The following is a 54,668-nucleotide window of genomic DNA, read 5'->3' as shown; positions in this document are numbered from 1 at the left end:
CCTTGGCGCTGGCCTCCGGTCAGGCGATGGATCGGCTCTACCTGGCCCCGGACCTCCCGGAGCCCGAAATCGATGTCGCCGGGGCGCGTGCCAGGGCGGCGCAGGAGACGCTGGAGGAAGCGAGCAGATGAGCGTGGATGTGACCGAACAGCAGGCGGCGCACCGATCGGGCGACGCCTCGACCCCGCCGTTGCGGATCGCCGTGATCGGGGCCGGTGCGCGGTCGGAGATCGCCGCGCACGCCGTGACCGCCGGTGAGGGTGTGATCGTCGCGATCGCCGATCCGAGCGCCGCCGCCCGGGAGCGCGCGGCCGTGGAGTTCGGCCGGCCTCGGCTGTTCGCCGGCCACCGGGAGCTGATCGCCGCAGTCTCCGGAATCGACGCGGCCTTCGTGACATCGCCAGACCACACGCACGCCGAGATCGCCATCGACCTCCTGAGAGCCGGGATCGCCGTCTACCTCGAGAAGCCCCTCGCGATCGACGTGGCCGACGCCGACGCCATCCTGGAGGCCGCAGCCGAGACCGGCACCCCGCTGTACGTCGGTCACAACATGCGGCACATGGCCGTCATCCAGACAATGCGCGACATCATCCGACGGGGCGAGATCGGCGAGGTCAAGGCGATCTGGTGCCGGCACTTCGTCGGCAACGGCGGCGACTACTACTTCAAGGACTGGCACGCCGAACGCGCCAAGTCCAACGGGCTGCTGCTGCAGAAGGGCGCCCACGACATCGACATCATCCACTGGCTCGCCGGGGGCTACTCCGAGCTGGTCACCGGCATGGGCGGCCTCTCGCTCTACGGAGCAATCGACGACCGGCGCGACAACTCCGACCGTTCGATGCCCGACTGGTTCTCGATGGATGCCTGGCCGCCGCTGGCCCAGCGCGAGCTGAACCCGGTGATCGACGTCGAGGACATCTCGATGGTGACCATGCACCTGGACAACGGGGTCTTCGCCTCGTACCAGCAGTGCCACTACACACCGGACTACTGGCGCAACTACACCGTGATCGGCACGGAGGGGCGCCTGGAGAACTTCGGCGACTCGGACGGCGCGATCGTGCGCGTCTGGAATCGCCGGACGACGTACAACCCCGCCGGAGACGCCGAGTACACCGTGCTCGGCGACGAAAGCGGACACGCGGACGCGGACCGGCTCACCGTCGCCGAGTTCGTGCGCTTCGTGCGGGAGGGCACTGCGACGACGACGTCCGCAGTGGCTGCCCGCAATGCGGTGGCCACCGCCGTGGCGGCCACCGAATCGCTCCGAGACGGGTCCCGGCCCCGAGCCGTGCCCGCCGTGGATGCGAAGATCGCCGCGCGGTTGTAGCGGCGGCACCATGCAACACGAAGATCCGGGCCGGCGAGTGGAGTCGCCGACCCGGTAAGGCACCGACAACCCCCTCATCGAAGGAGAACCAATGCGAAAAGCCCTGCTCGCGGCCGCGGCCGCTGTCGCCTCCGCGGTCGTACTCGCCGGATGCTCGTCCAACACTGGCAGCGGTTCCGATGCCCCTGCCGATCATAATCTCTCGGCCAGCATCTCCTACGCGTTCTGGGACGTGAACCAGAAGCCGGCCATGGAGGCCCTGATCAAGGACTTCAACAAGGAGTATCCGAACATCAAGGTGACCACCCAGATCACGCCCTACCAGAACTACTTCACCAAGCTGCAGACCCAGGGCTCGTCGAAGACCCTCCCGGACGTCTTCTGGATGAACGGGCCGAACTTCCAGCTCTACGCGTCCAACGGGCTGCTCGAGCCGGTCGGCTCCGGCATCAAGCCGGCGAACTACCCCAAGGCGCTCGACGACCTGTACAGCTATGACGGAAAGCAGTACGGCGTGCCGAAGGACTTCGACACGATCGGGGTCTTCTACAACAAGGCCGTCTTCGACAAGGCGGGAGTCGCCTACCCGACCGCCGACTGGACCTGGGACGAGTTCCACCAGAAGGCCAAGGAGATCTCCGACAAGCTGAAGGGCGAAGGCATCTACGGCGTCGCCAGCGGCCTCTCCGGCGGCCAGGAAATGTACTACAACACCATCCTGCAGGCCGGCGGCTCGATCATCTCGAGCGACGGCAAGAAGTCGGGCTACGACGACCCGAAGTCGATCAAGGGCCTTCAGTTCGTGCGCGACCTGATCGCCGACGGATCCTCCCCGACGCTCTCGCAGCTGTCGGACACCCCGCAGGACCAGTGGTTCATCAACTCCAAGTCGGCCATGATCTGGTCGGGGACCTGGCTCAACTCCGAGCTGCTCGCCTCGCCGATCAAGAGCACCATCGCCCTGGCTCCGCTGCCCAAGGGCGAGCGTCAGGCGACGGTCATCCACGGTCTCGCCAACGTCGTCGCGAAGGACTCCAAGAACAAGTCCGCGGCGATCGCCTTCCAGAACTATCTGGGCGGCAAGGAGGCGGCCGAGACCCAGGCCAAGATGGGCGCGGCCAACCCGGCCTTCAACGGCACCCAGCAGGCGTTCGTCGACACCGCGCCGTGGGATCTGAACATCTTCGAGAAGGCGGCGGCCGACTACGCGTTCCCGTACCCGATCTCCAAGAACACCGCGGCCTGGAACAAGGCCGAGAGCGACCTCCTGCCCGACGCCTTCAGCGGCAAGAAGCCGGTCGACGAGGTCGCCAAGGAGCTCGCCAAGCAGATGAACGCGGACCTCGCCAAAGAGTGACCATGTCCACTCAGACGATCACGAAGGGAGCGGGCGCCGCGCAGACGGCGCCCGCCTCCCGGGGCGAAAACGCTCCGCAGCCGCGCCGCGGTACCCGGTTCTCCCGGGGCGAACGGCTGCGCAAGGACGGCTGGTGGGCGCTGCTGTTCGTCGGCCCGCTGCTGTTCGGCGTGCTGGTGTTCTACATCTGGCCGATCTTCCGCAACGCCTACTTCAGCTTCACCACCTGGGGCGCGTTCGGCGGCGCCACCTGGTCGGGGCTCTCGAACTACCAGCAGATGCTGGCCGACCCCGAGTTCTGGAGGGCGATCCTCAACACGCTGATCTACGTCGGCATCCTGCTGCTGGGTATCCCGCTCGCGGTGCTGTTCGCCGCCCTGATCAATCGGCCGGGGCTGAAGTTCGCAGCCGCGTACCGCACCGCGTTCTTCCTTCCGTATGTCGCGATGCCCGCCGCCATCTCGATGGTGTGGCGGATCATCTTCAACGGCGACTTCGGCGTGATCAACTACACGCTGTCACTGGTCGGCATCCACGGACCGAACTGGCTGAGCACGGAATGGTTCGCGCTCTTCGCGGTCGGCGTCGTCGGGGTGTGGATCTCGCTCGGCTTCAACCTCATCGTGCTCTCGGCGGGCATGCGCAGCATCCCGCCGGAGATGTACGAGGCGTCGTCGATCGACGGCGCCACGCGCACGCGGCAGTTCTTCTCGATCACCGTCCCGCTGCTCAGCCCGTCGATCTTCTTCGTGTCGGTGATCACCGTGATCACCGGATTCCAGCTCTTCGACCTGCTGTACGCGCTCATGGGCACCGGCAATCCGGCCATCAACCAGACGCAGTCGCTCGTGTACCTGTTCTTCGCGCATCAGCAGACCGGTGACAACGGGTATGCGGCGGCGGTCGGCGTCGCGATCCTCGTGCTGGTCGGCGCGTTCACGATGCTCCAGTTCCGCATGCAGAAGAGGTGGGTCAACTATGTCTAGCTCGGTCGTCTCCCCGCCGCGCGCGGGTCGCGCGGTCGCAGGCCGTGCCCGCAGCCGCAACGGCCTGACCCACGTCGTGCTGATCGTCGCGTCGCTCCTGATGATCTTCCCGTTCGTCTGGCAGATCCTGATGTCGCTGGCGACGAACGCGCAGGTGACGTCTGTTCCGCCCACGGTCTGGCCGGGCACGCTCCACTTCGAGAACTTCGCGCACGTGTTCGACCAGCTGCCCTTCCTGAATCAGCTGTGGGTCTCGGTCGCCGTGACGGTGATCCGCACGGTCGGTCAGCTCCTGCTGTGCTCGATGGCCGGCTACGCCTTCGCGCGGATGGAGTTCCCCTTCCGGCGGAGCATCTTCGCCCTCGTGCTCGCCATCCTGATGGTGCCGCCGCAGGTCTACCTGTTGCCGCAGTACCAGATCGTGCAGGGGCTCGGCTGGCTCAACACCATCGCCGGCATCGCGGCGCCCGGAATCTTCAGCGCGTTCGGCACGTTCATGATGCGGCAGTTCTTCCTCGGACTCCCCGACGAACTGGCCGAGGCCGCGCGCCTCGACGGTGCGAACCACTTCCAGGTGTTCTGGAAGGTCATGCTGCCGCTGGCCAGACCCGGTCTCTCCGCGCTCGCGATCATCACCGTCCTGGCCTCTTGGAACGACCTGCTCTGGCCGCTCATCGTCGCAACGGACTCCACGCAGATGCCTCTCGCACCGGGCATCGCCACACTCACCAGTCAGCGCTCCATCCCGGACTTCCCGCTGCTGCTCGCCGCAAGCCTGCTGGCCATGGCTCCGGTGCTCATCCTGTTCCTCCTCATGCAGCGGCGCGTCATCGACGGCATCGCCTTCTCCGGTCTCAAGTGACCGGGCTGCTCCACGATCGAGAAAGGCACACCCCGTGACCTCCCTTCGAGTCGGCCTCATTGGGGCCGGCGGTATCTCCCGCGTCCACGCGGACGGCTGGCGCGCCCTCGGCGCGGCGGTCACCGTGTACTCGCACGAGGGCTCCGACGCGCTCGCGGCGCAGTACGGCTTCGCGGTCGCGTCTTCGCTGGACGACCTCCTCGCGGCCGCGGACATCGTCGACATCGTGACCCCGACCACGAGCCACGCCCCGCTCGCCCTGACGGCGATCCGGGCCGGCAAGCACGTGGTGTGCGAGAAGCCGCTCGCGGGTACGGTCGACGATGCGCGCGAGGTGGTCGACGCTGCACGCGAGTCCGGCGTCCGGCTCTTCCCCGCGCATGTCGTACGGTACTTCCCCGACTACGCCGCACTGCGCCGCCAGGTGGAGGCCGGGCTCATCGGCGAACCGGCCGTCCTCCGCTTCGTGCGGGGCGGAGAGGCCCCGCGCACCGGGACGTGGTTCCACGACGTGCACCGCGGAGGCGGCATCGTGCGCGACCAGATGATCCACGACCTCGATCAGGCGCTCTGGATGGCGGGCGACATCGTCCGCGTCTACGCAGCGCAGAGCGCATCCGCCGGTGACGCCGACGCTCCGGACGCCGTGACGGCGCATGTGGTGCTCACCCACGCGAACGGCGCGCTCAGCCACGTGCAGGGCACCTGGGGTGCCCGCGGGCTGCCGTTCCGCACGTCCGCGGACGTCGCGGGATCCGCCGGGGTCCTCAGCCTCGACTCGGCGCCGACCGCCAGCCGGGTGGACATCCCGTCGGCGCACGCGGGCGACGGCTACCTGCCGCCTCCCACCCTGACCGAGAGCCCCTACACCGCCCAGTTGCGCGACTACGTCGCGGCGATCGCCGAGCAGCGGGATGCGCGCGTGACTCCCGAGGACGGCCTCCGGGCCGTCGTCGTCGCCGAGGCCGCGATGGAATCGTTGCGCACCGGCCGCCCCGTCGACATCGACCTGTCGTCCGTCTCCGAGCCGGCGCCCGCGGCCGTTGCGGCCGGTGTCGGCGCATGACACGCATCGCTCCCGAGGAGTCCCCGTTGAACGCACCCGCCTCCCGGCCGCTCAGAGTGGCCGTGCTCTCCTTCGCCCACACGCACGCGATCGGCTACTGCCGCGCGCTCGCCGGCCGGGCCGACATCGACCTGGTGGTCACCGACCCGGACGGAGCTTCGGCACCCGACGACGCATCGCGCGGCGCCGCTCTCGCCGATTCGCTGGGAGTGCGCTACGTGCAGTCGTACACCGACGCGCTCGCCTGGGGTCCCGATGCCGTGATCGTCACCGCCGAGAACGCGCGTCATCGCGAGCTGGTGGAGGCCGCGGCCGCGGTGGGTGCCCACATCCTCTGCGAGAAACCGCTCGCCACGACGGTCGAGGACGCCGAGGCGATGCTCGCCGCCGTCGAACGTGCGGGTGTCACCCTGATGACCGCGTATCCCGTGCGGTTCGCGCCGTCGTTCGCCGACCTCGTGCACCGCGTGCGGTCGGGACAGCTGGGCACTCTGCTGGCGGTCACAGGCACCAACAACGGCAAGCTCCCCGCCGAGCGGGCCTGGTTCACCGACCCTGCGCTGTCGGGCGGCGGCGCGCTGGTCGACCACGTCGTGCACTGCGCCGACCTGCTCGACGAGCTCCTCGGCGAGCAGCCCGACTCCGTGCACGCGGTCGCGAACCGGATCCTCCACCCCGGGTCGGCGGTGGAGACCGGCGGCCTGGTGACGGCCGTGTACCCGAGCGGGGTGGTGGCGACGATCGACTGCTCCTGGAGCGTGCCGCAGAGTGCGCCGACGTGGGGCGGTCTGACGCTGCAGGTCACGGGAACGCGCGGCTCGGTCACGATCGCGCCCTTCGCTCCGCACCTCGGCGGCCAGACACTGGACGGCCCCGTGTGGGTGCCGCTCGGCGCGGATCTGGATGCAGCGATGCTCGACGAGTTCCTCGACGCCGTGCGCAGCGGTCGCCCGGCGACGCCGGACGGCCAGGTCGGCCTCCGCACGCTGCGCGTGGTCGATGCCGCGCGGCGCTCTGCGGCGACGGGTGAGGTGGTGGTGCCCGCCGCCTGAGCGGGAATGCAGTGCGGCAAATGTTCACACGGCGGTGCAGGGGAGGGACGGTCAGCGATCGCGGGCGATGACGGAGAAGTCGTCGTCGCCGTGCCCGGCGTCGATGGCGCGTTGCAGTTCGGCGGCGACGAGCGCGACGGCCGGGAGGGGGACGTCGGCAGTCGCGAGCATCAGCCGAGTGTCCTTCGCGAGCGCGTCGGCCGTGAACTGCGCGTCGCCGTAGTCGCCCGCCGTGACGAGCGCGCCCTTCTGCGCGGCCAGCGGCGCGATCGCCGTCAGCGCCAGAGTGGAGAGCACGTCGTCGTCGCCGAGCCCGGCGGCGCGCCCGAGGCGCAGCGCCTCCGACAACGTCTCCATCGACACCGCCAGCGCGAGGTTGGCGACCAGCTTCGCCGCTGCGGCGGCGGCCGGCGAGCCGAAGGTGCGGAGCTTCTCCTGGTCGGCCCACAGCGTCACGATCCGTTTGGCCTCCCGCACTGCATCGCTCTCGCCGCCGACGAGGACGGCGAGCGCGCCCGCGCGCGCGGGAGCGAGCGACCCGACGACGGGCGCTGCCACGTAGCGGATCCCGGCGTCGGCGGCGCGTCCGGCGAACTCGGTCGCATCGGCGGGGGAGACCGTGGTGACGTCGATCCACAGCGTCCCCGCCCGCCAGGGGAGCCCGGCCTCGGTGATCGTCTCGCGCACGGCCTCCGGACCGAACAGCACGCTCACGACCGCGTCGGCCCCGGCGATGGCCTCGGCCGCGGTCGAGGCGACCCGCGCCCCGCGCCGCCCGATGCTCTCTGCGGCTTCGGGCGAGCGGTTCCACACCGTCACCCGGTGGCCTGCGTCGATCAGATGCGGAACGAGTTCGCGGCCCATCCGGCCGAGCCCGAGGAATGCGATGTCCATGGGGCCACTCTCCACCCCGGCGGAGAGCAGTGGAAGGGGCGAGCGCGGATGCGACCGTTCAGCCCTCCGGCAGCAACGCCCGCCGCCGCCCGAGGAACTCCCGCTCGCTCTCATTGCCGCACAGCCGCAGCGCAGCGTCGTACTCCTCTGCCGCCTCGCGCTCGCGCCCGGCACGTGCCAGAAGCCCGGCCCGCACCCCGTGCAGCAGATAGAAACCGCTGAGCGTGTCCCGCAGCGGCTCGATCGCCGCCACCCCCGCCGACGGTCCCGACGCCTCCGCCACGGCGACCGCCCGATTCAGCGCGACCACCGGTGACGGCTGCACACGAAGGAGCTGGTCGTACAGCGTGACGATCTGCCGCCAATCCGTGTCTTCGGCCAGCGCAGCGTCGTCGTGCACGGCCTGGATCGCCGCCTGCAGTTGGTATGGTCCCGGCCGGCCGAGCAGCAGGCAGCCGCGCACGAGGTCGTGCCCCTCGGCGATGAGCGCCGTGTCCCAGGACGACCGATCCTGGTCCGGAAGCGCGATCAACGCTCCCGACGCGTCCGAGCGCGCCGGCCGGCGCGCGTCGATCAGGAGCAGCAGCGCGAGGAGGCCCGCCGGCTCCGGCTCCTCCGGAAGCAGCCCGACGACGAGGCGCGCGAGACGGATCGCCTCCGCGCAGAGCTCCTCACGCACCAGCCGGTCGCCGGCGCTCGCCGTGTAACCCTCGTTGAAGATCAGGTAGACGACCGCCAGCGCGGAGGCCAGCCGCACGGCAAGATCGTCGGAGGACGGCACCCGGTACGGGATGCGCGCCTGACGGATCTTCGACTTGGCGCGCGAGATGCGCTGCGCCAGGGTCGGCTCGGGCACCAGGAAGGCTCGCGCGATCTCCGACGTGCTCAGGCCGCCGAGCAGCCGGAGCGTCAGCGCGACGCGGGCGTCCTGGCCGAGCGCCGGGTGGCAGCAGGTGAAGATCAGCCGGAGGCGTTCATCCGCGACGGGCCCGTCGTCCGTCGACTCCAGGGACGACGCGAGGACGAGAAGCTCCGCCGCTTCGGCCTCCTTCGAACGCCCCAGGGCCTCCCGCCGAAGCCGGTCGATCGCGCGCCGCCGGGCCGTGGTGATGATCCAGCCCGCCGGGGCCGCGGGCACCCCGTCGACCGGCCAGCGCGTCACAGCGACCGCGAAGGCGTCCTGCACCGCGTCCTCCGCGCGGTCCAGGTCGCCGGTGTACCGGTACAGCACCGAGACGGCGCGGCCGAACTCCGAACGGAAAACGGCCGCCACCGCCTCGGCGCCATCAGCGGGCACGGTCATGCGAACGGGCGCACCTCGATCGGCAGCGTCGTGGCGACCGCCAGGCGCTTGCCCCACGCGAGGGCGGCGTCGAGATCGGGCACCTCGACGATCGTGAAGCCGCCGAGATGCTCCTTGCCCTCTGCGAACGGACCGTCGGTGACGAGCACTTCGTCTCCGTCCGGCCGCAGCACGGTCGCCGACGCGGGCGGGAGCAGCCCGTTCGAGAACACCCACGCGCCGGCGGCGCGCATCTCGTCGTTGAGCCGGTCGAGGTTCGCGCCGATCGCGGCGAGCGCCTCCGGCTCGGGGATGGGTCCGTCGGGCTGGTAGACGCTGAGCAGATATTGGGTCATGGTCGAATTCCTTCCTCTCACCGTCTACACGAACGGGAGGACGTCATCTCGACATCATGACGCGGACTCCAGCGACACGGCCAGCGGCCGCAAGCGCGCCGCACGAGTCGGAGGGCTTGTGCCGTTCTGGAGCCGCGACGAGACTGGGCGGACCGGTCGCCGACGTCCGGCCCGGGACGACCGAGGAGGAAACGTGGAGTACAAGGACATTCCGACCAAGGCCGACATCGAGCGGATCGCGGCACTGCGCGAGCCGGGGTGCGTGAGCATCTACCTGCCGACCGGCAGTACGCCGCCGGAAGCCGACCGCGCGCGCATCGAGCTCAAGAACCACCTGGGTCTGGCGGTCAAGTCCCTGGAGGCCATGGGCATCGCCCGCGGCACGATCAGCCGCATCCAGGCCGAGGGGGAGCACATCCTCGAAGACCGGGACTTCTGGAGGTACCAGTCGCGCTCCCTGGCGGTGTTCCTGGACGGCGAGGTGGCCGAGACCTTCCGCCTGCCGAATCGCCTGACCTCCACCTGCGAGGTCGCGGACCGGTTCTACGTCAAGCCGCTTCTGCGCGCGGTGACCTTCCCGCAGTCCGCGCTCATCCTGGCGCTCGCGCAGAACTCGGTGCGGCTGATCCGCATCGACCCGGAGGCGCCGCCGGCGCTCGTCGAGGTGGAGGGCATGCCGAAGAACGTCCCGTCGGCGGTCGGTCTGCCGTCGGTCAGCGGGCGCGCGGCCTCCGGCCGGGTCCAGGGCTCCGAAGGCCAGAAGGTCCGGATGCTGGAGTACGTGCAGGCGATCGAGCGAGCGCTGCATCCGCTGCTGGCGACCTCCACCGAGCCGCTGATCCTCGCGGCGGCCGAGCCCTTGGTGGGCATCTTCCGCGGAGCGTCGGACTACCCGCGCCTGCTCGACGACGTGATCGCCGGCAACCCGGAGGACAAGACGGAGGACGAGCTGGCGACTGCGGCGCGCGGCGTGCTCGACCGCCTGTACGCCGGCAAGATCGACGCCCTCAAAGAGGACTTCTCGACCCGCATCGCGGCGGGGACGGCGCTGGTCGACCTCAGCGACATCGCCCGGGCCGCGACCTACGGTGCCGTCGAGACGCTGATCTTCGACATCGACCGTCGCGTTCCGGGCTCCCTCGACGATGAGACCGGCAAGATCGCGTACGGCGACGATGACACTCCCGGCAACTACGGTGTGGTCGACGAGATCATCCGCCGCTCGCTGGCGTCGAAGGCCAAGGTGTACGCGCTGCGAGCGGAGGACGTGCCCGGCGGAGGCGCGGTCGCGGCAGCTGTGCGCTTCCCCGTCTGACGTTCCTCGTCAGTTGCGGGCGGCGCGTGTGAGGGCGAGCACGAGGAACTCCTGCACGGCGGCCAGCCAGTCGTAGACCGCTCGCCGGGTGGCCGACTCCAGGTCGTGCACCTCGCCCTCGTCGCCGTCGTGCTCGATGCCCAGCTCCACAGCGAGCGCGAGCCGCATGTCGGTGAGGGTGCGCAGCCAGGCCTGCGCTCCGGCGGCATCGAGACGCACCTCGACGGACTCGCCGCACGTCGAACCGAGCGAGTCCAGCAGCGTGCGGGCGTTGCCGGCCTTGCGCTCGGCGATCCGCTCGGCGGTGAACCGCCGGAACTCGGCCGAGGCCTCCGCATCGTCGGGATACGCGTCCGGGAGCAACCGCGCGAGCGCCGGGTCGGCGTGGCCGGAATCCGGCGCGGCTCCGTCGGCCGCGCGCTCGGCGCGGTCCGCGGCCTCCGCCGCGAACCGCCTCAGCACCTCGACCTCCCCCGACTCGAAGCGCGCGCGGACGCCGCCGTTCCGGTCGGCGCGGAACGGCCTCACGCGTCCGCCCTCTGCAGGGTCGCCCACAACCCGTACTCGTGCATGGCCTCCACGTGCCGCTCCATCTCCTCGCGTGTGCCGGTCGCGACCACCGCACGGCCCTCGGTGTGCACCAGCAGCATCAGCCGCCGCGCCTCCGCCTTCGCGAATCCGAAATAGCTCTGGAAGACGTAGGTCACGTACGACATCAGGTTGACCGGATCGTTCCACACGATGGTCACCCACGGCGAACCCAGTTCGAGTCGTTCGTCGAGGTCGACCTCCTCGCGGATCGCGGGCTCGGTGACGGCCGGTGTCACTGCGAACGCGCCTCCGCGATCGCGTCGGCGGCGCGCACGAGGGCGAGGTGCGTGAGCGCCTGCGGAGTGTTGCCGGCCTGCGAGCGGCCGTCGACGTCGTACTCCTCCGAGAGCATCCCCACATCGTTGGCCAGCGCGAGCAGCCGGTCCATCAGCCGGACCGCGTCGTCGACCCGTCCCGAGCGCGCATACTGCTCGACGAGCCAGAAGGAGCAGGCGAGGAACGGCTGCTCGCCGGGAGGCAGCCCGTCGACACCCTTCTCGGTGCGGTAACGCAGCAGGAGGCCGCCCTTCATCAGGTCCTCCTCGAGCGCCGTGACGGTTCCCAGCATCCGCGGGTCGTCGAAATCGCAGTAGCCGACCTGACCGAGCAGCAGCAGCGAGGCGTCGACCTCCTCGCTGCCGAAGTACTGCACGTACGTTCCGCGATGCTCGTCGAAGCCGTTCGCCTCCACATCGGCACGGATCTGATCGCGCAGGTGCTTCCAGCGCTCGACAGGGCCCTCGAGTCCGTACTCCTCCACGCCGCGGATGGCGCAGTCGAACGCCGCCCAGACCAGCGCACGGGAGTGCGTGAACATCTTCGGAGCGCCGCGGATCTCCCAGATCCCGTGGTCGGCATTGCGCCAGTTGTCCTCCAGAAAGCCCATCAGGGCACGCTGCAGCGCCCACGAGAACCGCGTCTCGGGCACCCCGGCCGCGCGGCCGTGATCGAGGGCGAGCATCACCTCTCCGATCACGTCCGCCTGGAACTGTGTCGAAGCGTCGTTGCCGATGCGCACCGGGTGCGCGCCCTGGTAGCCGGGGAGGCTGTCGATCTCGCGCTCAGCGAGGTCGCGTTCCCCCGCGAGCCCGTACATGATCTGCACGTCGCCCGGGTCGCCCGCGATAGCGCGCAGCAGCCAATCGCGCCAGTGACCGACGTAGTCGTTGTAGCCGTGGGCGAGCAGTACGGCGATCGTGAGGGAGGCATCCCTCAGCCACACGTAGCGGTAGTCCCAGTTGCGCTCGCCTCCGAACTGCTCGGGCAGCGAGGTCGTCGCGGCGGCGACGATTCCACCGGTCTCGAGGTGCGTCAGGGCGCGGAGGATGAGGAGCGACCGCACGACCTCGTCGCGGTACGGCCCGTCATGGGCGCAGCCCGCCGCCCAGTCGGTCCACCAGGCCCGCGTGCGCCGGAGCGCGTCCTCGACGTCGAGCGCGGCAGGCGCGTCGCGATGCGACGGGAACCAGGTCATCGAGAGGTCGACCGTCTGGCCGGCGTGCACCGTGAAGGTCCCTTCGTGGGCGTGGTCGCTCGCGTGCAGCGACGGGCCGCGGAAGACGAGGCCGTCCGGTCCGGCCACGGCAACGAGCGCGGGCGGCTTCCCGTCGGTCATCTTGCGCACCCAGGGGATCGCCGTGGCGTAGCCGAACCGGATCCGCAGTTCCTGGCGCATCTCGACCTGACCGCTCACGCCGCGCACCCGCCGCACGATGTCGGCCCGGTGGTCGCCCATCGGCATCGCGTCCACCACCTCCACCTCGCCCGTGGAGGTGCGCCAGCGGGTGACCAGGATCATGGTGTCGCGCTCGTACGTGCGCGTGCAGGTCGCGCCGGGATCCGCGGGGGCGAGCAGCCACCGCCCGTGGTCCTCGGTGCCCAGCAGGGCCCCGAAGGTCGACTGCGAGTCGTACCGCGGCAGGCACAGCCAGTCGATGCTGCCGTCCCGCCCGACGAGGGCTCCTGTGAAGCAATCACTGATCAGGGCGTAATCCTCGATGGGGAGCGACATATCCCCAGTATGGCCGTACTGTGAAACCCATGACGCAGACCGTGGGCACTCTGGTGATTCTCGGAGCGAGCGGAGACCTGTCGTCCAGACTCCTGCTGCCCGCCGTGGGGCAGTTGCTCACGAACCACCCCGAGCGGCGCTTCCAGCTGGTCGGCGCCGGGGCGGAGGACTGGACGGACGCGAAGTGGCGCCAGACCGTCCGTGCCTCCTTCAAGACGGTGAAAGCGAACGGCCCGGCTGTCGAGCAGGTGCTGAAGAGCACCGCCTACCTCTCGGCCGACGTGACGAAGCCCGCCGAGCTTCAGCGCATCTTCGACGCGTGCGAGGGGACGCCCGCGCTGTACTTCGCCCTCCCGCCGGCCATCACCGCCCGAGCGTGCGACGCGTTGTCGAAGCTGACGCTGCCCGCCGGGCTCACGCTCGCGCTCGAGAAGCCGTTCGGCACCGACAAGCGCAGCGCGACCGCCTTGAACAAGCGGCTGGCGACGCTCGTGCCGGAGGAGCGCATCCACCGCGTCGACCACTTCCTCGGCAACTCGACCGTGCTGAACCTCATCGGGCTGCGCTTCGCGAACAGCATCCTCGAACCGGTGTGGAACGGCGACCACATCCAGCGCGTCGACATCGTCTACGACGAGACCCTCGGGCTGGAGGGCCGCGCCCGGTATTACGACAACGCGGGGGCGCTCATGGACATGATCCAGAGCCATCTGCTGCAGGTGCTCGCGGTGTTCGCGATGGAGCCGCCGTCGGCGCTCGACGCGACCGACCTGCGCGACGCCAAAGCGACGGTCCTGCGCGCGACACGGGTGTGGGGGGACGACCCGGCGGTGGCGAGCCGGCGCGCGCGGTACACCGCGGGGACCATCGATGGCCGCAAGCTCCCTGCGTACACCGACGAGCCCGGTGTCGACCCGGCTCGCGACACCGAGACCCTCGCCGAGCTCACGGTGGAGATCGACAACTGGCGGTGGGCCGGCGTGCCGATCACGCTGCGGTCGGGCAAGGCGCTCGGCTCGAAGCGCAGGGAGATCCTGGTGACCTTCAAGCCGGCCAGGCATATCCCGCGCGGGCTCACCGGGCACAAAGAGCCGACGATGCTGCGCATCATGCTCGCGCCCGACGCCATGTCGCTCGAACTCAACATCAACGGTCCGGACGATCCGCACGTGATCGAGCGCGTCGCGCTGAGCGCCGACTTCGGCCCTGGCCTGCTCCTGGCGTACGGCGAGGTGCTGGAGGGCATCCTCGACGGCGATCCGTCGCTCTCGGTCCGCGGTGACACGGCGGTCGAGATGTGGCGCATCGTGGCCCCGGTCATCTCCGCGTGGAAGAAGGGCGACGTGCCGTTGCAGAGCTATCGGGCCGGCTCGGCCGGGCCCGCCTCCTGGAAGCACATCGGCTGAAGCCCGTCGGCGAGACGGGGGATTCTGGTGCGCCGAGAGCGATTCGGGCCGCTTCGCTGCCGGGCGTCAGGCGGCCGGAGGTCAGGCGGCCGGGCGCTCCGCGATGGCCGGGATCTCGCCGGTGACCGGGCGACGGAGGTCGGTCCACACGGTGATCGGCGCGGGCTCCCAGCCGAACGCGGCGGGCTCCTCGTGCACGTCGTCCACGGCCTCGGCGGCGGCGAGCGGTTCGGCGTCGGCACGGTGCTGCGGCTCGGAGGCCAGGACGATCTCGGTCTCTCCGGCCTCCAGGCGGCGACGTGCCTCGACCAGTGCGGCGGTGATGCCGACGGAGACGGACTGCGAGAGGACGGAGTGGAAGATGGAGTCGGTGTCGTCGGATGAACGGCGCGACACCGTCCACTCGCCGCGTTCGCCGATGAGCTCGGCGACCTTGGCGTGAACCACTTCGAGGATCTGTGCATCCGTCAGCTGAGGAACCGGCGCCGCCTGTACCTCGGCGGCGGCGTGCCGCCTGCGACCAAACATCGCCCAACCCCTTCCAGGTTCTCCGTCGGAACCAATCTTCCGGGGGTACTCACGTCAAAACGCGCGGACACGCCGTGCGAACAGCGGAAATCGTGCGGTCAGTGCCCGTTTTCGCGCTCGTCGGCCTCTTTGGACTCCTCCAGCACCGTCCCGACGGCGATGACGATGCTCAGCGCCGCGCTGATCCACATCAGCGGCACCCGCCAATCCCGGGGGCCCTGCTTGGTCGATTGGATCGTCGTCCACAGTCCGATGACCGCGCTGATGATGGCACCGTTGAAGATGAACTTGCGCATCGGCGTCCTTTCGCTCGTCGATAGCGTACGCTTCCCTAGGCGTCGGACGAGAGGAGCGCGATGCGGACGGCGATCGTCGGCGCGGTGCTCCTCGTGCTCGGTGCGGTGGCGGTTGCGACCGGACTCCTTCCGGTGCCGGACGCGCTGGCCCTGTGGGATCGCGTGTGGCCCATCCTGCTGTTCGTGGTCGCCGTGACGGTGGTGACCGAGCTGGCGGCCGACGCGGGCGTCTTCACGGTCGTCGCACAGCAGACCGCGCGCTGGGGCCGCGGCCGCGCCTGGCTGCTCTGGCTGCTGGTGGTGGTCGTGGCGGCGCTCAGCACGATCTTCCTCTCGCTCGACACGACGGCGGTCCTGCTCACGCCGGTCGTGATCGTGCTCGCCCGGCACGCCGGCCTGGAGCCGTTGCCGTTCGCTCTGACGACGGTGTGGATGGCGAACGTCGGCTCGCTGCTGCTGCCCGTGTCGAACCTCACGAACCTGCTGGCCCAGCACGCGATGGGCGACCCGTCGCCGTTCGCGTTCGCCGCGCTCATGTGGGCGGCTGCGGTCGTGGCGATGATCGTCCCGATGCTGGTCGTGTTCCTGATCTCCCGTCGTCAGCTGCTGGTCCGGTACACGACCGGGCCGGAGGACGGCATCGAGGATCGGGTGCTGTTCTGGATCAGCGCCGCCGTGGTCGTGGCGCTGATGCCGCTGCTCGTGTCGGGCATCCCCGTCTGGTTGCCGGCGTCGGCGGCCGCTGTGGTGCTGATCGCGGTGTTCCTGGTGCGTCGCCGGGAGGTGGTCCGGTTCGGGCTGCTGCCGTGGCAGCTGGTGCTCCTCGCGTCCGGGCTGTTCCTGTTCATCGAGGCGCTGCACGCCAACGGCCTGGGGACGCTGCTGGCCCGGGTGTCGGGCACGGGGGAGTCCCCGCTCGCGCTGCTGAGGCTCTCACTGACCGGGATGGTCGGGGCGAACGCGATCGACAACCTCCCCGCCTATCTGGCTCTGGAGCCGGCCGCGGGCAGCCCGGTGCGGCTTGCGGCGCTGCTGATCGGCGTCAACGCCGGACCGCTGATCACTCCGTGGGCGTCGCTCGCGACGCTGCTCTGGCACCAGCGGCTGTCGAGCTTCGACGTGCACATCCGCTGGAGCCGCTACATGCTGCTCGGTCTGCTCGTGGCGCCTGTCACCGTGGTGCTCGCCACGCTCGCTCTCGCCGCGACCGCCTGAGCCCGGGCGTGCCGTCTCGCCGGCCCGGCGCAACGGCGGCCCGGCGCAATCGGGCTACTCCGCGGGGAGCAGCTGGGCGGCGGTGACGATGCGCCGCCGCGCGACGGCCGCCAGCGCGAGAGCGAAGCCGAGCACCGCCCAGAGGAGGAGGCCGCCCAGGCCGCGCCAGACTCCCGTCGACCCGTCGACGACGCCGTGCAACGCCGTGATCGCCGGCGACGTGGGCAACCATGTCATCGCGGTGTCGAAGAACCCGGGCGCGGTCGACACGATCCCGGAGGCGAGGGTCACGACGACGACGAGCATCGCCAGGAACCGGCCGATGCCGCCCAGCAGGGCGACGAGTCCGTGGTTGACGGCAGCGAAGCACACCGCGGCGGCGACCGAGACGCCGGCGAAGGCGAACCAGCCGCCGACGCCGAGGTGCATCGCGGGCTGCATGATCGCGGCGACGAGAAGACCTTGGACGACGCCGATGGCCGCGGCCGGCGCGAGCCCGTCGAGGGCGATCCGCCCTGCGGCACGGGAGGTGAGCAGGGCACGACGGGAGAGCGCCTGGAGCACCAGGAACGTGGCGAGCGCACCGAGCCACAGTGCTACCGCCGCGAACAGCGGAACGCTGGTGACGCCGAACGTGGTGCTGCCCGACTGCTTCTGGCCGACGGGCTGCGAGGCGACGGACGCCAGGTTGGTGCGCTGGCCGGCATCGTAGTTCGGGAGCTGGGCCACCGCCTTGTCGAGGCCGGATGCGAGGGAGGCGGCGCCGGCGGCCGACTGGTCGGCGCCGGTCGCGAGAGCGGGAACGCCCGCCGCGAACTGTTGCACGCCCGCCGCGTACTGGGAGGCTCCGTCGGCCGACTGCTGCGTGCCGGAAGCCAGCTGCTGCGCGCCGGAGGCCGACTGCCCGGCCCCGTCGGCGAGTTGTCGCGCCGCCGCCGCCGATTGCGCGATGCCGCCGGCGAGCGCCGGAGCCGAGCCGGCGAGGTCCTTCGTGCCGGCGGCGAGCTGCGCGGCGCCGTCGACGAGGCTGGGTTGCCCCTTCTGGGCGGTCGTCATGATGCCGTACGTTTGCGCGATCGCGACGCAGGTGGGGTCGGCTTGACCGTGATCGGCGACGCAGGTGGCGAGCGCGGCCTTCGCCGAGTTCGCGGCTGCCGACACCCCGGCGGAGACGCCGGCCGCGCCGGTGGCCAGCTGCTGGGTGCCCGCCGGCAGGGAGGACGTCTGCTGTTGCAGCTGGCCCATCCCGCCGGCGAGGCCGTTCATGCCGCTCGCGAGCGTGCTCAGTCCGCTGAAGAGCCCGGCCGCACCGTCTGACAGCCGGCCGATCCCGCTCGACAGCGCGGTCGCACCCGACGACAGCTGGTTCGCCCCGTCCGCCAGCTGATGCGTGCCCGACGCGAGCTGCGTCAGCCCGCTCGAGAGCGACCCCGCTCCGCTCGCCGCCTTCGCGAGATGGTCGTGCAGCGTGTTGAAGCCCACATAGACGTTCTCGAGGTAGGTCGTCGTGAGCTGCTTGTTGAGGACTCCCGTCGCCGTGGTCGTGACGGCCTGGCTGATCGCGGGATCCACGAGCTTCGACTTCTGGCTGGTCCGCACGTCGATGGTCGCCTGCGTCGCCGCACCGTCCGTCCCGGCGGTGGAGGTCGCCGCCTTCGAGAAGTTCTTCGGAATGGTGACGACGGCGACGTAGCTGCCGTCGGCGATCCCGGCCTCGGCGTCCTTCTGGTCGGTGAGCACCCACGTGAAGTTCTCGTTCTTCGCCCCGAGGAGGCCTGCGGCCATCTGCCGGCCGAGGGGCACGACCTGGCCGTTCACGGTCACCGGCTTGTCCAGGTTCACCACCGCGGCCTTCACTTCGCCGAGCCGCTCGGTCGGGTTCCAGAGCGCCCAGACCAGCAGGCCGCCGATCACGAGCGGGACGAGGACGAGCCCGACGATGGTCAGCCAGGTCACGCGTCTGTCGGAGCGCATGCGCTCCAGCGAGAACAGGGAGCGCGGTCGGCGCAGGGACGAGGGGGTGGTCATCGGGCGTTCGCCTTCTCGAGGTGGGCGGCGGTGTGGTCCGCCTGGTCGGTGTCGTGGGTGTCGGGGGCGACATCGGCGGGTCGTGCCGGCAGCGGTGTCGCAGCGCCGTCGGCGTCCACCGCGAGTTCGACGGCTGTGGGCTCTGCGCTCTCGGGCAGCAGGTCGTCGAGTCCGGACGGATCGACGCAGGTCACCACCAGCGCGAACGGTCGTCCCGCCGACCGGGCGTCGGCGAATGCTCGGCCGAGCTCGGCACGCACACGCCCTCGTTCGACGGGTTCGGTGAGGCTGTCGGCGGCGTCGAGGCCCAGGATCACGGGCGCGCTCGCCAGCGCGCGGCGCACATCCTCCACCGGCGTCTCGGAGCGGTCGAGCCGCACGACCGAGGTCCGGGACCGGACGGCCGAGCCGCGTGTCGGCAGGACGTAGCCCGCCACCTTCACGATGCCGCCGGTGACCTTCGTGCGTCCCGACACGGCCATCAGCAACGCCAGGGCGGCCGTGCGGTCGGGGCCGTGCACGACGAGCGCTTCGCCGTCGCCGAGGCGGAAGGAGACGTCGCGGAGAATCGGCGAACGCCGGATGCTGACCGCGAGACCGTCGGCCGCTGCGATGTACCGCGAATCGGGTTCGGGCCAGTCGGCCAGCTCGAGCTCCTTCTGCAGTCCGTCGCCCTCCACGTCGAACGAGGGGAGGACGCGGTCGAGCCAGCGCGGCATCCACCACGCCTTGTCGCCGAGCAGCTGGAGCACCGCGGGCACGAGAGTCATGCGGACGATGAACGCATCGACGAAGACGCCGACGGCGAGCCCGAGCGCGATCGGCTTGATGGAGGCGTCGCCTTCCGGCACGAACGCTGCGAAGACGGAGATCATGATGACGGCGGCGGCCGTGACGACCTTGGCCGACCCGACGAACCCGCTCTGCACGGCGCGGCGCGCGTCGCCGCCGTGCACGTAGTCCTCGCGGATCCGGCTGACCAGGAACACTTCATAGTCCATCGCGAGGCCGAACAGCACGCCCATCAGGATGATCGGCATGAAGCTGATGACCGGCCCGGTCTTGTCGAGGTGCACGGCGTCCGCGAACCAGCCCCACTCGAAGACCGCCGTGACCGCGCCGAACGCGACGCCGACCGAGAGCAGATAGCCGAGCGCGGCCTTGATGGGCACGGCGATCGAGCGGAACACCATCGTCAGCAGGACGAGAGAGAGCCCGACGACCAGGATTCCGAACGGCAGCAGTGCGCCCGCGAGCCGCGAGGACACGTCGATCTGCGCCGCCGTCGTGCCGGTGACCTTGAGGTCGATGCCGTACTCGTCCAGGAAATGCTGGTGCTTGGCGCGCAACTCGGAGACGAGCCGGGCGGTCTGCGGATCGTCGGGGGCCGTCGTCGGGATGACCTGCACGATGCCGGTGTCCGCGTTCTGGTTCGGGGTGGACAGCGGAACGGCCGCGACGCCCGGCAGGTCGGCGATCTCGGCGCCGAGCTTCTTCATGAGTCCCAGCGGATCGGTGCTCGAGATGATCGAGCCCGTGATGATCAGGGGACCGTTGTATCCGGGCCCGAAGTGCTCCGAGACCAGGTCGTAGGCGATGCGGGCCGGGTCGCTCTTCGGGTGCGAGCCGGCGTCCGGCAGCGCGAGCCTGAGCTGGAGGGCGGGAAGCGCCGCGATGCCCAGGGCCACCACGACGGCGACCACGGTGACGATCGGGAACCGCGTCACGGCGCGCACCCAGGTGCGGAACGGCCCCTTCGGGATCTCGGCCTTCGCCGCGTGGGCGAGCGACGGGTTGGCGCGCGTGACCGGCTCCGCCGTCTCGCCGTCCGGGGCGCCGGCAGCGCCGGCAGCGCTGTGGCCCGCGGCGCTCTTCGTCGTCTTCGCCCTCCGCGCCGCGCGGCGGGCGGCGCGACGTCCCGGCGTGATCCGTGACCCGGCGAAACCGAGGAACGCCGGAGTGAGCGTGAGCGCGACGAGCACGGCGATGCCGACGGCGACCGACGCGGCCAGCCCCATGGTCGTGAGGAAGGGGATGCCCGCGACGGCCAGACCGGCCAGGGCGATGATGACGGTGATGCCCGCGAACAGCACGGCCGATCCGGCGGTCGCGACCGCCCGCGCTGCCGACTCCTCCGGGTCCACGCCGGCTTTCAGCTGGCTCTGGTGGCGCGAGATGATGAAAAGCGAGTAGTCGATGCCGACCGCGAGCCCGAGCATCAGCGCCAGTAGGGGTGTGGTGGACGAGATCGGGCCGAAAAGTGTCGCGATGAAGATCAGCGCCATCGAGAGACCGACGCCGAGCAGCGCCGTCGCCAGCGGCATCCCGGCCGCGAGGATCGACCCGAACGTGATGATCAGCACCACGATCGCGATGACCAGTCCGATCCCTTCGGTCGGCGAGATCGTCGGCAGGTTCTGCGAGAAGAGCTGGCCGCCCACCGCGACCTGCGAACCGGAGGGGAGCTCGGTGCGCAGCCGGGTCCCGGCGTCGGAGATCGCCGTCTTGGTCGCGGCCGGCACCGTGGTCTGCTGGCCGTGCAGCTGCACGGTGATGATCGCGGCTGTGCGGTCGGCGGAGATCAGGTCTTTGACCGTGGAGCTGTAGGGCGACGTCGTACCGGCGACGCCGTCGGTCTTCGCGAGGTCGGCGACGGTGCGCTCGACCGGCTTCTGGATGGCGGCCTGGTCGACGGTCTCGCCGTCGGGGGCCACGACGACGATCTGCGCGCTCGTTCCACTGACCTGCGGGAAGGTCCGGCTCAGCGTGTCGAGGGCCTCTTGCGATTCGGTCCCCGGGATGCTGAAGGTGTTGTCCGTGCCCTGGTTGAAGGCGATGGCGCCGCCCGCCAGCAGGACGAGCAGCAACAGCCACAGCGACAGCACGAGCTTGCGAGCACGGAAGGCCCAGCGGCCGATCGAATACAGGAGCGAGGACACACGTTCTCCAGCAGTAGGGACCGACGGAACCGGTGGCCGGGCCGTCGAAAGGGTTTCGATACAGCTTTGTATCCGACGCCCCGACTGTATCGGATACACTCGTGTATCGGGAACTCGATCCAGGAAGGTTTCAGCTTGGACAGCACGGCTCTCAGAGACGACGCCCCCGTCGAGTCCGCACGCCGTCGGCGCACCAGGGAGCGCCTGCTCGACGCGGCGTTCGACGTCTTCGCCGAGCAGGGCGTCAAAGCGGCGAGCGTCGAGACGATCGTCGAGGCGGCGGGCTTCACGCGCGGCGCGTTCTACTCGAACTTCACCAGCAAAGAAGAGCTGTTCTTCGCATTGATGGAGCGCGAGAAGGTCATGCGGCTCCAGCAGCTCGACGCCGGTGTCGAGAAATTCCTGCGGCCGCTCGTCGGGGCCGGAGGCGTCGAGCTCGACGACGCCGACGTCGTCCGCACGATCACCCGCATCCTCGAACTCCAGTCGGACGACCGGCGCTGGTGGCTCGTCCAGTCCGAGTTCCTGCTGCTCGCGCTGCGCGACCCGGAGATCTCGGCCGACTTCCTGCGCTACCAGGACGGCTTCTTCCAAGAGCTCACCGAGACCGTCGTCGCCGCGCTCGCCAGCGCCCGGCGGCGCTTCACGATCGATCCGGAGGAGGCGGTGCGCCTCATCGCCGAGCTGTGCGCGAACGGCGAGGCACGCGCACTGCTCTCCGGTGACGGACGCAAGTTCTCGGAACGCCTGTCGGAGTCGGTGCCCGCCGTCCTCCTCGCGCTCACCGAGCGGGTCTGACCGGCCACGATACCCAGAGACCATTGCGCCGGTTCTGATCGAACCGCGAGGACCAGCGGGTAACGTGTGCTCGATGCGACGCAGAGTGCTTCCCTCCGCTCTCACGGCCGCCCTGGGCGCGTTCGTGCTCCTCGCCACGGCCGCCTGCGCCTCACCCGGCGCGCCGGACATCGCACCCGACGCGACTCCGCGGCCGACACCCACCGCCTCTCCGACTCCCGATCCGTTCCCCAGGAAGCCGCTGACGGAGCGCACGCGGTACGTCGCGCTGGGCGACTCCTTCTCGGCGGGGATGGGCGGCGGAGACGAGTCGGGCAAGTGCCGGCTCAGTCCGAACAGCTACCCGAACGACTTCGCCCGCGCGGCCGGGATCGACCTCGTCGTCAACGCGGCGTGCGCGGGGGCGACGACCTCCGACCTGCTCAAGCACCAGCTCATCGCGCTCGACGACCGCACCGACCTGGTGACGGTGAGCGTGGGCGGGAACGACCTGGGCGTCGCCGACATCGCCGCGGAATGCTCGGCAGGCAAAGCAGTGGCCTGCCGAGACGGCGTGTCGTCCGCGCTCTCGCTCCTCAACATCCTCCCGCAGCGCCTTTCCGCCGTGTACGGAGCCGTCCACGACGCCGCGCCCAACGCACGCATCGTCGTCACCGGGTACGTCGTCATCTTCGACAACTCGAACCCGAAGGCAGCCGACTTCGGTACGGCCACAGCCATCAACGCGGCGGCGCTCGGGCTCAATCAGACGATCCAGGACGTCGTCTCCGCCCAGCGGGCCGCCGGCGTTCCGATCACGTACGTCGGCGTCGACTTCGCCGGTCACGGCATCGGATCGAAGGCGCCCTGGGTCAACGTCAGCGGGACCGACGCCTTCCACCCGACCGCAACGGGTTACGGGCAGTACTCGAGCGCGCTGGTGAGACTGCTGGGCCGGGCGCAGTAGCGGCGGGCGGCAACGGCCCGCCCTCCGCTTCACCGGCCGTCGGCGCGGTGTGCGCACGGGCGAAGTCGAGGGTCTCCTGCAGCATCGCGCGGCGTTCGCCGGCGTCTCGGGCCTTCCGGGTGTTGACCTCCGCGACGATCGAGCCGCTCCACCCGGAGGCGGCGAGCGATCGGAGCACCGCGGCGACCGGCTGGCGGCCGCGACCGGGCACCAGGTGCTCGTCGAACACCCGCGAGTCGTCGGCCTGCGGGTGCCCGGGGGCTCCGGAGCCGTCGCACAGGTGCACGTGGCGGAGCCGGTGGCCGAGCGCCCGCGCCAGTTCGAGGCCGTCCACGCCGCTGAGGGCCGCGTGCGAGAAATCGAGCGTGACCGCGTCGCAGTCCATCCCGACGGGGTTCCAGTGCGGAACGTACCCGGCCATCGATCGTCCGGCGACCTTCCACGGGAACATGTTCTCGACCGCGACGACGATCCCGGTCGCCTCTGCCGTCGCCCGGACGATGCCGAGGAAGTCCTCCGCGTAACCCGACTGCCAGCGGAACGGCGGATGGACGACGACGGTGTCCGCTCCGAGCTCGGCGGCGAGCTCCGCCGACCGCTCGAGCTTGACGCGGGGGTCGCGACCCCATACGAAGTGGGTCAGCAGCAGGACCGGAGCGTGGATGCTCAGCACCCGCGTCCCGTAGCGCTCGGCGAGAGCCCGCAGCGCCCGAACGGACTGGGTCGTCTCGTCGCGTGTGACCATCACCTCGACGCCGTCGAAGCCGAGCTCGGCGGCCGTGCGGAAGGCTGCTTCGACCCCGAGCGGGTAGACGCAGGTCGTGCCCATGCCGATGCGCATCACGTCGTCACTCTAATCACCGGTGCTGAACGAGCCGTGTCGCACCGGTAACGCAAGCCCCCTGACGTTCCCGAGCGCGCTGGTACTGTGACGGTACGAGCATCCGACCTCGACGGGGGAGTTGACCCACCATCAGCACGACGTCCGAAACAGCACGAACCGAAACGTACGAACTGGTGATCGTGTCCAACCGGCTCCCGGTCGACCGCGTCGTCGACGAGAGCGGACAGGCCAGCTGGCGACCCTCGCCCGGCGGCCTCGTGACGGCGCTGCAGCCGGTCATGAGGGCCGAGGACGGCGTCTGGGTCGGCTGGGCCGGTGTGGCCGATGAGGAGGTCGAGCCGTTCGAAGCCGACGGCATCAACATCCTCCCCGTCGCCCTGAGCGAGCAGGAACTGCAGGAGTATTACGAGGGGTTCTCCAACGACACCCTCTGGCCCCTGTACCACGACGTCATCGCCCAGCCGAGCTACCACCGCGAATGGTGGGAGAGCTACGTGCGGGTCAACCGCCGGTTCGCCGACGCGGCAGCCGGTGCGGCCGCCCGGGGCGCCGTGGTCTGGGTCCACGATTACCAGCTGCAGCTGGTGCCCGCCATGCTCCGGGAGGTCCGCCCCGACCTGGTCATCGGGTTCTTCAATCACATCCCGTTCCCGCCGTACGGCATCTACTCGCAGCTGCCGTGGCGGCGGCAGATCATCGACGGGCTCCTGGGCGCCGACGTCATCGGCTTCCAGCGCGTCGCCGACGCGGGCAACTTCTCGCGCGCGGTGCGTCGGCTCAAGGGCTTCGAGACACGCGGCCCGATCATCGAGGTCCCGATCGACAGCGACGATCCTGAGGCGGGCTCGCATCGCCACGTGACCACCAACCGGCACGGCGGTCTCGTCCGCACGGTGCTGGCCCGCGCGTTCCCGATCTCGATCGACGCCGAGCAGTATCAGACCCTCGCCCGGCGCCCGGATATCCAGGCGCGCGCCAAGGAGATCCGCCACGAGCTCGGCGACCCTGAGACGATCATGCTGGGCGTCGACCGGCTCGACTACACCAAGGGGATCGGTCACCGGCTCAAGGCGTTCGGCGAACTGCTGCGCGACGAGCGCGTCGACGTCGAGAAGGTCACGCTCGTGCAGGTGGCGAGCCCTAGCCGCGAGCGGGTCGAGACGTACCGTCAGCTGCGCGACGAGATCGAGCTCACGGTCGGGCGGATCAACGGGGACTACGCGACGCTCGGCCACACAGCCGTCGCCTACCTCCACCACGGCTACCCGCGGGAGGAGATGGTCGCGCTGTACCTGGCCGCCGACGTCATGCTGGTGACGGCGCTGCGCGACGGTATGAACCTGGTGGCCAAGGAGTACGTGGCGACGCGCGTCGACGAGGACGGCGTGCTGGTGCTCAGCGAGTTCGCCGGCGCCTCCGACGAACTCCGTCAAGCGCTGCTGATCAACCCGCACGACATCGAGGGCCTGAAGGACACGATCCTGCAGGCGATCGCGATGCCCAAGCGCGACCGGGTGCGGCGCATGCGCGCCCTGCGCAAAAAGGTGCTGACCAACGACGTCGCCCGCTGGTCCGCGAGCTTCCTCGACGCGCTCACACGCAGCGCGCACGGAGACCACCCCCTGCAGAACCCGCCGGTCAACCGGCGCTGACCCGAGAATCGAATGACCGACACCTCCTCCTCGTCCGCGCAGAACCGGACGGCACCGCCCCAGCCCGCCGCCATCGCCCTCGCCAACGCCGTGGCGCGGCTCGCCTCGGCCGAGCGACTCCTGCTCGCCCTCGACTTCGACGGCACGCTCGCCCCCTTCGTCGACGTGCCGCGCGGCGCTCGTGCGCTCCCGGAGTCGAAGGCGGCCCTCGACCGGCTCGAGCACCTGCCGCGGACCTGGGTCGCCTATGTCTCCGGGCGTCCGCTCGAGAGCCTGGAGATCGTGACGGAGGCCGACGAGGACGCGCTGCTGATCGGCTCCCACGGGGTGGAGATCCGCTTCGGCCGCGACGGTGTGGCGCTCGACCTCACGGACGCCGAGCGCGACACCCTGACGCGACTCGGCGACGCGCTCCGGGAGCTGGTGGACTCGTTCCCCGGCACCAAGCTCGAGGTCAAGCCGGTCGGCTACGGCGTGCACTACCGCACGGTGGAGGGTGGCCGCGGCGCCGAGGTCGTGGCTGCAGCGTACGAGGCCGCCGGCGCCGTCAGCGACGGTCTCACGGTGCGCGACGGCAAGGACATCATCGAGTTCTCCGTGCGCGAGGCGCACAAGGGCGACGGGATCCAGCGGCTGCGCGAGTACACCGGCGCGACCGCCGTGCTCTTCGCCGGCGATGACGTGACCGACGAGGACGGCTTCTCCGTGCTCGATCCCAGCACGGGCGATGTCGGGATCAAGGTGGGCGAGGGCGAGACGGCCGCGCAGTTCCGCGTCGCCGACGAGCGGGCCATCGCCACCCTGCTGACGCTGCTCGCCGACGCCCGTGCCGGCGCGCGGCCGTCCTCCACAACCTGACGCGGCCGCGCGTTCTCCACGGCGGCGGACGTATGGACGAGCGGGCATCCAAACGGTCCTAGAGTTGTCACATGCCAGAGATCGATTGGAAGCCGCGTTCGCGCGTCGTCACGGACGGGATCGAAGCCACCACGAGCCGCGGGATGCTCCGGGCCGTGGGCATGGGCGACGCCGACTGGGAGAAGCCCCAGATCGGAATCGCGAGCTCGTGGAACGAGATCACACCCTGCAACCTCTCGCTCGACCGCCTCGCGCAGGGTGCGAAAGAGGGCGTGCACTCCGGAGGCGGGTACCCGCTGCAGTTCGGCACGATCTCGGTCTCGGACGGCATCTCCATGGGCCACGAGGGCATGCACTTCTCGCTCGTCTCGCGCGAGGTCATCGCCGACTCGGTCGAGACGGTCATGATGGCCGAGCGCCTCGACGGCACGGTGCTGCTCGCGGGCTGCGACAAGTCCCTGCCCGGCATGCTCATGGCGGCGGCCCGGCTCGATCTGGCGGCCGTCTTCCTCTACGCGGGCTCGATCGCACCCGGCTGGGTGAAGCTCAGCGACGGCACCGAGAAGGACGTCACGATCATCGACTCGTTCGAGGCCGTCGGCGCGTGCAAGGCCGGCAAGATGAGCGAAGAGGATCTCAAGCGCATCGAGTGCGCGATCGCGCCGGGCGAGGGCGCCTGCGGCGGCATGTACACCGCCAACACCATGGCCAGTGTCGCGGAGGCACTCGGCATGAGCCTCCCGGGCTCCGCGGCCCCGCCGTCGGCCGACCGCCGTCGTGACTACTTCGCGCACCGCTCCGGCGAGGCGGTCGTGAACCTGCTCAAGCAGGGCATCACCGCGCGCGACATCCTCACCAAGAAGGCGTTCGAGAACGCGATCGCGGTCGCGATGGCCTTCGGCGGCTCCACCAACGTCGTGCTGCACCTCCTCGCGATCGCGCACGAAGCCGACGTCGATCTCACGATCGACGACTTCAACCGCATCGGGTCGAAGGTTCCGCATATCGGCGACCTCAAGCCGTTCGGCAAGTACGTCATGAACGACGTCGACCGACACGGCGGCGTCCCCGTCGTCATGAAGGCCCTCCTCGACGCCGGGCTGCTGCACGGCGACTGCCTCACGGTCACCGGCAAGACCGTCGCCGAGAACCTCGCGGAGATCAACCCGCCGGCTCCCGACGGCAACGTCATGCGGTCGCTCGACAACCCCATCCACCCCACGGGCGGCCTGACGATCCTCAAGGGATCACTCGCTCCGGAGGGCGCCGTGGTCAAGACCGCCGGCTTCGACGCCGAGGTGTTCGAGGGGCCGGCCCGCGTGTTCGAGCGCGAGCGCGCGGCCATGGACGCACTCACCGAGGGGCGCATCAATGCGGGCGACGTCGTGATCATCCGCTACGAAGGCCCCAAGGGCGGCCCCGGCATGCGCGAGATGCTCGCGATCACCGCCGCCATCAAGGGCGCGGGGCTCGGCAAGGATGTACTACTATTGACGGACGGACGATTCTCAGGCGGCACAACCGGCCTGTGCATCGGCCACATAGCACCCGAAGCGGTGGACGCAGGTCCCATCGCCTTCGTGCGCGATGGTGATCTGATACGGGTCGATATCGCGGCTCGCTCCCTCGACCTACTGGTCGACGAGTCAGAGCTGACCGCCCGCCGTGACGGCTGGGCGCCTCTTCCTCCGCGCTATACCCGTGGCGTTCTCGCGAAGTACTCCAAGCTCGTGCGCTCCGCTGCGGAGGGCGCGGTCACGGGGTAGCCCTTCGCCTCGACACAGCTCCATCCACCATTCGCACGTAAGGGATCGATAAGGCATGACGCCGGATGCAACCCCCAGCACAGTGTTGCCCTCCGCGACGCCAGGAAAGGCGTCGCCCGAAACCCTGACCGGCTCCCAGTCGGTCGTCCGCACCCTCGAGCTCCTCGGCGTCACCGACGTCTTCGGGCTGCCGGGCGGCGCGATCCTCCCCATCTACGACGCCATCATGGACTCGTCCGTCATCCGGCACATCCTGGTCCGTCACGAGCAGGGCGGCGGTCACGCGGCCGAAGGCTACGCGTCGGCCTCCAACAAGGTCGGCGTCGCGATGGCGACCTCCGGGCCCGGCGCGACGAACCTGGTCACCGCCATCATGGACGCGCACATGGACTCGGTTCCCGTCGTGTTCATCACGGGCCAGGTCTTCTCCACCCTCATGGGCACCGACGCGTTCCAGGAAGCCGACATCGTCGGCATCACGATGCCGATCACCAAGCACTCCTTCCTGGTCAAGAAGGCCGAGGACATCCCGGCGACCATCGCCGCGGCGTACCACATCGCCGGAACCGGGCGCCCGGGGCCCGTCCTGGTCGACATCACCAAGGACGCGCAGCAGAACGAGGTGCCGTTCGTCTGGCCTCCCAAGATCGACCTGCCGGGCTACCGACCGATCACCAAGGCCCACGGAAAGCAGATCCTGGCCGCCGCCCAGCTGCTGGCCGAGTCCAAGAAGCCGGTGCTCTACGTCGGGGGAGGCGTGATCCGCTCCCGGGCTTCGCAGGAGCTCCTCGAGCTCGCCGAGGCCACCGGAGCGCCGGTCGTGACCACACTGATGGCGCGCGGGGCCTTCCCGGACACGCACCAGCAGCACCTCGGCATGCCCGGCATGCACGGCACGGTCCCCGCGGTGCTCGCCCTCCAGGAGTCCGACCTCATCGTCTCCCTCGGCGCGCGCTTCGACGACCGGGTCACCGGCAACACCTCCCTCTTCGCCCCGAACGCGAAGATCGTGCACGTCGACGTCGACCCTGCCGAGATCTCCAAGATCCGCGTCGCCGACGTCCCCATCGTCGGCGATGCCAAGGACGTCATCGTCGATCTGACCGCGGCCTTCCGAGAGGCCACCCGGGGCGCCGAGCCCGACCTGGTCGAATGGTGGACGTACCTCAACGGGCTCCGCGAGGAGTTCCCGCTCGGGTACACGCCGACCAGTGACGGCCTGCTCGCGCCGCAGCACATCATCCAGCGCATCGGCGAGCTGACCGGGCCGGAGGCCATCTACACCGCCGGGGTCGGGCAGCACCAGATGTGGGCGGCGCAGTTCATCAAGTACGAGCGCCCCAACTCCTGGCTCAACTCGGGCGGCGCAGGCACGATGGGCTACTCCGTGCCCGCGGCGATGGGCGCCAAGGTGGCCCAGCCCGACCGGGTGGTGTGGGCGATCGACGGCGACGGCTGCTTCCAGATGACGAATCAGGAGCTCGCCACCTGCACGATCAACGACATCCCGATCAAGGTGGCGATCATCAACAACTCGTCGCTCGGGATGGTGCGCCAGTGGCAGACGCTGTTCTACGACGGCCGCTACTCGAACACCGACCTCAACACCGGTCACGACACCGTGCGCGTGCCCGACTTCGTGAAGCTCGCCGAGGCGTACGGCGCCCTCGGCATCCGCGTCACGAAAGAGGAGGAGGTCGACGCGGCCATCAAGCTGGCGCTGGAGACGAACGACCGGCCGGTCGTCATCGACTTCGTCGTCAGCGCCGACGCCATGGTGTGGCCGATGGTCCCGCAGGGCGTCAGCAACAGCTACGTGCAGTACGCCCGCGACCACAGCCCCGCCTTCGGAGAGGAGTAACCATGAGCAGCCACGTTCTGAGCCTCCTCGTCGAGGACAAGCCCGGTCTGCTGACCCGCGTCGCCGGCCTGTTCGCCCGCCGCGGCTTCAACATCCACTCGCTCGCGGTGGGCACCAGCGAGGTCGAGGGACTCTCGCGCATCACCGTGGTGGTCGACGTCGAAGACCTCCCGCTCGAGCAGGTCACCAAGCAGCTCAACAAGCTGATCAACGTCATCAAGATCGTCGAGCTCGACCCGGCACAGTCGGTACAGCGCGAGCACCTCCTCATCAAAGTCCGCGTCGACAACTCGACGCGCTCCCAGGTGCTGGAGGCGGTCAACCTCTTCCGCGCCCGCGTCGTCGACGTGGCCACCGACGCCCTCGTGATCGAGGTCACCGGTGACAGCGGCAAGACCCAGGCGCTGCTCAAGGTGCTCGAGCCGTACGGGATCAAAGAGATGGCGCAGTCGGGCCTCCTCGCGATCGGCCGCGGCGGCAAGTCCATCACCGAGCGCGTCTTCCGAAACTGAATCCGCCTCCGGGCGACAGAACCACACCAAGAAGGAGAACCCACAAAGTGGCTGAGATCTACTACGACAACGACGCGGACCTCTCGATCATCCAGAGCAAGAAGGTCGCGGTCATCGGCTACGGCTCGCAGGGCCACGCGCACGCGCAGAACCTCCGCGACTCCGGCGTCGAGGTCGTCATCGGACTCAAGGAAGGCTCGAAGTCCAAGCCGAAGGCCGAGGAGGCGGGCTTCCGCGTCCTCTCCGCCGCAGACGCGGCCAAGTGGGCCGACGTGGTGGTCATCCTCGCGCCCGACCAGGTGCAGCGCAACCTCTACGCCGACGACATCCAGGCCAACCTCGATGAGGGCAACGCTCTCGTCTTCGGCCACGGCTTCAACATCCGCTTCGGCTACATCGAAGCCCCCGAGGGCGTCGACGTCATCATGGTCGCACCCAAGGGACCGGGCCACACCGTGCGACGCGAGTACGAGGCGGGTCGCGGCGTTCCCGTCATCGTCGCCGTCGAGAAGGATGCGACCGGCAACGCCTGGCCGCTCGTCCTCTCCTACGCGAAGGGCATCGGCGGTCTGCGCGCCGGCGGTATCAAGACCACGTTCACCGAGGAGACCGAGACGGACCTCTTCGGTGAGCAGGCCGTGCTGTGCGGCGGCGTCTCGCAGCTCGTCCAGTACGGTTTCGAGACCCTGACCGAGGCCGGCTACCAGCCGCAGGTGGCCTACTTCGAGGTGCTGCACGAGCTCAAGCTCATCGTGGACCTGATGTGGGAGGGCGGCATCGCCAAGCAGCGCTGGAGCGTCTCCGACACGGCCGAGTACGGCGACTACGTCTCCGGCCCGCGCGTGATCGACCCGCACGTCAAGGAGAACATGAAGGCCGTGCTCTCCGACATCCAGGACGGCACGTTCGCCAAGCGCTTCATCGCCGACCAGGACGCCGGTGCGCCGGAGTTCCTGGCGCTCCGCGCGAAGGGCGAGCAGCACCCCATCGAGGCCACGGGCCGCGAGCTGCGCAAGCTCTTCGCGTGGAACGCGTCGAACGACGACGACTACGTGGACGGCGAGGTCGCGCGCTGATCCCTCAGTCGCGCACCACAGCACCCTGACGTCCTGACGTCGACGAAGGGGCCGCGCCCTGGCGCGGCCCCTTCGTCATCCCTGCATCGAAGGCGGCGTGCCGCTCGTCAGACGGCGCTGTGCTCGATGACCGCGTCGGTTCCGGGGAAGACGAGCGTCTCGTGGCCGTCGTCGAACCGCACGAGATAGGGCGGACCGCCGTCCGCGCCGCGCACCTCCACCACCTCGCCGTGGCGGTCGGCTGACTCCACCGTGGTGCCCCGGATGCAGATCCGGTCTCCGATCGTCGCTTGCATGTCGGCCTCCCTCCGTGGTCGGTTCGTGCTTTCGCCTCGGATCCGACGCTACGCCGGCTCGGCGGCTCGGAGAATGCCGCTATCGTGGCCGCATGCCCCGCAACCGTGCCGCAGTCGAGATCGCCGTTCAGGATGTCGCGGGCGTACGTGTCGCCCTCGCGGCCGGTGCGGATCGGGTCGAGCTCTGCGTCGCACTCGGCACCGGCGGCCTGACCCCGTCCGCCGGACTCGTCGCGGCTGCGGTCGAGGAGGCGGCGGGGGCGGGGCGGCCCGACCTCGTCCATGTCCTGGTCCGGCCGCGCGGCGGCGGATTCGTGTACGACGCCGACGAGCTCGACACGACGCTCGCGGACGTCCGTTTCGCTCGCCGGGCCGGAGCGGCCGGCGTGGTCGTCGGAGCGCTCGACGAGACGGGACGGATCGACCGGGCGGCCCTCGAGCGATTCGTGGCGGCCGCGGGCGACCTCGACGTCACCTTCCACCGCGCATTCGACACGCTCGCCGACCAGGACACGGCGGCCGAGACACTGATCGACCTCGGCGTGACGCGCGTCCTGACCTCGGGAGGTGCGGCACGCAGCATCGACGGCGCCGGCCGTCTCCGTGCGCTGGCCCAGCGGGTCGGCGGCCGGCTGCAGGTGATGGCGGGCGGGGGAGTGCGCGTGCAGGACATCCCCGAGCTGATCGCAGCGGGAGTCGACGCCGTGCACCTCTCGGCCCGGCAGACCGTCTCCGGACCGTCGAGCGGCCCCGGCGGCGGCGACGCACACTACGACATCACGGACCCGCTCACGGTCCGGGCGGCGGTCGCCGCCACCCGGTGACGGGCAGCGGCCGTGACGCTGTAACGCGGCGAAAAGCGCCCGCGCCCTCCCGCTAGAGTTAAGCAACCCGCGCACCGTCGACTGCTGCGCGCCTTCTCCCAAGCCAGCCTCCCTGTAAGGAACTGCCACGTGACAAAGCCGGTCGTGCTGATCGCCGAAGAACTTTCGCCCGCCACCGTCGACGCCCTCGGGCCGGACTTCGACATCCGCGACGTCGACGGGACCGACCGGCCGGCGCTGCTCTCCGCGGTAGCCGAGGCCGACGCCATCCTCGTCCGCTCCGCGACGAAGGTCGACGCCGAGGTGATCGCCGCCGCGCCCCAGCTGCGCGTGATCGCGCGCGCAGGCGTCGGACTCGACAACGTGGACATCAAGACCGCGACGAACGCCGGCGTCATGGTGGTCAACGCGCCCACCTCGAACATCATCTCGGCAGCCGAGCTCACGGTCGGGCACATCCTGAGCCTCGCCCGCCACATCCCCGCCGCCCACAACGCGCTCGCGCAGGGGCAGTGGAAGCGCTCGAAGTACACCGGGGTCGAGTTGTACGAGAAGACCGTCGGCATCATCGGCCTCGGCCGCATCGGCGCCCTCATCACCGCCCGCCTGCAGGCGTTCGGCACCAAGGTGATCGCGTACGACCCGTACGTCACGAGCGCCCGCGCCCAGCAGCTCGGCGTCCAGCTGGTCAGCCTCGACGAGCTGCTGACCGAGGCGGACTTCATCACCATCCACATGCCCAAGACGCCCGAGACGACCGGGATGATCTCCGACGATCAGCTCGCTCAGATGAAGCCGACGGCGTTCATCGTCAACGTCGCCCGCGGCGGCCTGATCGACGAGGACGCCCTCTACCGGGCGCTCAGTACGCACAGCATCGCGGGCGCGGGGCTCGACGTGTTCGTCAGCGAGCCGCCGACCGACTCGCCCCTCCTCGGTCTCGAGAACGTCGTCGTCACGCCGCACCTCGGCGCGTCCACCGACGAGGCGCAGGAGAAGGCCGGCGTCTCGGTGGCCAAGTCGGTGCGCCTGGCGCTCTCCGGCGAGCTGGTCCCCGACGCGGTGAACGTCGCGGGCGGCGTGATCGACCCGTACGTCCGCCCCGGCATCCCGCTCGTCGAGAAGCTCGGGCAGGTGTTCTCCGGTCTTGCGCACAGCCCGCTCACCAGCATCGACGTGGAGGTGCGGGGCGAGCTCGTCGACTACGACGTCAGCGTCCTCAAGCTCGCCGCTCTCAAGGGCATCTTCACCAACATCGTGAGCGAGACCGTCTCGTACGTGAACGCCCCGCTGCTCGCCGAGCAGCGCGGCATCGAGGTGCGGCTCATCACCGACTCGGTGAGCGAGGAGTACCGCAACCTGATCACGTTGCGCGGCGCGCTGAGCGACGGATCGCAGGTCTCGGTGTCGGGCACCCTCACCGGCACCAAGCAGATCGAGAAGGTCGTCGAGATCAACGGCTACGACGTGGAGGTGCCGATCGCCGAGCACCTGATCGTGATGGTCTACGACGACCGCCCCGGGATCGTCGCCGTCTACGGCCACGAGTTCGGCGAAGCGAAGATCAACATCGCGGGCATGCAGATCGCGCGGACGTCGGCCGGCGGCAAGGCGCTCAGCGTGCTGACGGTGGACTCGCGCGTACCCGAGGGTCTCCTCGAGAAGGTGCGGGTCGCCATCGACGCCGACCTCCTGCAGGAGATCGACATCGCCGAGTCCTGACCCTGCTTCGCACCCTCGGGAACTTTCTGTCGCGCGCTGTCGATTTCGGCGGTTGACTTGCGTCGTAGGGGTGTCGATGTCCCACCGGATCGACATCCCATCGAAGTGAGGAGACCACCATGTCCGACGAATACGTCCTGCTCATCCACGAGCCGAACTGGGATCCGGACTCCATGACGCCCGAGCAGTGGCGGGAGGGGATGGCCGGCCACCAGGCGTTCCAGGAGGCCGTGGTCGCCGCGGGCGAGCGCATCCTCGCCATGAACGCTCTGCAGGCGATCGCCAAGGCCACGAAGATCACTCCGCAGAGCGGCGGCGAGCCGCTGATCACCGACGGGCCGTTCGGCGAGACCCGGGAGGTCGTGACCGGCTTCTACAGCTTCACCGCGTCGAGCCCCGAGCAGGCCAGGGAACTGGCCGCGCTGGTGCCGACCGGGGGCTGGGTCGAGCTGTACCCGGTGCTGGTGCTCGACTTCGCGCGCTGAGCGGACGGGGCCACGGTGACGGCGGAGGCCGGATGACGGCGGTCGACCGCATCGAGCGCGCGTACCGCGAGGACGCCGCCCGGATCCTGGGTGCGGTCGCCCGCACGACGGGAGACCTCCAGCTCGCGGAGGACGCGGTGCAGGAGGCGTTCGCCCGCGCGGTCGGCGAGGCCGCGCGGGGGCGCGCACCCGCCAACCCCGCCGCCTGGATCACCACCGTGGCCCGCCGGGTCGCGGTCGACGCCCGGCGCCGGGAGCGCGCCGACACGCGGATCGCTCCCATGCTCGCCGCGCAGCTGGCCATCGCCGAGAAGGCCGCGGCCGACGACGCGGCCGACGGCGGCGAGATGCTGAGCGGCTCCGTGTTCACCGGCGATGAGCGGCTCGAGCTGATCCTGCTGGTCGCGCACCCTGAGCTGGCCCAGGAGGCGCGCGTGGCCCTCGCTCTGCGGCACGTCTGCGGCGTGCCGACTGCTCGCATCGCCGAAGCCTTCCTCGTCGCCGAGCCCACGATGGCCGCGCGCCTGACGCGTGCCAAGAAGCGCATCCACGACTCCGGCATCCGCTTCTCGCTGGACGACACGGCGTCTGTCGCAGCCCGGATGCCGGACGCGTTCACGACCGTCTACCTGCTCTACACCGCCGGGCACGCTGCCGCCGACGACGGACTGCGCCGCGACGCCATCGCCCTCGCACGCGACGCGCACCGGGTGGCCCGGCGATCGGAGAGCGCGGGCCTGCTGGCCCTCCTGTTGCTCACGGAGGCACGGCAGGCGACGCGGCTCACCTCCGACGACGAATTCGCGACGCTGAGGGAGGCCGACCGGTCCCGCTGGGACGTCGCGCTCCTCACCGAGGGCGAGCGACTTGCGACCGAGGCGTTGACGAACGTCGGGGCAGGGGGCGACGGCCGATATGCGCTCCAGGCCGGCATCGCCGGGCTGCATGCCGTCGCGCCATCGTGGGAGGCGACGGATTGGCCGGCCATCGTGCGCCTCTACGACGGCCTGATCCGGGTGTGGCCGAGCGCGGCGGCGCGACTCGGCCGGCTGGTCGCGCTGGGGCACAGTCCAGACGCCGGCCCGGAGGTGGCCCTCGCCGGGCTGGACGCCGACCCCGCGTTGCTCGACGGCCCGCTCGCGCCGCGCGCGCATGCGGCGCGCGCCGAGCTGCTGCGTCTGGCCGGCGCGACGGGTGAGGCCGCGGTCGAGCTGGCGCGCGCCATCGCGGCGACACGCGACGACCGAACGCGGCGATCGCTTCAGCGCCTCCTCGATGCAGCCGCACCAGAGGGGCGCCTCGACACTCCTCGAACGCCGCGTGATGGTCGGTGAGGCACCCGACACGGACGCGGGACGTGCAGCGGGGAGCCCTGCCGGTCAGTCGCGCTGCGAGAGGCGCTCGACCAGAGCGACGAGCTGCTCCACGTCGGTCTCGTCGCGGAGCACGGCGTTCGCGGCGGGAAGCAGGGCACTGTTGTAATACATGCCGTCGCCGATCAGCATGATCGTGCGCGCGACCATGCGGTCGCCGACGACGGCCTCCAACTCGCTGAGCCACAGTCGCTGAGCGTCGGCGAGCGCGTCGCTGGCCCGGGCTTCGGATGCCTGGGCGAGCCGGGCGATGGCGACGATCATCCGCTCGAGTCGGTTGTCGGAGGGGATGGAGGTGCGCAGGAAGTACGACACCGGGCCGTCTGGTGCGGCGCGCATGTGCTCGATGTCCTCCGCGAGGTCGGCGGCGAATCGTTCCAGGACGCCGTCGACGAGGGCGTCCTTGGACGCGAAGTGGTAGAGCAGGCCGCCCTTGGAGACGCCCGCGCGTGCGGCGACCGCTTCGAGGGTGGCCGCACGCTCGCTCTGCTCGGCGAGGAGGTCCTCGAACGCGTCGAGGATGCGGTCGCGCGCCGACCGGGCCGGCGCGGCGGACCTGGCCGACGATACGGAAGCGGCGGGGGAGGGCATGGGGCCATGCTAGCCGTCGTCGTGCGCGATCTTGCCTACTGTACCGTCCGGACGGTACAGTAATCTCATGTCCACGATCGCTCGCCCCGCATCCGCGCCCGCCGCCGACGCGGCCCCCGGCCGGGGCGGCGCCCGTGCGTGGGCGGCCTTGGTCGTGCTCATGCTCCCGGTGCTGCTGGTGTCGGTCGACAACACGGTCCTCGGGTTCGCCCTGCCGGCCATCACAGAAGCCCTGCGACCGTCGGCGACGCAGATGCTGTGGATCGTCGACGTCTATCCGCTCGTGCTCGCCGGCCTGCTGGTCGCCATGGGCAGCCTCGGTGACCGCATCGGACGACGGCGGGTGCTGCTCATCGGCGCCACCGGCTTCGCCGCCGTGTCGGCCGCGGCCGCCTTCGCCCCCAGCGCGGAGCTGCTGATCGCAGCGCGAGCGGCTCTCGGCTTCTTCGGCGCCATGCTCATGCCGTCGACCCTGTCGTTGCTGCGGAGCGTGTTCCACGACCGGGAGCAGCGGCGCCTCGCCATCGCGATCTGGGCGGCGGGGTTCGCGGCCGGGTCGGCGCTCGGCCCGATCGTCGGCGGCCTGCTGATCGAGCAGTTCTGGTGGGGCTCGGTGTTCCTGCTCGCGGTGCCTGTGCTCGTTCCGCTGCTCGTGCTCACGCCGCTTCTCGTGCGCGAGTCCCGGGATCCGAACCCGGGCCCCGTCGACCTGGTGTCGATCCTGCTCTCGTTGCTCACGATGGCGCCGATCGTGTATGGGATCAAGGAGTTCGCCGTGCATGGCCTCGCAGTCGTCCCCGTGCTGGCGGTCTCCGTCGGGGCAGCGGCCGGAGTGCTGTTCGTGATGCGGCAGCTGCGCCGCCCCGTCCCGATGCTCGACATGCGGCTGTTCCGTCGTGCCGCGTTCAGTGGCGCCGTGCTCATCAACCTGCTGAGCGTGATCGCGCTGGTCGGCTTCCTGTTCTTCGTGTCGCAGCACCTGCAGCTCGTCCTCGGAATGCCGCCCGTGCAGACGGGGATGGTGCTGCTCCCCGGCCTGGCGACCATGATCGTCTCGGGTCTCGTCGTGGTTCCTGTCGCCCGGAGGCTCGCCCCCGGCTACGTGATCGCGGGCGGCCTCTGCGTGTCGGCCGCCGGCTACCTGCTGGTGGCGCTGAGTGGCGGCGACGCCTCGTGGGGCGTCCTGCTGGCGGCGTTCGTGCTGCTCGGCGCCGGGATCGGCGCGGCGGAGACCGTCTCCAACGAGCTCATCGTCTCCACGGCCCCGGCCGACAAGGCCGGCGCCGCCTCCGCGGTGTCGGAGACGGCGTACGAGCTCGGCGCCGTGCTCGGCACGGCAACGCTCGGCAGCATCATCATCGCGTCGTACCGCGCCGGGATCGTGCTGCCCGCCGGCCTGAGCCCCGCGGACGCGACCGCGGCGTCCGACACCCTCGGCGGAGCCGTCACGGTCGCCCAGAGCCTCCCCGCAGGCACCGCGGCCGATCTGCTGGCGTCGGCCCGGCACGCGTTCGACAGCGGCATCGGCCTCACGGCCTCCATCGGCGTGGCCCTGATGCTGACCGCCGCCGTGCTCGCGCTGCTCACCCTCCGCCGCGTCCGCGACTGAGCCGCACCGCGCCCGCCCGTGACCCGCGTCGCCCATGCGGCGCGAGGCGGCGCGACATACGCCCGATGAGTGCGAGACGGCACAGAATGCGCCGCTTCATGCGGGTCGTCACGGCGGCGATAGTGTTAGGTGAACCGTCCGCCCACCGATCAGTGCAGGAGCGTCATGAGCAGAACCGTCCAACTCGCCGTCATCCCGGGGGACGGAATCGGTCCGGAGGTGATCGCGGAGGCGGTCAAGGTGCTCGACGCGGTGGCATCGGGCAGCGAGTTGACGTTCGAGAAGACCCACTTCTCGCTCGGAGCGGACCGCTACCTCGCGACGGGCGACGTGCTCACCGACGACGACCTCGCCGCGATCGCGAGCCACGACGCCATCCTGCTCGGCGCCGTCGGCGGCAGGCCGGGAGACCCGCGGCTGGCCGGCGCCAACATCGAACGCGGGCTGCTGCTCACGCTGCGGTTCTCGCTCGACCACTACGTCAACCTCCGCCCGACCACGCTCTTCCCCGGCATCGCGAGCCCGCTCGCGAACCCCGGCGAGGTCGACTTCGTGGTGGTGCGCGAGGGCACGGAGGGGCCGTACGTCGGCAACGGCGGCGTGATCCGTCAGGGAACGCCGCACGAGATCGCCAACGAGGTCTCCGTCAACACCGCTTACGGCGTCGAGCGCGTGGTGCGCTACGCGTTCCAGCAGGCCGAGCAGCGCCGCAAGAAGCTCACCCTGGTGCACAAGACCAACGTGCTGACGTTCGCGGGAGGTCTCTGGAAGCGGATCGTCGACGCGGTCGCGGCCGAGCACCCGGACGTGGCCGTCGACTACCTGCACGTCGACGCGGCGACGATCTTCCTCGTGACCGATCCTGCTAGATTCGATGTGATCGTCACGGACAACCTCTTCGGCGACATCCTCACCGACCTCGCGGCCGCGATCAGCGGCGGCATCGGACTGGCCGCCTCGGGCAACATCAACCCCGCAGGCGAATTCCCGAGCATGTTCGAACCGGTTCACGGATCGGCTCCCGACATCGCCGGCCAGCAGAAGGCCGACCCCACCGCCGCGATCCTCTCCATCGCGCTCCTCCTGCGCCACCTCGGCGCACCGGAGCTCGCGGAGCGCGTCGAGCAGGCGGTGACGTCCGACCTGGCCGCCCGCAGCGGCACCGCGCGCACGACTTCCGAGGTCGGCGACGCGATCGCGGCCCGCGTGGCGCAGAATTGACGCATCGCAGCAAAGGACACCCAATGACCTCCACCAGCATCAACCTCACCTCCGGCCCCACCGAGACCGCGGGGCTCCTCTGGAACGTCACGCGCAACGAGTCGGCACGCAGCGCTGCCGAGCGCGACGAGATCCTGGCGAACCCCGGGTTCGGCAATTACTTCACCGACCACATGGTCGACCTGTGCTGGTCGGCCAAGGGCGGCTGGCACCGACCGCGGGTGTCGCCGTACGGTCCGATCCAGCTGGAGCCGTCTGCGGCCGTGCTGCACTACGCGCAGGAGATCTTCGAGGGGCTCAAGGCGTACCGGCACGCCGACGGCACCATCTGGAGCTTCCGCCCGGAGGCCAACGCCGCGCGCATGCAGCGCTCCGCGTACCGCCTCGCCCTGCCCGAGCTGCCGGTCGAGCACTTCCTCGACTCGCTCAAGCAGCTGATCGCGGTCGACGGCGACTGGGTGCCGGACCGGGAGGAGACCAGCCTCTACCTCCGGCCGTTCATGTTCGCCAAGGAGGCCTTCCTCGGCGTGCGGCCGGCCAACAAGGTGGCGTTCTACCTGATCGCCAGCCCGGCCGGCGCCTACTTCCCGAGCGGGGTCGCCCCGGTGTCGATCTGGCTCTCCGACCACTGGTCGCGCGCGGGCAAGGGCGGCACGGGTGCGGCCAAGACCGGCGGCAACTACGCGTCGAGCCTGCTCCCGCAGGCGGAGGCGTACGAGCACGGCTGTGCGCAGGTGCTCTTCCTCGACTCGGTCGAGGGCCGGTACATCGAGGAGCTCGGCGGCATGAACGTGGTGCTCGTCTACAAGGACGGCACGCTCGTCACCCCGGACTCGGACAGCATCCTGGAGGGCATCACGCTCGATTCGGTGCTGCAGCTCGCGCGCGATCGCGGCCACCGAGTGGAGCGCCGCCGCGTGACGATCGACGAGTGGCGCGACGGCGTGGAGTCCGGCGACATCGTCGAGGTGTTCGCGTGCGGAACGGCCGCGGTCATCACGCCGATCGGCGAGCTCAAGTCCGACACCTTCACGGTCGGCGACATCACCGCGCCCCCGGGGGAGCTGACCATGTCGCTGCGCAAGGAGCTCACCGACATCCAGTACGGCCGCGAGCGCGACCGCCACAACTGGATGTTCCGGCTCGACGCCTGACGCCCCCGCCGAGGCGTGAGTAATCGCGGGAATCCGACCCGGGATTCCCGCGATTACTCACGTCTGGAGCGCGGCGAGCACGCGGTCGACGTCGTCGGGCGTGTTCCAGAGGTGGAAGGCGACACGTGCGCGGCCGGCCCGGCCGGAAGCGCGGAGGCCCGCGGCTGTCAGCGCGACGAGGTCGGCGCCGTCGGTGTCGGGCCACGTGAGGATGGCACAGCCGCGGACGGGGATGCTCAGCGCGTCGCGCAGGTCGAGCGCCTCCGCGAGACGGTCGGCCAGCCCGACGGCGTGCGTGTGCACGGCGTGCGCATCGAGCGAGGCGAAGAACTCGAGCGCGGCCGCGGTTCCCGGCCACACCGGCCAGGCCGGGGAGACGTCGAAGCGGCGTGCCGAGAGCGCCGGTGCGGTGAGCGGCCCGTAACAGGAGCTCCACGGGTCTTCGCCTGCGAACCAGCCCGCCTGCACGGGGATCAGAGTGCCCAGAAGGTGTGGGCGCACGGTCAGGAAGGCGCTCCCGCGCGGCGCGCACAGCCACTTGTAGGCGTGCGTCACCGTGAGGTCGAAGCGCGACGCGTCGACGGGGAGCCAGCCGAGCGCCTGGGTGAGGTCCGCGAAGGTCAGCGTGCCGGTGCGCGAGCAGGCTTCGAGGATCGCCTCGGCGTCGGCGTGCTCGCCGGTGGCCGATTGTACGAGTGAGAAGGCCACCAGCCACGTGTCGTCGTGGACGGCGTCGGCGAGTGCCGACAGCGGGACCTCCCGCACGCGCACCCCGCGATGCGCCTGCGCGTGGAAGGGCGCGACGATCGATGAGAAGTCGCCCGTCGCGCAGACGACCTCCGCGCCGTCGGGTGCCGAAGCTGCGATCACGGCGGCGATCGCCGACACCTGTGAGCCGATCGCGATGTCGTCGACGGCCACGCCGGCGATCCGTGCGAAGGCGGAGCGCGACCGGGCGATGGCGGTGTCGTAGTCGGCGGGTGAGCTTTCGCCGTTCGCCCAGCGCTCGAGGTCGGCGCGGGTGGCGTCGACGGTCGTCCGGGTCGGGAGGCCCTGCGTGCACGCGGCGAGATAGCCCGCTCCTGCCGAGAAAGCGGCCGCGAACGCTGGTGCTGCGGGGGAGCGGAGGAGGGATTCGTGCATGCCGTCCAGCCTGCGGGGCGCGGATGCATCACACCAGTACAGGTGTTGAATCGAATACATGCGTTCCAGTTATGATTCCGGCATGATGCTCGACGACCTCGACTCCCACAGCCTGCGCGTCGTGCGCGCCATCGCCGACCTCGGCTCGATCACGCGCGCGGCCGAGTCGCTCGGCTACAGCCAGCCGGCGATCAGCCAGCACCTGCGGCGACTGGAGTCGCGGATCGGGATGCCGCTCGTCGCCCGCGCCGGCCGCGGCGTGCGCCTCACCGAGGCGGGGCGCGTGCTCGCCCGCCACGCGCGAGCGGTCACGACCGCGCTCGACGCGGCGGCCGGCGAACTGGCCGACCTGCGGGGTCTGCGGACCGGCCGGGTGCGACTCGCCGGATTTCCGTCGGCGTCGTCATCGCTCGTGCCGCGCCTGCTGAGCATCATGGAGGCCGGGCATCCGGGCGTGCGCATCACCTATCTGGAGGCCGAGCCTCCCGAAGCCGTCGCCGCCGTCCGCGAGCAGACGGCCGATCTGGCCATCACCTTCGGCTATCCGGGCGACCGCGCCGATCCGCACCGCGAGAGCACCAGGGGGCTGGCCGTGGTGCCGTTGTGGAAGGACGAGATGCTCGTCGCCCTTCCGGCCGGCCACGTGCTGGCCGGCGCCGACCACGTCGACCTCGCGGGCCTGGCCGACGAGTCGTGGATCGGCGGCTGCCCGCGCTGCCGCGGCCACCTCCTGGAGCTGACGGACGCGTGCGGCTTCACGCCGCGCATCGGGTACGAGACGGACAACTTCGTCGCCGTGCTCCGGATGGTCGCCGAGGGAGTGGGGGTCGCGCTGCTGCCCACCCTCGCGGCCGGTTCCGCCGGCACGGTGCCTGGGGTGGTGCTGCGCCCGACGGTCAACCGCGACCATCGCACCATCAACCTGGTCGCAGCCGCGGGCTCCGACGCCGTGCCGGCCATCGCCGCCACCGCGGACGCGCTTCTCGCGCTCGACGGCACGGCCTGGGGGCTGTCCGGTCTCTGATCGCCGGCCACGCCCGGTCCGATCGCTGGCTACGATCGAGCCATGGACTCCGCCGTACCCGTCGCTCCCGAACCCGTCTTCGCCGTCGTCGGTCCCGGGGCCGTCGGCGGTCTGCTCGCGTGGCTGCTGAAGCGAGCGGGCCACGATGTCGTCGCGGTCGGCCGGCCCGCGACCGTGGCCGCGATCCGGGCGGACGGGATCGAGGTGCGCAGCGACTCCTTCGGCGACGGCGTCGAGCGGCTGCCGGCCTCCACGGAGGTGCCCACCGGTGCCAGCGTGATCGTCGCCACCAAGGCGTACGGGCTCGACGACGTGCTGCCCGGCATCGTCGCCGCGCGGCCGGTCGAGGTGCTCTCGGTGCTCAACGGCGTCGAGCACATGGTCGCGCTGAGGGCCGCCCTGTCGGGCGTCCCCGTCGCCGGCGGCTCGGTGACGGTCTCCGCACTGCGAGCCTCGACCACGGTGATCGACCACCGCAGCGCCTTCCTGAACGTCGAGGTCCCGGAGGCCGCCGGCGGGTTCGCTGCGGTGCGCGCGCTCGCCGGAGCGGGGCCGCAGCTGCGGGCCCGCGGGTCGGAGGCCGAGGTGCTGTGGGCCAAGTTCCGGCTGCTGTCGGCGCTCGCGCTGCTGACCTCGTACTGGCGTCAGTCCGCGGGCCCGGCCCTGAGCGAGGACCCGGAGCTGACCGAGGCGGTGGTGTCGGAGATCACCGCGTGCTCGACCGCCGAAGGTGTGCCCGCTTCGCCCCTCGACCTCGTGCGCGCGCTGCACAGCGTGCCGGGGGCGATGCGGACCTCCCTGCAGGAGGATCTCGCGGCGGGCCGTCCGAGCGAGCTCGACGCGCTCGGCGGGGCGCTCCTGCGGGTCGGCGCCCGTCACGACCTCGCGACTCCCGCGATCGCGCGGATCGTCGCCGCGCTAGGCTCGAACGCGTGAAGATCGCACGGTTCAGCCACGACGGGAAGATCGACTACGGGATCGTCGACGAGGACGCGCTGGTCGTTCTCGCGGGCGACCCGATGTTCACCGGGTTCGACACGACGGGGGAGCGCGTGCCGCTCGCCAAGGTGGGCGCGCTCCTGGCGCCGGTGATCCCGCGGTCGAAGGTGGTCGCGGTGGGCAAGAACTACCGGGAGCACGCAGCCGAGATGGGCGGCGAGGCACCGGAGGAGCCGCTGCTCTTCCTCAAGCCGAACACCGCGGTCATCGGACTCGGCGACCCCATCGTCGTCCCTCCGCAGTCGGAGCGCGTCGACTTCGAAGGCGAGTTGGCGGTCGTCATCGGCACGATCGCGCGCAACGTCTCGGCGGCCGACGCCGCTGCGCACATCTTCGGCTACACCGTCGCCAACGACGTCACCGCGCGCGACCTGCAGGAGAAGGACGGCCAGTGGACGCGCGCCAAGGGTTTCGACACGTTCTGCCCGCTCGGCCCCGTCATCGAGACCGACCTGCCGGCCGGCGCCGTGCTGCGCACCCGCCTCAACGGCGAGCTGAAGCAGGAGGCGCCGATCAGCGACATGGTGCACGACATCCCGTCGATCGTCGCCTACGCGTCGAGCGTCTTCACCCTGCTGCCGGGCGACGTCATCCTCACGGGGACGCCCTCCGGCATCGGGCCGATGAAGCCGGGCGACACCGTCGAGGTGGAGGTCGACGGAGTCGGCTCGCTGGTGAATCCGGTGCGCGCTCCCAAGTAGGATTCCAAGGGTATGTCTGACAACGATTCGCACCCCTTCTCGACCGCGACCGGCGCCGATGTGCGCGTGCGGTTCTGCCCGTCTCCCACCGGCACGCCGCACGTCGGCCTGATCCGCACCGCCCTGTTCAACTGGGCGTACGCGCGGCACACCGGCGGCAAGCTCATCTTCCGCATCGAGGACACCGACGCGGCGCGCGACAGCGAAGAGAGCTACGCGATGATCATCGATGCGCTGCGCTGGCTGCGTCTCGACTGGGATGAGGGGATCGACGTCGGCGGCCCGAACGAGCCGTACCGTCAGTCGCAGCGCTACGACATCTACCGCGAGCTGATCGACCGGCTGAAAGCCTCCGGCCACATCTACGAGAGCTTCGCGACCGGCGAGGAGATCGAGGCGCGCAACGTCTCGCTCGGCCGCGACCCCAAGCTCGGGTACGACAACTTCGAGCGCGACCTCACGGACGCGCAGAAGGCCGCATACCGTGCGGAGGGCCGTGAGCCCGCCCTGCGCCTGCGCGTGCCCGACACCGACCTGAGCTTCGACGATCTGGTGCGCGGCGAGATCACGTTCCCGGCCGGCTCGTTCAGCGACTTCGTGGTCGTGCGGCCCAACGGGCACCCGCTCTACACCTTCGTGAACCCCGTCGACGACGCGCTGATGGGGGTGACCCACGTGCTTCGCGGCGAGGATCTGCTCTCATCGACGCCCCGCCAGATCGCGCTCTACCACGCGTTGATCGACGCCGGCGTGACGACGTTCGTCCCGCGCTTCGGGCACCTCCCGTACGTAATGGGCGAGGGCAACAAGAAGCTGTCGAAGCGCGACCCGGAGTCGAACCTGTTCCACCACCGTGATCGCGGGTTCATCCCCGAGGGCCTCGTCAACTACCTCGCGCTCCTCGGCTGGTCGCTGAGCCACGACCGCGACATCTTCTCGGTCGACGAGCTGGTCGCGGCGTTCGACGTCGCCGACGTGAACCCCAACCCCGCGCGGTTCGACCAGAAGAAGGCGGAGTCGATCAACGGCGACCACATCCGGCTGCTGGAGGTCGGCGACTTCGCCGAGCGCACCATCCCGTACCTCGTCGCGGCAGGCGTGCTGACCGAGCCGCTCACCGAGGCGCAGCGGTCGGTGCTGGCCCAGGCCGCCCCGCTCGTGCAGGAGCGGGTGCAGCTGCTCGGCGAGGCTCCCGGCATGCTCGGTTTCCTGTTCACGGACTCCGCATCGCTCACCGTCGAAGACGATGCCCGGGCATCGCTGCCCGCCAATGCCGGCGAGGTGCTGGCGGCGTCGATCGGCGCACTGGAGGTCGTTCCCGAAGCGGAGTGGACGCATGACGCGATCGAGGCCGCCCTCCGCGACGCCCTGGTGGAGGCGCTCGGGCTGAAGCCGCGCGTCGCCTTCGGCCCGCTGCGCGTGGCCGTGTCGGGCCGCCGCGTCTCGCCTCCGCTCTTCGAGTCGATGGAGATCCTCGGCAAGGCCGAGTCGATCGCACGGCTCGACGCGCTCTCGGCGTCACTGAGCGGGTCGGAAGCCTAGGCGGCGCGGTGACGGCTCGCGTCGAAGTCCTCGTCGTCGGTGGCGGCCCGGCGGGGCTCAGTGCCGCGCTGAATCTCGTGCGCGCTCGCCGGCGCGTGCTCGTGGTCGACGGCAACCGGCCGCGACACGCGGCGACGCTGCAGGCGCACGGCTTTCTCACGCGCGACGGCGTCGCGCCTGCCGAGCTGCGCCGGCTCGGGCGCGAGGAGGTGTCCGCGTACGACGATGCCGACGTCGTGTTCGCCCAGGTCGACGGAGTCTCGGTGGAGGACGGCGGTTTCCGGGTCCGCGGTCGAGGCGTGCGCGGCGGGCCCGATGTGGACGTGCTGGCGTCGGCGGTCGTCATCGCCACCGGGGTCACGGAGACGATGCCGGCGCTCCCGAGTCTGCGCGCCTTCTACGGAACGCAGCTGCACAGCTGTCTCGAGTGCGACGGCTTCGAGAAGGCGGGGGAGGCGCTCGCCCTGATCGGCGAGACGGCCGACCTGGCGGAGCGGGCGCTGCTGCTCACGCAGTGGACCGACGACCTGATCGTCTTCACCAACGGCATCGCGCCCGTGAGCGACGACGAGGAGCGAACTCTCGCGCGCCTCGGCGTTCGCGTCGAGCGTCGTGCCGTCGACGACGTGGTGGGCGACAAGGGCGTGATGACGGGGGTCCGACTCGCGGACGGAACGCTGGTCGAGCGCTCGGGCGGGTTCGTCCGTCCGGTCTGGACGCCCGCGCTGGCGTTCGCCGACTCCCTCGCCCTCGCCACCGACTCGGACGGCTACCTGGTGACGGACGCTCAGGGGCGCACCTCGGTGCCGGGCGTCTACGCCGCCGGCGAGACGACGTCGCCGGGTCCGCAGCAGCTGATCGTCGCGGCCGGGTCGGGCGCCGTGGTGGCCGCCGCCGTGAACCGCGACCTCATCGGCCTCACCGTGAGCGAGGCGCTCACCCTCTAGCCCCCCAGGGGTCGCCGAGGGGCGCCCGAGGGGCGCCCGAGGGGCGTCTAAACGCCCTCATCCGGGCGTTTTAGGGGCGTTTGTGCGCCCTTCGGCGCGGTCCTTCCCCTCGTTCGCGAGCCGCCGCACCAGGTCGGCCGGCGACGGCTCGCCCGGCGCCGGCGGCGTTTTGTGGAAGCGGCGAAGCATAGGCTACAGTTGTTACTCGTGCCCGGGCCTCGGCCCGAAGCCCTTGGGGTATGGTGTAATTGGCAACACGGCTGATTCTGGTTCAGTTGTTCTTGGTTCGAGTCCAGGTACCCCAGCCATCGAAGCACAGCGAGAGCCCCGGATTTCCGGGGCTTTTTTGCTGTCTCGCCTGACCCCCCTCCGCGCTCGTGCGAATCGCGGTCGACGTCGTGTCGCCGGTGTACCGGCAGAGCTGCTCTTCCTCTGCGTCCGACTGTGGAGTGCGTAAATGGATGACGGGGCCTGCCTCCCGCTGCGTTCGAGTTACGACCTCGCCGGTGTCACCGGCCGAGAGACGTACCTCGACGCCATGGTCGAGGCCCTCGGCGTCATCGTCCCGGTCGACTCCACTGGATGGGGCGGGCTCGACCTTCCGCGCGGGGCTTCGAGTCGACGCCGCAGTGACCGCCGGCACATCCCGGTCGTCTCTGTGCCGCCGTTCACCCGCGCGTAACCGGCGGGGTGCAGAATCGTGCGACCGGTGTTCGCGGATCCGGGGGGTTCCGCTCGAGCCGAAGGTCGTCCCACGCGCGGGCGGCGGTTCGGCCGGCCTCACCCACAGGACAGGGTGGGTCCGGCCGAACCTTGTCAGCGTCAGCGGACGGTACCGGCAGGACCGGTGCCGGGGCGTGCCCCGTCTGCGACGCCGTCGTACGCGGGATCGGGGGTGAAGCCGACGCGGTCGACGCGGCGGTGGTAGCGCATGCCCGCGAGGCCGCCGAGGATCGCCCCGATGAGGCTGACGACCGCGACCACGACGGTCGTGATGACGCCGGTCACGGTGAGGGAGCCCTCGTCGAGCGGGATGCGCGGGAAGCTGTTCAGGTTGCCGAGGATGTTGTACTGACTGCCGAGGATCAGGCTCAGGACGGCGACCACGACCGCGATGATGACCGCCCAGATCCACACCGCGACGCCCTGTCGCAGGCCGCTGAAGCGCGCCATGCGGCCCGCGACGTAGCCTCCGCAGAAGTAGGAGACGAACAGGATCACGACGAGCGCGATCGCGCCGACGAGGCCGACGGTCGCTGCGTTCTTGTTCGCCTGGTCGGCGGCGGCGTTCGGGCTGCCGGTCGCCCCGAGCCCCACCGCGGCGCCCGCAGCGGCGACCAGGGCCGTCACGAGCACGGCCATCCCGGTCGCGGTCAGCCAGCCGAAGAATGCCGAGCCGAACTTCATCCCGCCGAACTCGCGCCGTTCGCGTGCGACGACGTCGTCGCGGAGTGCCCGGGTGTCCACGACGGGATCCGGCGCGACAGGACGCTCGGCGACGGGGCGGGCCTCTACCGGCCGCTCGGCGACGGGCCGCTCGCCCGCTGCGGCCCCGTCCGCGATCGGGGCGCCGGCCGCACGGGTGCCGGGGTCGTATGCACGTGTCTCCGCGTCGTCCGCCGGTGCCGTCGTCGCGTAGCCGCGCTGCTCGGGCGTGTACGCCCGGGTGCCGGGGGTGCTTTCGTCTGCCGGGGGAGTTCGATCGGTCATCTCGGAGCCTCCTTGCGATCCGCCCCCAGGTGGGCGCGTGGGTCGATGGGGCGATCTGCCGCCCTGAACCGTAGGCGGCCGGTCGCTTCGCGCCCAGGGCGTTGCATCGAGCGCCGGCCAGGTGTACGGGCTCTGCCGGCACGGGCCGCGCGGCGTACAATCGGTCACACTTCAGCGGTGGGGAGGTGACCCGATGGGATGGTTCGCCCGCCTTCGCGGCCCCGGCTCCGGCCCGGGCCCGCTGGCCGAAGACGGTCTCGGTGCGCTGACACTGCTGGCCGTGCTCGAGGAGGCCGTCTCGCACCTGGATGCCGCCGAGGCGCTCCTGGAGCGGTGCGCGCTCGCGGGCGACCAGGGGCGGCTTGCCGGCCTGCAGCCCGCCGGGTACCGGCTGGGGCCGGCCGACGCGCGGCAGGGGCTGCGGCTGCGCGTGGCCTTCACCCAGCTCTCTCGCTGGCTCGAGTGCACGACCTGCGAACCGGAGCAGGAGCCCCTGCGGGCCGACGCCTCCCGGTTGTTGCGGTTCTACCTGTTGATGATCAGCTCGGCACTGGAGGCCGCGTTCAACCCGCCCTCGCGGCAGCACATCGCAGTGCGGGGAGGCGGTGGCGGTGCGGCCGCTCGGCTCGTCGAGTTGCGCGACCTCGCCCGGGCGGCCGTCGAATAGCATCGGCGGCCGACGTCCGCGACTCTCGGCAGCTCGCGCATCCCGAGCCCCGAGAGCACGTCCTCAGGGGGTCCGGTGAACGCCGGGAGTCTGCGGCGCCCCGGACAGCGAGTCGATTACGGCGACGGATCCGAAGCCCACCAGAGCGGCGGCGACCGCCGCGAGCAAGACGGCGATCAGCGCGGCCTGACGACGATGCATGTTCCCCCCGTGCGCAGGTGTTCCCCCCATGAGCAAGTGCTCGGAACCGGTGCTCGGGTCAGGTTAGCACCACGACGCGATCAGCGGCCCCGCCGGCGCCGCAATCCGAATCCGATCAGGACGCCGCCGCCGATCGCCACGAGCACGCCGACGCCGCGGATGAGCCATTGCACCTGCCCGGTCACGGCGTCCACCAGGAGCGGACCGGCGAGGCCGACGACGACGAGCAGGATGCCGCCGATGAAGAACCAGGGGGACCCGTTCGTGCGTTCGACCATGCGATCGAGACTACCGGCGCGGGAGGGCCCGCGGAGTCGGGGGACGCCCGCAGCGCCGGACCGCACAGACGTGGACCGTGAGACGCACGGCGGGATTGCAGCGAACCCCGGTAGCGTTGTCGTCAGTATGCGCACCGACACCCTCGACCCGGTCCGACTCCGCTCGGACTTCCCGATCCTCGCCCGCGAGATCAACGGCCATCCCTTCGTCTACCTCGACTCCGGAGCCACCGCCCAGAAGCCGCGTCAGGTGCTCGACGCCGAACGCGCGTTCGCCGAGCAGTACACGTCGGCCGTGCACCGCGGAGCGCACACCGTCGCCGGGGAGGCCACCGAGCTGTTCGAGGAGGCCCGCGCGCGCGTCGCCGGGTTCGTCGGAGCCCGACCCGAGGAACTGGTCTGGACCTCCAACGCCACGGAGGGCCTCAATCTGCTCGCCTACGGCATGTCGAACGCCTCGGCCGGGCGCGGAGGCGCGGCAGCCGAGCGCTTCCGCCTCGGCGCCGGCGACGAGCTCGTCGTGACGGAGGCCGAGCACCACGCCAACCTCATCCCCTGGCAGGAGCTGGCCGCGCGGACCGGCGCCACCCTGCGGGTGATCGGCCTCACGGACGACGGGCAGCTGCGGCTCGACCAGGCGGCCGAGCTGATCGGTCCGCGCACGAAGGTCGTCGCGTTCGCCCAGGTCTCCAATGTGCTCGGAGCGATGAACCCGGTCAGCCGACTCGTGGAGCTCGCACACGAGCACGGTGCGCTGGCGGTGCTCGACGCCTGCCAGTCCGTCCCGCACCTCGCTGTCGACCTCCCGGCGCTCGGGGTGGACTTCGCGGTGTTCTCGGGGCACAAGATGCTCGGGCCCACCGGTGTCGGGGCTCTCTACGGCCGTACCGAGCTGCTGGACGCGCTGCCGCCGTTCCTCACCGGCGGCTCGATGATCACCACGGTCACGCTGGAGGGCGCGGAGTACCTGCCTGCGCCGCAGCGGTTCGAGGCGGGCACCCAGCGCGTCTCCCAGGCGGTCGCCCTGGCCGCCGCCGTCGACTATCTCGATGCGGTGGGGATGCCGGCGATCGAGGCACACGAGGCGGAGCTGGGCGCCCGGCTGGTCGCAGGCTTGTCCGCGATCGACGGCGTGCGCGTCCTCGGCCCCGGAGCGGGCGTTCCGCGGGTGGGGCTTGCGAGCTTCGTGGTGCAGGGCATCCACGCCCACGATGTCGGTCAGTTCCTCGACGACCGCGGCATCGCCGTGCGGGTCGGCCATCACTGCGCGCAGCCTGTGCACCGGCGCTTCGGGGCCACGGCCTCCACCCGGATCAGCACGTATCTGTACAACACGGCCGACGAGGTGGATGCAGCCGTCGAGGCCGTCGCCGACGCCCGCGCGTTCTTCGGAGTGATCGACCGGTGAGCGACCTGCAGAACCTCTACCAGCAGGTCATCCTCGACCACGCGCGGGAGAAGCACGGCTACGGGTTGCGCGACGACACCGCCGCACGCTCGCACCAGTACAACCCGACCTGCGGCGACGAGGTGACCGTCGGAGTGCACCTGGACCCGGACGGCCGCATCCAGTCGATCAGCTGGGACGGGCACGGCTGCTCGATCTCGACCGCGTCGGCCTCGCTGCTGAGCGATCTGGTGCACGACACCGACCGGGCGGCGCTGGCGGCGTCGATCGGGGCGTTCCGCGAGCTGATGCAGTCCAAGGGTGCGCTCGAGGGCGACGAGGAACTGCTCGGCGACGCCGTCGCCCTGGCGGGGGTCTCCCGGTACGTGACCCGCGTGAAGTGCGCGATGCTGCCGTGGGTGGCGCTGGAGGACGCCCTCCTCAAGTCCGCCTGATCACGGGCTACGGAACGGGGGCGAGGTCGACCTCGTCGGCGATCGCCTCCAGGGCCGAGGGCAGCGACGGGAAGGTCGTGCCGTAGATCAGGCCGGAGGGCCCCGTGGCCGTCCAGGTCTCCTGCTTCTTGGCGACCTTGCCGACGAGGTAGCGCTTGTGTCCGCCGAGCACCTGGCGCTGCGCGATCGGCAGCGTCAGCGGGAACGCGTAGACATCGCCGCGGGGACTCACCACCAGCTCCCAGCGGGCGCGGCCCGGGTTGAACTTGCTCGTGAAGATGCGCGACATGATGGCCTTTTGTACCTCGCCGGCGTCCTTCGTCGCCACGAAGATGACGGCCTGTTGCATCGGGGCGGCCTGTCACGGTCCGTGTCAGCCCTCCAGTCGGCCGAGCCAGCCGGTGAGGATGCGTTCCAGCGCGCGCGCGTCAGCGGGGGAGAGCTCGTCGAGCAGTCGTCGTTCGTTGGCGAAGTGCTCGGTGACCGCGGCGTCGATCCGGGCGACCCCCTCGGGTGTGAGTGCGACCACGCGGCTGCGTCCGTCGGAGGAGGATGCCCGGCGTGAGACGAGGCCGCCGTGTTCGAGGCGGTCGATGCGTTTGCTCATGCCCCCGCTGGTCACCATCGTGTGATCGGCGAGCTCTCCCGGGGTCCGTTCGTACGGTGCGCCGGCTCGGCGGAGGGTGGCGAGCACATCGAAGTCGCCCTCGGTCAGGCCGTGGCGGGCGTAGACGGTCACGAGCTGCTCGGTGAGCAGCGCCGCGACACGGTGGAGGCGGCCGATCACTCCCTGGGGCGTGGGGTCGAGGTCGGGGCGCTCGCGCCGCCACTCCTGCTGGATGCCGGCGACGCGGTCGGGTACGGAGGTCATGCCTCCCACAATACCTTCCATGGAAGCTATATTACCTTCCATGGAAGGTAAATTCCGCTGGTTCGCCATCACCGCCATCGCTCCCGTCGCCTGGGGCTCCACCTACGTCGTCACGCGCGCCGTGCTTCCCGACGCACCGCTGTGGGGAGCGGTGCTCCGCGCACTCCCGGCGGGGCTGCTGCTGCTCGCAGTGGCCCGTCGGAGGCCGCGCGGCGTCTGGTGGTGGCGCGCGCTCCTGCTCGGCGCGCTCAACGCGGGCGGCTTCTTCGTGCTCGTCTATGCGGTCGCGCAGCTGCTGCCCTCCGGCATCGCCTCCACCGTGATGGCGACGTCGCCCCTCGCCCTGATGGGATTCGGCTGGATGCTGCTGGGCCAGCGGCCACGGGCCCTGTCACTGATCGGCGCGCTCGCGGGGGTCGGCGGTGTCGCGGTGATGCTCACCGGGGGCGATGCGGCTGTCGATCCGCTCGGGCTCGCGGCCGCCGTCGCCGCCATGCTGCTCTCCGCGGTCGGGTATGTGCTGGCGACGCGGTGGGGCGATGTCGATGTGCTCTCCTCGACGGCGTGGCAGCTGGTCGCGGGCGGCCTCCTGGTCGTGCCGTTCGCGATCCTGATCGAGGGCGCCCCTCCCGTGCTGGCCCCCGCGGCGATCGCCGGCTTCGCGTACGTCTCGCTCGTCGCGACCGCGTCGGCCTACCTCGCCTGGTTCGCAGGGATGCGGCGCCTCGGTCCTGGTGCGGTCGGCCTCATCGGGCTGTTGAACCCGGTGACCGGCGTCGCACTGGGAGCTCTGGTGGCGGGGGAGGCGCTCACGGCGCGCCAACTCGTCGGGCTCGCCGTGGTGCTCGCCGGCATCGCGGTCGGCCAGGCCACCCGTGGGAGCCGGCGGACCGGCGGCGCTCAGTCGGCGAGCCCCTCCAGGAAGCCGCGTGTCGGCACGAAGAACGTCGTGCCGGTCACCGCCCTCGAGAAGTCGAGGATGCGGTCGTGACTGCCGACCGGGTCACCGACGAACATCCGCTCCAGCATCTTCTCGATCACCCACAGGCGCCGTGAGTAGCCGATGAAGTACGTGCCGAATTCGCCCCGGCCCGGGCGCCCGAACGGCATGTTGTCGCGCAGGATGTCGTGCTCGACCCCCTCGTCGTCGGTGATCGTGGTGAGCGTCTTGTGGGCCTTCTGGCCGTGCTCGACGTCGTCGAGCTCGATGTTCTCGACCTTCGTGCGGCCGATCACCCCCTCTTGCGAGGGCACGGGGAGCCGGTTCCACGAGCCGAGGTCGTGAAGGTACTTCTGCACGACGACGTAACTGCCGCCGGCGTGCGCCGGGTCTTCGTCGCCGACGATGGCGGCGTCCGCCATGTCTTTCCCGGTGGGGTTCGCGGTGCCGTCCACGAAGCCCAGGAGGTCGCGGGCGTCGAAGTAGCGGAACCCCTCGACCTCGTCCTCCACCGTGATCGCGTCGCCGAGGGCGTCGAGCAGTTGGCGCTCGAACTCGAAACAGAAGTCTCCGCGCTCTGCCCGGATGTGGAACAGTAGGTCGCCAGGTGTCGACACCGCCGTGTGCACGGGCCCGTGCACCTCGGCGAACGGGTGCAGCTCCTGCGGAAGGGCGACGTCGGTCAGACGCCCCCA

At 70.6% G+C, this 54,668-nt stretch carries 55 protein-coding genes, 1 tRNA gene and 1 pseudogene (2 of these 57 cut by a window edge); 37 read left to right on the top strand and 20 right to left on the bottom strand.

Features of this window, described 5'->3' with window-relative positions; all coding sequences use genetic code 11:
* The 8 genes and pseudogenes from Q0Q23_RS02780 to Q0Q23_RS02745 all read left to right on the top strand — a co-directional run.
* Nucleotides 1-131: the 3' portion of an ROK family transcriptional regulator gene (locus Q0Q23_RS02780; protein ID WP_295118942.1), read on the top strand. It extends 1,081 nt beyond the left edge of the window; the window shows 131 of its 1,212 coding nt (coding positions 1,082-1,212); its start codon lies beyond the left edge, outside the window; it ends in the stop codon at nt 129-131.
* Complete coding sequence (locus Q0Q23_RS02775; RefSeq protein WP_295118939.1) at nt 128-1,336, top strand: Gfo/Idh/MocA family protein; 1,209 nt, start codon at nt 128-130, stop codon at nt 1,334-1,336. The genes Q0Q23_RS02780 and Q0Q23_RS02775 overlap by 4 nt, the downstream gene beginning before the upstream one ends.
* 91 nt (nt 1,337-1,427) lie before the next feature.
* A complete protein-coding gene (locus tag Q0Q23_RS02770) occupies nt 1,428-2,693 on the top strand; it encodes a sugar ABC transporter substrate-binding protein (protein ID WP_295118936.1) in 1,266 nt (421 codons plus the stop codon).
* A gap of 2 nt (nt 2,694-2,695) precedes the next feature.
* Nucleotides 2,696-3,679: a carbohydrate ABC transporter permease gene (locus Q0Q23_RS02765; protein ID WP_295118934.1), complete on the top strand. Its 984-nt coding sequence runs from the start codon at nt 2,696-2,698 to the stop codon at nt 3,677-3,679.
* Nucleotides 3,672-4,541 carry a carbohydrate ABC transporter permease gene (locus Q0Q23_RS02760; RefSeq protein WP_295118932.1) on the top strand — a complete coding sequence of 290 codons (870 nt, stop codon included), beginning with the start codon at nt 3,672-3,674 and terminating at the stop codon, nt 4,539-4,541. The genes Q0Q23_RS02765 and Q0Q23_RS02760 overlap by 8 nt, the downstream gene beginning before the upstream one ends.
* A gap of 22 nt (nt 4,542-4,563) precedes the next feature.
* A pseudogene (locus tag Q0Q23_RS02755) lies at nt 4,564-4,911 on the top strand (Gfo/Idh/MocA family oxidoreductase); the annotation flags it as partial.
* 54 nt (nt 4,912-4,965) lie between these two features.
* The gene (locus Q0Q23_RS02750; protein ID WP_295119127.1) at nt 4,966-5,607 is read left to right on the top strand and encodes a Gfo/Idh/MocA family protein; all 642 of its coding nucleotides are present in this window, start codon (nt 4,966-4,968) and stop codon (nt 5,605-5,607) included.
* 26 nt (nt 5,608-5,633) lie between these two features.
* Nucleotides 5,634-6,659 carry a Gfo/Idh/MocA family protein gene (locus tag Q0Q23_RS02745; protein WP_295118929.1) on the top strand — a complete coding sequence of 342 codons (1,026 nt, stop codon included), beginning with the start codon at nt 5,634-5,636 and terminating at the stop codon, nt 6,657-6,659.
* A 51-nt stretch (nt 6,660-6,710) separates the two neighbouring features.
* Here the strand turns inward: Q0Q23_RS02745 and Q0Q23_RS02740 are convergent, their stop codons facing one another.
* The 3 genes from Q0Q23_RS02740 to Q0Q23_RS02730 are packed head-to-tail and all read right to left on the bottom strand — an operon-like array spanning nt 6,711 to nt 9,191.
* Nucleotides 6,711-7,553: an NAD(P)-dependent oxidoreductase gene (locus Q0Q23_RS02740; RefSeq protein WP_295118926.1), complete on the bottom strand. Its 843-nt coding sequence runs from the start codon at nt 7,551-7,553 to the stop codon at nt 6,711-6,713.
* Between the two features lie 58 nt (nt 7,554-7,611).
* Complete coding sequence (locus Q0Q23_RS02735; protein WP_295118923.1) at nt 7,612-8,856, bottom strand: RNA polymerase sigma factor; 1,245 nt, start codon at nt 8,854-8,856, stop codon at nt 7,612-7,614.
* Nucleotides 8,853-9,191, bottom strand: a complete 339-nt coding sequence (locus tag Q0Q23_RS02730) for a YciI family protein (RefSeq protein WP_295118920.1) — start codon at nt 9,189-9,191, stop codon at nt 8,853-8,855. Before Q0Q23_RS02730 ends, Q0Q23_RS02735 begins: the two co-directional genes overlap by 4 nt.
* A 193-nt stretch (nt 9,192-9,384) precedes the next feature.
* Between Q0Q23_RS02730 and Q0Q23_RS02725 the strand changes: the two genes are divergently transcribed.
* On the top strand, nt 9,385-10,506 hold the full coding sequence (locus Q0Q23_RS02725) for a hypothetical protein (RefSeq protein ID WP_295118917.1): 1,122 nt from the start codon (nt 9,385-9,387) through the stop codon (nt 10,504-10,506).
* A gap of 9 nt (nt 10,507-10,515) precedes the next feature.
* On the opposite strand, the gene Q0Q23_RS02720 is transcribed toward Q0Q23_RS02725, so the two are convergent.
* Genes Q0Q23_RS02720 through Q0Q23_RS02710 form a run of 3 tightly spaced genes read right to left on the bottom strand, consistent with a single transcriptional unit; the run spans nt 10,516 to nt 13,108 of the window.
* Complete coding sequence (locus tag Q0Q23_RS02720; RefSeq protein WP_295118914.1) at nt 10,516-11,034, bottom strand: DUF2017 domain-containing protein; 519 nt, start codon at nt 11,032-11,034, stop codon at nt 10,516-10,518.
* A complete protein-coding gene (gene clpS, locus Q0Q23_RS02715; protein WP_295119124.1) occupies nt 11,031-11,306 on the bottom strand; it encodes an ATP-dependent Clp protease adapter ClpS in 276 nt (91 codons plus the stop codon). The genes Q0Q23_RS02720 and clpS overlap by 4 nt, the downstream gene beginning before the upstream one ends.
* 23 nt (nt 11,307-11,329) lie before the next feature.
* Nucleotides 11,330-13,108, bottom strand: coding sequence for a glycoside hydrolase family 15 protein (locus Q0Q23_RS02710; RefSeq protein WP_295118912.1), 1,779 nt, complete (start codon nt 13,106-13,108; stop codon nt 11,330-11,332).
* 29 nt (nt 13,109-13,137) lie between these two features.
* On the opposite strand from Q0Q23_RS02710, the gene Q0Q23_RS02705 reads away from it, so the two are divergent.
* Nucleotides 13,138-14,514 (top strand): glucose-6-phosphate dehydrogenase, encoded by a 1,377-nt coding sequence (locus Q0Q23_RS02705; protein ID WP_295118909.1) that lies wholly within the window; start codon nt 13,138-13,140, stop codon nt 14,512-14,514.
* 81 nt (nt 14,515-14,595) lie between these two features.
* Here the strand turns inward: Q0Q23_RS02705 and Q0Q23_RS02700 are convergent, their stop codons facing one another.
* Together Q0Q23_RS02700 and Q0Q23_RS02695 are read right to left on the bottom strand one after the other, a co-directional pair.
* Complete coding sequence (locus Q0Q23_RS02700; protein ID WP_295118905.1) at nt 14,596-15,042, bottom strand: hypothetical protein; 447 nt, start codon at nt 15,040-15,042, stop codon at nt 14,596-14,598.
* A gap of 98 nt (nt 15,043-15,140) precedes the next feature.
* A complete protein-coding gene (locus tag Q0Q23_RS02695) occupies nt 15,141-15,338 on the bottom strand; it encodes a hypothetical protein (protein ID WP_295118903.1) in 198 nt (65 codons plus the stop codon).
* Between the two features lie 60 nt (nt 15,339-15,398).
* Here Q0Q23_RS02695 and Q0Q23_RS02690 point away from each other — a divergent pair, with 60 nt between their 5' ends.
* Entirely contained in the window at nt 15,399-16,553 is a 1,155-nt protein-coding gene (locus Q0Q23_RS02690; protein ID WP_295118902.1) for an SLC13 family permease, read from the top strand.
* Between the two features lie 54 nt (nt 16,554-16,607).
* Here the strand turns inward: Q0Q23_RS02690 and Q0Q23_RS02685 are convergent, their stop codons facing one another.
* Nucleotides 16,608-18,581 (bottom strand): YhgE/Pip domain-containing protein, encoded by a 1,974-nt coding sequence (locus tag Q0Q23_RS02685; protein ID WP_295118899.1) that lies wholly within the window; start codon nt 18,579-18,581, stop codon nt 16,608-16,610.
* Entirely contained in the window at nt 18,578-21,520 is a 2,943-nt protein-coding gene (locus Q0Q23_RS02680; RefSeq protein WP_295118896.1) for an MMPL family transporter, read from the bottom strand. Before Q0Q23_RS02680 ends, Q0Q23_RS02685 begins: the two co-directional genes overlap by 4 nt.
* A 135-nt stretch (nt 21,521-21,655) precedes the next feature.
* Between Q0Q23_RS02680 and Q0Q23_RS02675 the strand changes: the two genes are divergently transcribed.
* Together Q0Q23_RS02675 and Q0Q23_RS02670 are read left to right on the top strand one after the other, a co-directional pair.
* Nucleotides 21,656-22,318 carry a TetR/AcrR family transcriptional regulator gene (locus Q0Q23_RS02675; RefSeq protein WP_295118893.1) on the top strand — a complete coding sequence of 221 codons (663 nt, stop codon included), beginning with the start codon at nt 21,656-21,658 and terminating at the stop codon, nt 22,316-22,318.
* Between the two features lie 73 nt (nt 22,319-22,391).
* Nucleotides 22,392-23,264 (top strand): SGNH/GDSL hydrolase family protein, encoded by an 873-nt coding sequence (locus tag Q0Q23_RS02670; RefSeq protein ID WP_295118891.1) that lies wholly within the window; start codon nt 22,392-22,394, stop codon nt 23,262-23,264.
* Here the strand turns inward: Q0Q23_RS02670 and Q0Q23_RS02665 are convergent.
* The gene (locus tag Q0Q23_RS02665; protein WP_363316232.1) at nt 23,176-24,105 is read right to left on the bottom strand and encodes a sugar phosphate isomerase/epimerase; all 930 of its coding nucleotides are present in this window, start codon (nt 24,103-24,105) and stop codon (nt 23,176-23,178) included. The two genes, Q0Q23_RS02670 and Q0Q23_RS02665, sit on opposite strands and share 89 nt — an antisense overlap.
* Nucleotides 24,106-24,287: 182 nt before the next feature.
* Here Q0Q23_RS02665 and otsA point away from each other — a divergent pair, with 182 nt between their 5' ends.
* The 6 genes from otsA to ilvC all read left to right on the top strand — a co-directional run bounded on the left by otsA (nt 24,288) and on the right by ilvC (nt 31,833).
* On the top strand, nt 24,288-25,760 hold the full coding sequence (otsA, locus tag Q0Q23_RS02660; RefSeq protein ID WP_295118886.1) for an alpha,alpha-trehalose-phosphate synthase (UDP-forming): 1,473 nt from the start codon (nt 24,288-24,290) through the stop codon (nt 25,758-25,760).
* A 12-nt stretch (nt 25,761-25,772) separates the two neighbouring features.
* On the top strand, nt 25,773-26,618 hold the full coding sequence (gene otsB / locus Q0Q23_RS02655; protein ID WP_295118884.1) for a trehalose-phosphatase: 846 nt from the start codon (nt 25,773-25,775) through the stop codon (nt 26,616-26,618).
* Nucleotides 26,619-26,689: 71 nt separating this feature from the next.
* Nucleotides 26,690-28,384, top strand: a complete 1,695-nt coding sequence (ilvD, locus tag Q0Q23_RS02650; RefSeq protein ID WP_295118881.1) for a dihydroxy-acid dehydratase — start codon at nt 26,690-26,692, stop codon at nt 28,382-28,384.
* A gap of 55 nt (nt 28,385-28,439) precedes the next feature.
* On the top strand, nt 28,440-30,245 hold the full coding sequence (locus Q0Q23_RS02645; protein WP_295118878.1) for an acetolactate synthase large subunit: 1,806 nt from the start codon (nt 28,440-28,442) through the stop codon (nt 30,243-30,245).
* Between the two features lie 2 nt (nt 30,246-30,247).
* Entirely contained in the window at nt 30,248-30,757 is a 510-nt protein-coding gene (gene ilvN / locus Q0Q23_RS02640; protein WP_295118875.1) for an acetolactate synthase small subunit, read from the top strand.
* A gap of 47 nt (nt 30,758-30,804) precedes the next feature.
* The gene (ilvC, locus tag Q0Q23_RS02635) at nt 30,805-31,833 is read left to right on the top strand and encodes a ketol-acid reductoisomerase (protein ID WP_295118872.1); all 1,029 of its coding nucleotides are present in this window, start codon (nt 30,805-30,807) and stop codon (nt 31,831-31,833) included.
* A 107-nt stretch (nt 31,834-31,940) separates the two neighbouring features.
* Here the strand turns inward: ilvC and Q0Q23_RS02630 are convergent, their stop codons facing one another.
* Nucleotides 31,941-32,129, bottom strand: coding sequence for a DUF1918 domain-containing protein (locus Q0Q23_RS02630; protein ID WP_295118869.1), 189 nt, complete (start codon nt 32,127-32,129; stop codon nt 31,941-31,943).
* Nucleotides 32,130-32,221: 92 nt separating this feature from the next.
* Here Q0Q23_RS02630 and Q0Q23_RS02625 point away from each other — a divergent pair, with 92 nt between their 5' ends.
* From Q0Q23_RS02625 to Q0Q23_RS02610, 4 genes are all read left to right on the top strand, one after another.
* On the top strand, nt 32,222-32,953 hold the full coding sequence (locus Q0Q23_RS02625; RefSeq protein ID WP_295118867.1) for a copper homeostasis protein CutC: 732 nt from the start codon (nt 32,222-32,224) through the stop codon (nt 32,951-32,953).
* A gap of 129 nt (nt 32,954-33,082) precedes the next feature.
* Nucleotides 33,083-34,675: a phosphoglycerate dehydrogenase gene (serA, locus tag Q0Q23_RS02620; RefSeq protein ID WP_295118865.1), complete on the top strand. Its 1,593-nt coding sequence runs from the start codon at nt 33,083-33,085 to the stop codon at nt 34,673-34,675.
* A gap of 119 nt (nt 34,676-34,794) precedes the next feature.
* Entirely contained in the window at nt 34,795-35,160 is a 366-nt protein-coding gene (locus tag Q0Q23_RS02615) for a YciI family protein (protein ID WP_295118862.1), read from the top strand.
* Nucleotides 35,161-35,192: 32 nt separating this feature from the next.
* A complete protein-coding gene (locus tag Q0Q23_RS02610) occupies nt 35,193-36,494 on the top strand; it encodes an RNA polymerase sigma factor (RefSeq protein WP_295118859.1) in 1,302 nt (433 codons plus the stop codon).
* 45 nt (nt 36,495-36,539) lie between these two features.
* On the opposite strand, the gene Q0Q23_RS02605 is transcribed toward Q0Q23_RS02610, so the two are convergent.
* Complete coding sequence (locus tag Q0Q23_RS02605; protein ID WP_295118856.1) at nt 36,540-37,124, bottom strand: TetR/AcrR family transcriptional regulator; 585 nt, start codon at nt 37,122-37,124, stop codon at nt 36,540-36,542.
* Between the two features lie 67 nt (nt 37,125-37,191).
* On the opposite strand from Q0Q23_RS02605, the gene Q0Q23_RS02600 reads away from it, so the two are divergent.
* From Q0Q23_RS02600 to Q0Q23_RS02590, 3 genes are all read left to right on the top strand, one after another.
* Nucleotides 37,192-38,733, top strand: a complete 1,542-nt coding sequence (locus Q0Q23_RS02600; RefSeq protein ID WP_295118853.1) for an MFS transporter — start codon at nt 37,192-37,194, stop codon at nt 38,731-38,733.
* Between the two features lie 165 nt (nt 38,734-38,898).
* Nucleotides 38,899-39,954, top strand: coding sequence for a 3-isopropylmalate dehydrogenase (locus Q0Q23_RS02595; RefSeq protein WP_295118850.1), 1,056 nt, complete (start codon nt 38,899-38,901; stop codon nt 39,952-39,954).
* Nucleotides 39,955-39,977: 23 nt separating this feature from the next.
* Nucleotides 39,978-41,108 (top strand): branched-chain amino acid aminotransferase, encoded by a 1,131-nt coding sequence (locus tag Q0Q23_RS02590; RefSeq protein WP_295118847.1) that lies wholly within the window; start codon nt 39,978-39,980, stop codon nt 41,106-41,108.
* A 57-nt stretch (nt 41,109-41,165) separates the two neighbouring features.
* On the opposite strand, the gene Q0Q23_RS02585 is transcribed toward Q0Q23_RS02590, so the two are convergent.
* Nucleotides 41,166-42,251: an aminotransferase class V-fold PLP-dependent enzyme gene (locus tag Q0Q23_RS02585; RefSeq protein ID WP_295118844.1), complete on the bottom strand. Its 1,086-nt coding sequence runs from the start codon at nt 42,249-42,251 to the stop codon at nt 41,166-41,168.
* An 82-nt stretch (nt 42,252-42,333) separates the two neighbouring features.
* Here Q0Q23_RS02585 and Q0Q23_RS02580 point away from each other — a divergent pair, with 82 nt between their 5' ends.
* From Q0Q23_RS02580 to Q0Q23_RS02550, 7 genes are all read left to right on the top strand, one after another.
* Nucleotides 42,334-43,275 (top strand): LysR family transcriptional regulator, encoded by a 942-nt coding sequence (locus Q0Q23_RS02580; RefSeq protein ID WP_295118841.1) that lies wholly within the window; start codon nt 42,334-42,336, stop codon nt 43,273-43,275.
* Between the two features lie 42 nt (nt 43,276-43,317).
* Nucleotides 43,318-44,211 (top strand): ketopantoate reductase family protein, encoded by an 894-nt coding sequence (locus Q0Q23_RS02575; RefSeq protein ID WP_295118839.1) that lies wholly within the window; start codon nt 43,318-43,320, stop codon nt 44,209-44,211.
* Nucleotides 44,208-44,975 carry a fumarylacetoacetate hydrolase family protein gene (locus tag Q0Q23_RS02570; protein ID WP_295118838.1) on the top strand — a complete coding sequence of 256 codons (768 nt, stop codon included), beginning with the start codon at nt 44,208-44,210 and terminating at the stop codon, nt 44,973-44,975. Before Q0Q23_RS02575 ends, Q0Q23_RS02570 begins: the two co-directional genes overlap by 4 nt.
* A 12-nt stretch (nt 44,976-44,987) precedes the next feature.
* Entirely contained in the window at nt 44,988-46,517 is a 1,530-nt protein-coding gene (gene gltX, locus Q0Q23_RS02565) for a glutamate--tRNA ligase (protein ID WP_295118836.1), read from the top strand.
* A gap of 8 nt (nt 46,518-46,525) precedes the next feature.
* Nucleotides 46,526-47,464 carry an NAD(P)/FAD-dependent oxidoreductase gene (locus Q0Q23_RS02560; RefSeq protein WP_295118834.1) on the top strand — a complete coding sequence of 313 codons (939 nt, stop codon included), beginning with the start codon at nt 46,526-46,528 and terminating at the stop codon, nt 47,462-47,464.
* Between the two features lie 233 nt (nt 47,465-47,697).
* Nucleotides 47,698-47,772, top strand: a tRNA-Gln gene (locus Q0Q23_RS02555).
* Nucleotides 47,773-47,921: 149 nt separating this feature from the next.
* Nucleotides 47,922-48,146 carry a hypothetical protein gene (locus Q0Q23_RS02550; protein WP_295118832.1) on the top strand — a complete coding sequence of 75 codons (225 nt, stop codon included), beginning with the start codon at nt 47,922-47,924 and terminating at the stop codon, nt 48,144-48,146.
* A gap of 140 nt (nt 48,147-48,286) precedes the next feature.
* Here the strand turns inward: Q0Q23_RS02550 and Q0Q23_RS02545 are convergent, their stop codons facing one another.
* Entirely contained in the window at nt 48,287-49,174 is an 888-nt protein-coding gene (locus Q0Q23_RS02545; protein WP_295118831.1) for a hypothetical protein, read from the bottom strand.
* Nucleotides 49,175-49,367: 193 nt separating this feature from the next.
* On the opposite strand from Q0Q23_RS02545, the gene Q0Q23_RS02540 reads away from it, so the two are divergent.
* Nucleotides 49,368-49,841: a hypothetical protein gene (locus tag Q0Q23_RS02540; RefSeq protein ID WP_295118829.1), complete on the top strand. Its 474-nt coding sequence runs from the start codon at nt 49,368-49,370 to the stop codon at nt 49,839-49,841.
* A 63-nt stretch (nt 49,842-49,904) separates the two neighbouring features.
* On the opposite strand, the gene Q0Q23_RS02535 is transcribed toward Q0Q23_RS02540, so the two are convergent.
* On the bottom strand, nt 49,905-50,042 hold the full coding sequence (locus tag Q0Q23_RS02535) for a hypothetical protein (RefSeq protein WP_295118827.1): 138 nt from the start codon (nt 50,040-50,042) through the stop codon (nt 49,905-49,907).
* Nucleotides 50,043-50,122: 80 nt separating this feature from the next.
* On the bottom strand, nt 50,123-50,320 hold the full coding sequence (locus tag Q0Q23_RS02530) for a hypothetical protein (protein ID WP_295118825.1): 198 nt from the start codon (nt 50,318-50,320) through the stop codon (nt 50,123-50,125).
* Nucleotides 50,321-50,447: 127 nt separating this feature from the next.
* Between Q0Q23_RS02530 and Q0Q23_RS02525 the strand changes: the two genes are divergently transcribed.
* Together Q0Q23_RS02525 and sufU are read left to right on the top strand one after the other, a co-directional pair.
* Entirely contained in the window at nt 50,448-51,728 is a 1,281-nt protein-coding gene (locus Q0Q23_RS02525; RefSeq protein WP_295118823.1) for a SufS family cysteine desulfurase, read from the top strand.
* On the top strand, nt 51,725-52,162 hold the full coding sequence (sufU, locus tag Q0Q23_RS02520; protein WP_295118821.1) for a Fe-S cluster assembly sulfur transfer protein SufU: 438 nt from the start codon (nt 51,725-51,727) through the stop codon (nt 52,160-52,162). Before Q0Q23_RS02525 ends, sufU begins: the two co-directional genes overlap by 4 nt.
* A 7-nt stretch (nt 52,163-52,169) precedes the next feature.
* Here sufU and Q0Q23_RS02515 read toward each other — a convergent pair whose 3' ends face one another.
* Both Q0Q23_RS02515 and Q0Q23_RS02510 read right to left on the bottom strand, forming a co-directional pair.
* A complete protein-coding gene (locus tag Q0Q23_RS02515) occupies nt 52,170-52,511 on the bottom strand; it encodes a hypothetical protein (RefSeq protein WP_295118818.1) in 342 nt (113 codons plus the stop codon).
* 24 nt (nt 52,512-52,535) lie between these two features.
* Nucleotides 52,536-53,033, bottom strand: coding sequence for a MarR family winged helix-turn-helix transcriptional regulator (locus tag Q0Q23_RS02510; protein ID WP_295118815.1), 498 nt, complete (start codon nt 53,031-53,033; stop codon nt 52,536-52,538).
* 40 nt (nt 53,034-53,073) lie between these two features.
* Between Q0Q23_RS02510 and Q0Q23_RS02505 the strand changes: the two genes are divergently transcribed.
* A complete protein-coding gene (locus tag Q0Q23_RS02505) occupies nt 53,074-54,024 on the top strand; it encodes an EamA family transporter (RefSeq protein WP_295118812.1) in 951 nt (316 codons plus the stop codon).
* Here Q0Q23_RS02505 and Q0Q23_RS02500 read toward each other — a convergent pair.
* Nucleotides 53,934-54,668, bottom strand: partial view of a Dyp-type peroxidase gene (locus Q0Q23_RS02500; RefSeq protein WP_295118809.1) — the 3' portion only. Its footprint extends 234 nt past the window's final position; the window shows 735 of its 969 coding nt (coding positions 235-969); its start codon lies beyond the right edge, outside the window; it ends in the stop codon at nt 53,934-53,936. The two genes, Q0Q23_RS02505 and Q0Q23_RS02500, sit on opposite strands and share 91 nt — an antisense overlap.

The sequence above is a fragment of the uncultured Leifsonia sp. genome, from assembly GCF_945957465.1.
GTDB lineage: Bacteria > Actinomycetota > Actinomycetes > Actinomycetales > Microbacteriaceae > Leifsonia.
This window is presented reverse-complemented; position numbering and strand designations above follow the sequence as displayed.

What these genes read in the sequence shown, in the direction of transcription:
- Q0Q23_RS02710 (WP_295118912.1), bottom strand. Translation starts at nt 13,108, where the DNA reads ATGTCGCTCCCCATCGAGGATTACGCCCTGATCAGTGATTGCTTCACA.
- Q0Q23_RS02600 (WP_295118853.1), top strand. Translation starts at nt 37,192, where the DNA reads ATGTCCACGATCGCTCGCCCCGCATCCGCGCCCGCCGCCGACGCGGCC.
- Q0Q23_RS02730 (WP_295118920.1), bottom strand. Translation starts at nt 9,191, where the DNA reads ATGACCCAATATCTGCTCAGCGTCTACCAGCCCGACGGACCCATCCCC.
- ilvN (WP_295118875.1), top strand. Translation starts at nt 30,248, where the DNA reads ATGAGCAGCCACGTTCTGAGCCTCCTCGTCGAGGACAAGCCCGGTCTG.
- Q0Q23_RS02630 (WP_295118869.1), bottom strand. Translation starts at nt 32,129, where the DNA reads ATGCAAGCGACGATCGGAGACCGGATCTGCATCCGGGGCACCACGGTG.
- Q0Q23_RS02705 (WP_295118909.1), top strand. Translation starts at nt 13,138, where the DNA reads ATGACGCAGACCGTGGGCACTCTGGTGATTCTCGGAGCGAGCGGAGAC.
- Q0Q23_RS02760 (WP_295118932.1), top strand. Translation starts at nt 3,672, where the DNA reads ATGTCTAGCTCGGTCGTCTCCCCGCCGCGCGCGGGTCGCGCGGTCGCA.
- Q0Q23_RS02690 (WP_295118902.1), top strand. Translation starts at nt 15,399, where the DNA reads ATGCGGACGGCGATCGTCGGCGCGGTGCTCCTCGTGCTCGGTGCGGTG.
- Q0Q23_RS02685 (WP_295118899.1), bottom strand. Translation starts at nt 18,581, where the DNA reads ATGACCACCCCCTCGTCCCTGCGCCGACCGCGCTCCCTGTTCTCGCTG.
- Q0Q23_RS02740 (WP_295118926.1), bottom strand. Translation starts at nt 7,553, where the DNA reads ATGGACATCGCATTCCTCGGGCTCGGCCGGATGGGCCGCGAACTCGTT.
- Q0Q23_RS02610 (WP_295118859.1), top strand. Translation starts at nt 35,193, where the DNA reads ATGACGGCGGTCGACCGCATCGAGCGCGCGTACCGCGAGGACGCCGCC.
- Q0Q23_RS02735 (WP_295118923.1), bottom strand. Translation starts at nt 8,856, where the DNA reads ATGACCGTGCCCGCTGATGGCGCCGAGGCGGTGGCGGCCGTTTTCCGT.
- gltX (WP_295118836.1), top strand. Translation starts at nt 44,988, where the DNA reads ATGTCTGACAACGATTCGCACCCCTTCTCGACCGCGACCGGCGCCGAT.
- Q0Q23_RS02605 (WP_295118856.1), bottom strand. Translation starts at nt 37,124, where the DNA reads ATGCCCTCCCCCGCCGCTTCCGTATCGTCGGCCAGGTCCGCCGCGCCG.
- ilvD (WP_295118881.1), top strand. Translation starts at nt 26,690, where the DNA reads ATGCCAGAGATCGATTGGAAGCCGCGTTCGCGCGTCGTCACGGACGGG.
- Q0Q23_RS02615 (WP_295118862.1), top strand. Translation starts at nt 34,795, where the DNA reads ATGTCCGACGAATACGTCCTGCTCATCCACGAGCCGAACTGGGATCCG.
- Q0Q23_RS02700 (WP_295118905.1), bottom strand. Translation starts at nt 15,042, where the DNA reads ATGTTTGGTCGCAGGCGGCACGCCGCCGCCGAGGTACAGGCGGCGCCG.
- Q0Q23_RS02525 (WP_295118823.1), top strand. Translation starts at nt 50,448, where the DNA reads ATGCGCACCGACACCCTCGACCCGGTCCGACTCCGCTCGGACTTCCCG.
- Q0Q23_RS02540 (WP_295118829.1), top strand. Translation starts at nt 49,368, where the DNA reads ATGGGATGGTTCGCCCGCCTTCGCGGCCCCGGCTCCGGCCCGGGCCCG.
- Q0Q23_RS02550 (WP_295118832.1), top strand. Translation starts at nt 47,922, where the DNA reads ATGGATGACGGGGCCTGCCTCCCGCTGCGTTCGAGTTACGACCTCGCC.
- Q0Q23_RS02595 (WP_295118850.1), top strand. Translation starts at nt 38,899, where the DNA reads ATGAGCAGAACCGTCCAACTCGCCGTCATCCCGGGGGACGGAATCGGT.
- Q0Q23_RS02625 (WP_295118867.1), top strand. Translation starts at nt 32,222, where the DNA reads ATGCCCCGCAACCGTGCCGCAGTCGAGATCGCCGTTCAGGATGTCGCG.
- Q0Q23_RS02530 (WP_295118825.1), bottom strand. Translation starts at nt 50,320, where the DNA reads ATGGTCGAACGCACGAACGGGTCCCCCTGGTTCTTCATCGGCGGCATC.
- Q0Q23_RS02545 (WP_295118831.1), bottom strand. Translation starts at nt 49,174, where the DNA reads ATGACCGATCGAACTCCCCCGGCAGACGAAAGCACCCCCGGCACCCGG.
- Q0Q23_RS02765 (WP_295118934.1), top strand. Translation starts at nt 2,696, where the DNA reads ATGTCCACTCAGACGATCACGAAGGGAGCGGGCGCCGCGCAGACGGCG.
- Q0Q23_RS02505 (WP_295118812.1), top strand. Translation starts at nt 53,074, where the DNA reads ATGGAAGGTAAATTCCGCTGGTTCGCCATCACCGCCATCGCTCCCGTC.
- Q0Q23_RS02665 (WP_363316232.1), bottom strand. Translation starts at nt 24,105, where the DNA reads ATGCGCATCGGCATGGGCACGACCTGCGTCTACCCGCTCGGGGTCGAA.
- Q0Q23_RS02645 (WP_295118878.1), top strand. Translation starts at nt 28,440, where the DNA reads ATGACGCCGGATGCAACCCCCAGCACAGTGTTGCCCTCCGCGACGCCA.
- Q0Q23_RS02695 (WP_295118903.1), bottom strand. Translation starts at nt 15,338, where the DNA reads ATGCGCAAGTTCATCTTCAACGGTGCCATCATCAGCGCGGTCATCGGA.
- Q0Q23_RS02670 (WP_295118891.1), top strand. Translation starts at nt 22,392, where the DNA reads ATGCGACGCAGAGTGCTTCCCTCCGCTCTCACGGCCGCCCTGGGCGCG.
- Q0Q23_RS02770 (WP_295118936.1), top strand. Translation starts at nt 1,428, where the DNA reads ATGCGAAAAGCCCTGCTCGCGGCCGCGGCCGCTGTCGCCTCCGCGGTC.
- Q0Q23_RS02515 (WP_295118818.1), bottom strand. Translation starts at nt 52,511, where the DNA reads ATGCAACAGGCCGTCATCTTCGTGGCGACGAAGGACGCCGGCGAGGTA.
- otsB (WP_295118884.1), top strand. Translation starts at nt 25,773, where the DNA reads ATGACCGACACCTCCTCCTCGTCCGCGCAGAACCGGACGGCACCGCCC.
- Q0Q23_RS02580 (WP_295118841.1), top strand. Translation starts at nt 42,334, where the DNA reads ATGATGCTCGACGACCTCGACTCCCACAGCCTGCGCGTCGTGCGCGCC.
- Q0Q23_RS02535 (WP_295118827.1), bottom strand. Translation starts at nt 50,042, where the DNA reads ATGCATCGTCGTCAGGCCGCGCTGATCGCCGTCTTGCTCGCGGCGGTC.
- Q0Q23_RS02575 (WP_295118839.1), top strand. Translation starts at nt 43,318, where the DNA reads ATGGACTCCGCCGTACCCGTCGCTCCCGAACCCGTCTTCGCCGTCGTC.
- Q0Q23_RS02510 (WP_295118815.1), bottom strand. Translation starts at nt 53,033, where the DNA reads ATGACCTCCGTACCCGACCGCGTCGCCGGCATCCAGCAGGAGTGGCGG.
- Q0Q23_RS02585 (WP_295118844.1), bottom strand. Translation starts at nt 42,251, where the DNA reads ATGCACGAATCCCTCCTCCGCTCCCCCGCAGCACCAGCGTTCGCGGCC.
- Q0Q23_RS02590 (WP_295118847.1), top strand. Translation starts at nt 39,978, where the DNA reads ATGACCTCCACCAGCATCAACCTCACCTCCGGCCCCACCGAGACCGCG.
- Q0Q23_RS02775 (WP_295118939.1), top strand. Translation starts at nt 128, where the DNA reads ATGAGCGTGGATGTGACCGAACAGCAGGCGGCGCACCGATCGGGCGAC.